The sequence below is a fragment of the Bradyrhizobium sp. AUGA SZCCT0169 genome (assembly GCF_018130085.1).
In the GTDB taxonomy this organism is placed as follows: domain Bacteria; phylum Pseudomonadota; class Alphaproteobacteria; order Rhizobiales; family Xanthobacteraceae; genus Bradyrhizobium.
Genome location: NZ_JAFCMC010000003.1, coordinates 113406 through 168535 on the forward strand (window position 1 = coordinate 113406; position 55130 = coordinate 168535).

A 55130-nucleotide genomic window follows, 5' to 3' on the forward strand; every position below is an offset into this window, starting at 1 on the left:
GCAGGAACGAATGAACGCTGACCAAGCTCAGCGGGATGCAAACAATTACGAAGTGCGGCAGCGCGCGCAATCAAAAGGATCGTTCAGCTTCAGGTAATGAGGCAAAGTTCGTCCGTCGGCAACGGGGCAAAGGGGAAATGAGCGATCGGACGATTTTGATTGTTGGGCTGGTCATCCTTTGCGGCGGGATAGCATATCTGACCGCGTCGATCATTTGGCCAGTCTGATGCCGTGGAAGCCGAAATATCCCGATCCACCAAGCGGCTTGTGGTTTCGCATTAGAAAATCGCGGTTAGCACAGGCCGTTACTCAAAACGCCAGAATTGCGATACTCTCGGCGTTAGTCGGCGCGGCGTTGTGTTGGGCACTCCTCAGCTTTTTTACCTGGCATCCGCTGCTGATCCTTAAGCATATCGCAGCCTTTCCGAATTGCTCCGCCGCCCGCGCCGTAGGCGTTGCGCCGTCTTATAGAGGTCGACCGGGCTATTGGTCTAAGCTCGATGCGGATAATGACGGCATCTCTTGCGAGGTTTGGCCACGACGCTGACGCTTGGCGAATGCGGATCTGGGGTTAGGTTTCGGTCGCCTCGCAGCCGGCCGCGCTGCGTCTAAAGTGCGGCCACAAGTGTAAGCCAAACGCTCATCAAAATGCAGGTCGCTATAGCGGTATAAGGCAGGACGATTCGCATTCGCAATCCTCCCCTTTGACAATACGAATCAGTACCACGGTTCGGAGAAAAAGTCTTTTTCATCGACGCCATCAGCCCACACCCAATCAGCAACCTGTTTGACGATCGCTTGCTTGCAGCGGGCGACTTCGAATAAGAAACGCCCACCAGGGCGAACCGGCGTCGGGACCGTTGAGTGCGGATCAGGGTCGGGTTTGTCGGTTGCACATGCCTTTAGGACCTCGGGAACGCTGCGGCCGGCGGAGCAAAGCCGCCATCGCTGGCGTACCGCGCAACACCCTTCGTGATACGAACCTCATCGACCCAACCGTTCATCGGGGATGATGATCCAACCATACCGATGTCCAGCGTTCCGGCGGTGTTCGCTGACGTGCCCGTGGCGGCTGTCTTGGACGCGCGCATTACCCCGTCAACATAGAGTCGCAGTTTGTTTGACGCGTCTCTATCGACCGCGACGTGATACCATGTGGCCGTCGTCATCGGCGCAGACCCCTGTGTAATGTCGTGCAGCGCGGTGCCGTCCGCGCCGTCATCGAACCGGAACCGTAATGTCCCTGCATTGGAATAGGTGAGCCACCAGCCATAAGCCGTTGATGCGGTACCATGAGACATGACAGTGCTGGTGATCGGCGAAAGCGAGTTAATGCGCAGAAACGCCTCGATGGTGAATTCTCCATCGAACTCCCAGTCAGTGCTGTCGGCGAATGCGATCTTGTCGCCAGTCCCGTCCAACAACAGCGACGCAGCACCGTACTTGAACTGGGCTGTATCGATCTGAGCATTGCCGCTGACCGTCGCGTTGCCGCGCGCTGATGCGCTTTCGTCCGTCATGCCAGGGGCGCCGGTTGCGCCGTCCGCACCCTCGAAGCCCAAGAGAAGCTTCACGCTGGCGAAGTTTGCGTCCGCAACTCGCGATCCGCTGCCGCCAACACCCATCAACAACATAGTCATTGGATCAAGCTCCTACCCATAGCATCATGTCATGCACAATTGCATCGCGCTCCGCCTGTGTCGGAACGGCCGCATAGATCATCGCCTCGAAAATCTTGCCGTTGAAAAAAGTGCCGGTTTGGTTTCCGTAGCCCATCTTGAGAACGTTACTCAGATCCGCGGTGTTTCCACTTGCGACAGAGGTTTCACCGCCGCCGTTGACGCGCTGATAGATGTTGCCGCCCTCGTGCCGCCATTCGATCACACACGGATTGCCGCCGATCGGGACCGCGCCGGATGCTGACGCCGCGCAGTCTCGGGCGCCGTCGTGGTTGAACGCGTAAAATATCCCGCCGGCTCGGATTGCCAGAACACCGCCAGCGCCAGCGAAGCCGCCAAAATTCAGAACGTTTGCATTGAGGTATCCAAACGCCACGCCAACATCTTGTGAGACGGCGTCGGGGCGAATGCTTACGACCACGTAACCAGAACTCGCCGTAATCAGGTCAGAGATCGGATCGCCTGCGTCGGTGTCCAGCACATGGCCGATAGACGGCGATGCCGGGGAGAAGTCGCAGCACTCACGGCTGTTCGGGCCGCTTGTCGTGGCGACGGGTCGCGCGGGCGCCGAGGTCGCGGTTAAATTCCGGCCCTGGCCAGACTGGTCATAAAGGATGTCAACGGCACCGCTGACGACGCTATCGAGAGGTCCAGTGTAACCGGGGATCAAGACGCGCGAGCGAGACACCGCCCAACCCGCTCCTACGCCTGGCGTGCTGCCGCCGCTGCTGACAGGAACGGTGCATTTCAGGATGGACTCGGCGATTATCTCCACCACCTATGGGGACTCCACACGATTGACGAACCCGCGTTCAAGGGCTTCCTGCGCCGGCCATTTGCGATCCTCTTCCAGCCAAGCACGCGCCTGGACCTCGGAGACACCAACAAGCCGGGACCGCAACAACACAGCGGTGGCGTCATCGATATCGGCCAAACCCTCATTGATCGGCTGTTTCAAAAGAGGCGCAAGGCGCTGGATGTTTTCCCATTGCTCTGGAGTGCAAATCCGCCGCGCGGTGTGCAGCAGGACATATCCATCAGGGACGATCGTTCGCGTATCCGCGGCTAAGGCTATGAATGCCGCTGCGCTTGAACAGCGCCCGATAATCTTACAGTGGACGGCGAACGGGTGGCGCAGCAGCGCTTGGGCGATGGCCAAGGCGCTTTCAGCCTCGCCACCAGCGCAGTTGATTTTGCAGACGACGCTTCGGTTTCCCGCCGTTCGAATTGCATTCAGGAAGGCCGCTGTATCGCGCGTCGGGACCTTGCCGAGAGCAATGTCGATGCCGCGAGGAACCTCCGAAAAGAATTCCAGAACAAGCGGCTGACCCGCGCCTTCCGGCCGTTGTGCCGGGCTCGGGAAATCGGGCAGCGGCTTCGGCCGGATTCGCGGGCCGGCCTGGATCATGCAGATCATCTCGGGCGCATCATTCATGACTGATCTTTCATTAACTCTTTGCTGTGCGAGGCTGCGATGGAGACGCCGGTGCCGCTCGGCGTCCCACACCGCCTCCGCGCCTTTACATCCGAGGCGCAAAGCACTCACTTGGATTTAGTCCGCTTCGTCGCGAGGATTTCACGCCGGATCGCCCACGCCTTTCGCCAGTATTCTGATTGCAACGCATTGTGCCGCAGATAGTCGGGTGGCTCTGCATGGTCGGCGTTGAGAGGCGATGTTTCCCAGGGTTTTGTGCCCACCAGGCGCCCAAGCTCGCGGCTGAGGCTGAGATAGTTCTCGCACTCGGCGCAGTGGCGGTTGACCGCCGTCGAACGGCAGGTGCCGTCCATCCGGTTGCAGCCATGATAGATGGGTTGCAGTGTGACGGCTTCAGCGAAGATCGTTCGCGCCTCGTCTGTGATCTGCGCTGCGCGACCCTTTGGCTTTCTCAACTTAACGGGCATTGATGTATCCCTCCGGGTATCCGAATTGCTCAAGAGCCCAGGGAGTTTCCGGCTGGCCATGTGCCTTATGAGCACCGCTTTCCAACCAGCTCTTACCTAATCGCCGCCACACATCCGGCGCCGCTGCCCGCGCCGCTCTGCAAGAGTCACCACCGGGAAAGCCGAACGGTTCAAGATCGCCGAAAAAATCATATCCGCAGCTGAACACTCCGCCCCACGCCGCAACTTCGGCCGCGTCGCCCAAGCGGCGCTTTCCTTGCCTGCGCTTAACCGGCATACCCGCCCCGTCGGTTCGAACGCAAAGAGGCCGGACCGGTGCGCGTGCTGGTCGGCGGCTCGACATCAAGATCCAGCTCACGGATCAAACGAGCGAATGCGATCCGGCTGTCCCTCTCAATGGCTGCGGCGGGGTGTGGACGCATTCCACCCTCCCGCCCCTCGATCACTAGGCCATCCCGAGCAAGCAATTCCCTGGCCTGCTGAAGCCGATCCCAGCACTCTCCAGCGGCCTGCAGAAGCCGCAGATGATGGGCCTCAAGTTCGTAGTCGCGCACGACCAAGCGCCACCAAACGCGCGTGGAATCACTGAGATGGGCCGGCGCTTTTGGGGATTTTGCTTTCAAAATCAGTCCTTCAATGGCGAGTTTTTCAACGGGGGCAACACGTTTGCCAACGAATGTACCCACGCGGTTTTTTTCCCTTACCTAGGCAACAAATCACCCGCCCCTGGGGGCCATGCCCTTACCCCTCAGCCAGCACCATCGCGTTGGCCTTGGCTGCTGTCGTGGGCGAGCCTCCCGACATAGACAGGTTGGCGATGGCACTAACGACCTGCGTCGTCGCTGGACTGTATGACACCTGGATGTATCGCTTGCGCGCCCGCAGATCGACGTTGAACTTGTACGAGTTCTGGATCAGAGCCGTGGCCGCGGTGTTCGCGTTCGGAATGGTGAAGTCCGTACCACCAACGAAGCCCGCGATGTTGACCATGCTGGTTGCGTCGGTCGTCTCACCCTCTTGAAGCTTTAATACGGTCGGTTTGTTGCTGACGACATCGGCCGTCGTGGCGATCACGTCGATCGTGCACCACCGTGCCGGGCCACAGTTTGGCAGGAACGTATCGATGATACCGCTGGCGGTCGCGCCTGCGGTCTTTGAGACGGCGTTGATCGGAATGCGCGTTGCGAAATTCTCGTAGCTCATGCAAAAACCTTTGCTCTGTGATGATCCCCGTAAGGGCCGCTGTAGACTGCGTACAAGATCTGCTCGCATTCCTCTGCTGAGACTGGAAGACCAGCGCTAAGCCGCCGCTCAACATCCACGACACGCGCCATCGTTTCCGCTGACACCACTGCGAAGCCTGAGCGGGCAAGGTTGTCCTCATCAGCTTCCCGTTGTGACCGGAAGGGTTGTTCTGGGATGATCATTGCCGCGCTCCGCGCAGTCTGGCTATCTCGCGCCGCATGCGCTCGACGCGTTCGCTGCTTACAAAGTTGGTTGCGGCCTTACCGGCGCCTATTGCAACCGGCGTGGCATCGATCGAGCAATCCGGATTGCAGGGGATCCCGCAGATGCTGAACTCGATTAACTCGGCCTCTTTGAAATCGATGCCATACGGCCTCGACGGATCATTGCTGAATTCCCATTTGCGCGGAATAAAACCGATGGAGATGCCGCTAATGAAGCCGCCGTCGATCATTTGGCGGACCTGCTCGGCCAACGGATTTGCAGACGCTGGCGCCAGCTTTATTGCAGCCTTCCATCCATTGTTTACGCGCCAGACGGCGGGGCACCGACCTACAGGGAGTTCTCCGCTAGCGTGATTGAAGAACACAACGGGTTTCTTCCGGAACTCAGACGTATCTAATCCGGCCGGCGCAATCGTGTCGTCAGATCGATCCTTGCGCTGCGTGGTGATCATGCCGGTGTAGTCGTAAGAGCTATCCGCCGATACAGTGGCGCTTCCCAACGTGGCATCCTTGCGCGAAGGCAAAACGGGCGAGGAGCTTATGTCTCGCTGAATGATGCCGTAGCGTTTAGCAATGCGGTCGATATCTTCCGAACTCCAAAGCGGACGATTACCGTTCTTCCTGCCATGAAGCCGTAGGCGGAATTTCTCCATCAACGTTACGTTAGACATTGTCCGAGATATCCTTCTCGGTGATCAGTCCGGCCTTCAGGGCCTGCTTCAGAAACTCGCGAGGCCAATGGCCCGTGACATTTTTCTCAGCAAATGCGCCGAACAGTTTCAGGTCGAAGCCATCGAGCGGCAGGTTAACTCCTGAACATCCACCCAAGATTTCGGCGCGCATCGCGCCGATTTGGCGGTTCGCTTTGAACAGTGCCATCACCGCCATTGCCCGTTGCCTCTGCAACGCTTTCCAAGCCGATGCATTTTGTGAGGCTAGGAATTGAGCGCGCTCTCCTTTTTCGGCCGTAACCCGCTGGATACCGAGTTCGATGGCACCATTGATTACTTCGACCTCGGCTCGAAGTTGGTGCAGCTTGAATGCGCTATCGCTCCCATCGCTTGCAGCGGGTTCGGCAACACCGTCCAGCATTCGAGCGGCCCTGGCCGCGGGGCTATCAGTCAGTGGACGCGGCCGAGCCTGCACCCCCGCCTTTTCAAGCGAGATGATCTCTTCGGTTTTTTCGAGCTTCACCCTGCTCAGTTCGGCGACCCTCGCCGAACTCGGCGGAATCCACCGTTCGACGGGATTGTTGACCTGAGCGACTACAGACATTTTTGCCATCGATTCACCTCTATGATTGATCATCGGGGATGCCGTGGCCGGAAACCATGGTAGTTGGTGGGCCACCCAGGAGGCCCCGCAAGACTGTCAACGACGGCACCTTGCCGTCACGGGACTCCAAGAGTCGAAACAACTCCGGATCGCTTCTAGCTTCGGGTTGGCGACTTTTATCGAGATCGAAGCTCCGGGAGCGGTATCGAATTAGTTTCTCCCGAAGGCTTCGGGCTGCTGCCCTTGTGGACTCATTTGCAATCCGGGGGATTGCCGATAAAGAGGCGCGCTGTTCGGCGACCAGCATCTGCCCGCGCCATTTTCCGTAAAGTTCAAGACCGCGTTCAATCGGGCACTTTTCAAAGATGGCCCGCCGAAATCCATCAATGAGAAACTCAGCCACATCCTGGTCAGGCAACTCTCCGCGCTCCATCGAAGTAAGCGCACGCGCCAGCTTTAGAACTGAGCTTTGGACGGGCTTAGTCATGCCCGCCCCTCAGTGACCCTCGTCACAGTCAACCCCGCCTCTGATGCCCTATGCCTTTGCGCAAGGGAAACAGGGAGACGGAAAATGACCAGCTTGAACAACGAACTCAATTGCGCGCAGCTCGACACCGTCAGCGGCGGCTGGTTCGGCATCGGGTTTGTGCGCCAGCCGGCAGGGGCGACGAAGACTTCCTCGTCCACACCCGAGGGCCCGGCATCTAAAGATGGTTCGACGGTCAAGTCGTACCCGAGCGCGTCGTTCGACCCGGTTACGATCAGGTTCTGAGCCAAGCGGTGAGTTGGAGTCTGCCAAGTCACGCCGCGCCTCCCAACGGGCGAGCATTTCGTCCGCTCGCTTTTGAGGGGCGCGTGACAATGGCCTTACGCGTAACCGGTGCAGCCTTAGATCCACACCCACCTGGTAGATGAATAGTGTCCTTGTAGTGGGACTGTGGGGTGTCGATTTCGGCGCTGACAGTCCCGCCACGGGGCCATAAACGTTGCTCTTCAGCAACACGGTCCCGCCTCAGAACCTCCCCTGGCTCTGTGGTGGGACTGTGCGTGTCTGAGATGGGACTGTGAAATGAATTTTGTGGCGTCCATTTCATGAAGTCCCTCGACGCGATTCCGGTCGACGCCGCGGTGTCGTCGGGGAATTCCGTCAGCAACCATTCGGTGGCAACACGGCCCTTCATGGAGAAGCCGGAACGCTTGCTGATCTTCACGAAGCCCAGAGCAATCAATTGCTCGAAGCAACGTTGTGCCGTGCTGCGGCCGATGGCGAGCGCGGCGGCGGCTTCCCGGACACTGTACGGGATCTTACCGTTGTTGGAGTTCGGGCCTCTGTAGCGCCTCGCCAACTCGATGTAGAGCGCTCGGCTGCTACACGCGAGCGCCTGCCATGCCTGTGAACCGAGCATGAACTCGGTTAAGCGGACATAACGGCCGGCTTCCCGCACGTCCTTAGCGGTCCGCTTATGGTAGTGGCGGCGGTTCGTCATCCGGACCTCCCAATGGAGGGAATGCCCAGCGCGTCAGTCAGGCGATCGATGAAGTCCGGGACGTTGTCGCGGCGAATGATTATCGTGTCATCATCATCCGGCCAATTTGCCTGGCGCAGCACTGCATCAGCGTCCTCGTTGAAGTGGACGGTGATTTCCAACTGCCTCGGGCACAGCACCGTAACGCCCTCGTCCTCGGGTGCAGCGTCTTTTTCCCCAGATCCGCCGCTGCCGGCGCTCGCATAGTTGATCACCCCATCTGAGATCATGCGGTCAACGCGCTCTTCGGCACTTGCCGGGGGGAATTTTGCGTCAAAATCCTTGGCGCCCCTCACCAGCATGTCGCGAAACTCGCGTTCACTGGGGATTGCTGGGGAATTCCCCAGCGTTGGGCTAATCCCCATTTCCCGGCGGCGAGCTGCGACCGTCTTGTGATCGCACCCGACAATGCGGGCGATCTCGCGATCGGACCGGTCGGCATCATGACGTAGTTCGGTTTCGATCGCCTCGCGCTTAGTCAGCGGGATTGCGATCTTAAGTTCGGGCTGCGCTGTCATCGCGGGCCTACAGCGAATGCCAACTCTGCCACGACGCAGGCCGTTGCATGCAGCAAACCAAAACGACGGCGCAGTTTTTTTACGTTGATTTTGTCGGGGATTTCGCTAACTTCGAAGTCGCGGACAGTTGCTTCGATGATGCCTACAGCCCCTGCAGGAAGATGACCCTCATCATCTTCGATGCGGGGGCTTTGCTTTTCAGAAGGATTCATGCGGCGCCTCCCGAACGATCCGGAAGCGCCGAAACTTTCCTCCGACATTGTCAATCGGCGCCGGCCCCTCACCGCTGGCTACCCGCTGCGCGAACGCCCAACTCGGAAACGGCCCAGCGACGATGTCGCCGCAGACGACATCGAAAAGGCCATCATTATCGCGCTGGTGGATCTCGTGATGGAGGTGCCGCATTAGGCCACCTCGCTGCGGGATGCGTTAGCGCGGTCCCAGGCGGTGAGCTGGTCCTCGTCGTCGTACTTGCGACCGTTGATGATCGTGGCCGTAGGGAATTTCAGGTCCGGATCGCGCTCCCAGCGGGAGATAGTGCGATCACAAACGCCGTAACGCTCGCAGGTTTTGCGCCTCGGCAGCTTACGGCCGGTGGTTTGGTGGGTAGACATTCCGCTTCTCCTGTCTAACGACAGTGCGGATGCCTCTGACACGTCCGCATCTGTCTTGATTTGACAGGAGCCAACATGCGCTATGTGCCAGCGTACCCTTTGGGGCTTTCGTTCGGCCTGTTCGCCGTGGTCGTAACCCCAAAATCTCGTTTGACGTTCTCGACGATGCCGGGACCGATTGGGGGGCCCGGAACGGCGGCGGCTAGAAACCGCTGGAATCCCGTAGCTTGTGGGCCGGATACTGCCACCATGTTTTTGGTAGTGGTGGGCTTCTTGCCGGTCGCCTTAAACCATGCCAGCGCCAATCTCATGGCACATCGGTATTCCGGCGTTTTCATACCCTCAGTGGCCTCCGCGAGGTCGATGACCGGCCCGAGGACAGTTCGTATCCAGAAAAGGTCGCCGATAAGATGGTCGCGAATTCGATCTCTACGATCAACCTGAGCGGAGATGACCGCTGCAAAGTCTGGCGGTGGCTGTGACTGCTGTTGGTGAAGCACGTAGTCGCGAATTGCTTCGGGCAAAAGCTCCAGAACCTTCGGATCGGTCGGTGGCGCCCCATTGGGTATGCGTACAAGCATTGCCGCAAAGGGAGAAGCGAGCGCGCTATCGCCGAGCACGGCGGCAAGTTTTTCCGCTAGTTGCCCGGCCGATTCTGACAAGGCTGCAAGTTTTTCGCGCTGCTGTTTCCGGTCGGTATGGCGATCCCAAATAAGCTGACTAACCGCAACTTCTGCTTCGCTGATAAGGGTCGCAAGACTTTCCTCAGAGATCTTCGGAAAGTCGCTTCGAACAGTCGCCGCCAGCGAATGAAGATGATCCGAAACCAGCGCGCCAGACGTGTGCCCTAGCGTTTGCGAGGATTTGATCTTGTCGGGTGGGGAGGTCCCGCCGGTTTTCTTACGCGGCATTGCGCTCCCCCTCGGCAGTTACTACTCGGACAAAATCGGCCCAAGCAACAAGTGCGGCTCGCTTCTCTTCCGCGTAGCTGTGGCGCTGATAAACACCCACGACCCCGCGGAAACTGCCGCTCGAATGGTTCAGCACTTTCTCGATCACCGGCAACTGAATGCCAATGCGCGCCATGCCGCTCGCCATGGTTCTGCGCAGGTCGTGAAAAGTCCAGTGCTCAGGTGGTTTTGCACCATCCGCCAGAGATGCCACCACAGCGGCGTCCAGGCGGTCCTTGGCGCGGGAGAAGCCGGACACGGCAACGTCACGCGTTGTCGTGAATACGAAGCCCTTGGTCGTCTTAATGCGGGGCAGGGCCTTCAGGATTTCAACGGCGATATCAGAAAGCGGCACCTCATGGCGCTCGCCGTTCTTCACGCGTTCGGCCGGCAACGTCCAAAGTTTGGTTTCGAGGTCGAGTTCATGCCACCGCATCCCGCCGACTTCGGCCAAGCGCTGGCCCGTTAAAATTAGCATCTTGACCAAAGGTCCGAACGGGGACGCGTCGGCGCCGGCCGCATTCCAGACCAGCCGCAATTCATCGTCGTTCAAAATTCGATCGCGGCTTCGTTCCGGGGCAGGGGGTTCGATCAGCGTGCAGGGGGAAACCTGAATGACATCCCGCGCCAAGCACCAGTTAAACAGTTTTCGAACGGCGGCCAGAACACGGTTGGCCATGATTGGGGCTCGATCGTTCACCGCGTCTAGCAGCGCGATTACGTCCCTTTTGGTGATGTCCTGAACCTTCCGGCCCGTCCATGCTGGGATGACGTCGCCGCCGACCTCGACGAGCTTGCCTTCAGCATCGGGGCGCAAACCGAGGATCCGGGCAGTCTCCCGCCATGTCGTCTCGCGGGTGCTTTTCATCGCGTGGCGCTCGATGAACTCCCGGGCCACGTTTTCGAACAGGTCCCGTTTGCCCCGTGCTTCCTCTAGAGCTGCGCGTTTCGATTCACCCTTGCGCTCCTGTTTTTCGGTGGCGGGGTCCCGGCCTTCAGCGGCGGCGCGCAGCGCCTTGCCGCCGATGTCGCGGGCTGCCTCAAGAGTGATCGCCGGGAACGCACCCAAGGTCAGCTTGCGCGGCTGGCCGGCGTACCGGTAGCGAACGGCGAATGACTTCGCGCCCGATGGCTGCACCACAAGGTAGAGCCCAACCAGCAGGCCGTCCGGGATTTCCTGGCGCGCGGCCTTGGCCTCGACGCTCTCAATCCGCTTCACCGTAAGGGCTTTTGTCATAATCAGTCTGCCGCCCGGGTAACATCGGGGTAACAGTTACCCCGTGTCTATGAGTGTTACCCCGTGTCGGCGACAATGCCGGACAAATGACTAATTAGCAATGATTATTGGGTTATGTTCACTGATGGGCGTCCTGATTTGTCCGGTGGTGTCAGGGTGTCCGTCCTGACTGTAAATCAGCCGTCTTATGACTTCGAAGGTTCGAGTCCTTCTTCCCCCACCATCCTTCGCTGGCTCCGCCAGCTACGGCTAGGCAGGCCCTATCGTAGCGAAGGCTGCCGCGCCGAAGCCCGGTGAATCACAAATTCTGGGTTCGGATATGCTGTCGTTTCTGGCCGAATTTTGGATGTTTCTGCGGGTGCGGAAGAAGTTTTGGCTGCTGCCGATCTTCATCATGATGCTGCTATTCGGGTCGCTGCTCGTCTTGTCGAAAGGCTCTGCGGTCGCACCTTTTATTTACGCGATTTTCTAGATGGACGGCATCAGGCCCATGCCGGGCCTTGCTTGAGACGAAAGATTTCGCACTGCGTCCCGATTCCTCATGTCATCATAGCTTCGATCCTGAGCGATGGAGACCACCGAGGAGTTTGCTGATTCGATCAGCAATCGCAGCCTGCCGGACGGGCTCGCCCATGCGACTTTCAGACATTTGCTGAACTCTGGAGCCTTCCCGCGGTTGGAGGCATACTGGTGGAAGGTCGCGACCATCAGCGGTCGGACGAACGCAGAGGGGGCTTTGCATGAGGATTCTTCCGATACTTGCCGTTGGTGTTGCGCTCGCGCTCGCTGGGTGCGGCAGAGATCCTGGTCCAAAGGGCGACCCGGGCCCTCAGGGACCGGCCGGCCCCCAAGGGTCGCAGGGCCCCCAAGGCGTGCCCGGTGCGCAAGGCCAAGCTGGGCCGCAGGGGCTCCAGGGCGTGCCCGGTGCGCAGGGCCAGGCCGGGGCACAGGGGCCGCAAGGTCCACAAGGCGCTCCGGGCGAAAGGGGCCCGAAGGGCGATCCGGCGACGGCGAGCGTTCGCGCCGTTCAAGGCGATGGCGCAGTGAGCTGCGAATCCAACGAAATGTTGGTGTCGGTTTTCTGTCCCAGTGGCGGGGTATCTGAAGGAGCAAAATGTGCGACCGCTCCAACAATTGGGCTTTGTCTGATCAAGCCCTAGCACGCGCGGCACGAGATAAACGCAACGTGGCCTGTCGGTTCATGCCGACGGGCCAAAGCGCTTTTTACTCTGGCCATACCGCGTCGCTATTTCCTGGGTCTACTACTGGCTCAAGTATAAATCCGAGAGTCACAACGTCGCGACGTTGCCGCAGCAGCCGCCGTCCAGCTACGACATCAAGACATCGGTCGATGAAACCGCGGCCGAAATGGACGAGCGGTCCGCCGTCATCGTGGCGCGGGAGATCGACGGGTTTCTCGGCCGCCTGACGGCAAATGCGCCGCAACAGGCCCGTCTGCCGCGCACGCCTCACGCGAATTGCCGCAGCTTGAACCCTGGCGAGCTGGCTCACGACCAAGCAGCCGGGAGAGAACAACATGTTCGAATGTCTGATTCCGATTTTGATCGCGGCGGTGCTGCTGCTCTGGCTCCTTGATTTCCTCGGCGTGCTCGAGTTCGTGAGCGCCGTTCTGGAGCTGATCGGGGCGGTGATTTCAGGCGTTGTAAAGCTTGCCACCTCTGTGATTCGCCGGTTGACCGGACCGGCAAAACTCTAGCCCTGAGCGTCGTAGCCCTAGGTGGTAAGGCCCGGCGTCTCCGTGGTCGGGAACGGCTCTCCGGGAAGATAGAGGGCGATCGGTCGGATCTCGTAGACCGCGGTCGGATTGACCTTGCGCAGGTCGCGGGCCACCGCGATCGCGGCGTCCTCATCGGCGCAGTTCACGACATAGAGTCCCAGCAGCTGCTCCTTGGTTTCGGCAAACGGCCCGTCGATCACGACCCCCGCGCCCGGTCCGCGCAAGGTGCGGGCCTTGCCCGTCGCCCCCAGCCGCGCCGACGGCCCCAACAATTTCTGTTCGTTGAGCCGGTCATGAACTCCAAGCAACTCGGTCATCAGGGCGGCGTCCTCCGCCGGCGTCCAGGACTGCACCTCGGCTTCCACGTGATAGGCCAGAATGGCGTAAAGCATCGATATCTCCTTGGCTTTTGGCGGGATTGGACGCTTGCGAAGATGTTTCGCAAAGGCCTAACCCGACAGCACCGTTTCAACAAAGTGTCAGATGGTCGCCGGGGTGAAGCACATCACGAAACATTCCGGAAACACGATATGGGGGCGCGGTGCTTGAACGCGCGGTGGCAAGTTAACGACTGATGAACAGAACGCAGCAACTGCGCATCATCCACGGAGACGGTCATGCAACGCAAGCCAGCCTCGATCATCAGTGACGCCACCCGGTCCCATTCGGCGTCGCCGGCATCGACGCAGCCCGGCGACTGGCACGATGTCTCCGGCCACCACCGCTATTACGGCAGTTCGGCCACCAATGGCGGCGAGAACATTGTCGAAAGCCGCCGCGGCGCACGCCCGCGATCGGTCAATCTCTGCGGCTTCTGACCGGCCTTCGCGTTAGCTAAGTCCAACCTTATGGCGACCTCACCCTGAACGGGGTGCTCAACCACTTCTGAACCTCGGAATCGAACAGTCTGCCCCTATTGCTCTCGTCCCGGGCTTGCGGAACAATGCCGCCAGCGATGGAGGAAGAGATGGGAGCAGCGTTCACTGTGGCGCAAAACGTGCCGTGCTGAAGATCGCCTTGCTTGGCACGTTCGTGAGCGCCTGCTGTGTTGCGGCGGCCTTTGCACAATCCGGCAATGCCGGCGGCACCATCGGCAATGATGAAAAGGCGCTCTCGGGCACTAGGCAGGAATTGCAGTCGGCCGGACCGGACCAGGACCGCAATTCATGCGTCGTCGCCGATCCGACCGGAACGCCGCTCAACATCCGGACGTCACCGAACGGAAAGATCGTCGGCAAAATCGCCAACGGCGAACGCATTCGGATTTCGGACCAGACCACAGAGAACGGAAAGCAGTGGGCCTATATTTCGAATGTCGCTTCCCGGCCGATGGGGTGGGTGTTTCGAAAATTCCTCGTGTGTAGATGAATTGCTTTGGTCGCGAGTTGCAATTCCACCCCCACAAACAAAAAGCGCGGCGGGATTGCTCCCGCCGCGCCCCAACTTTTGAACTCGCTGGTCCAGGGCTGAGAGCGCCCCGTGCCAAGCCTCTAAGCACGAGAGCCTAGCGGGCGATCCCAGCGAGGTGACAGCGCTTGGTAAGAGACACTGGATCACCTCCTTTCGTTGTTGATGGAAATAAGAGTATAGGCAGCGAATCTGTCGCTGTTAAGGGGGCTGAGCGGCGCGGATTCCGGCCGGAACCGGGCCTGTTTGTCAGGCAACCGGGCCGTGTTTGGCAGTTTCCTGCCGGTTTCCCAGCAGTTTATCGACGGTTCCCTGGGTGGTTGAGGCCGCCCGCATGGCGTGTTAGGTGATCGCCCAATGCGGGTGTAGCTCAATGGTAGAGCAGCAGCCTTCCAAGCTGAATACGAGGGTTCGATTCCCTTCACCCGCTCCAGCCTTCGCTCGCGAAGCGAGAGAAGGCTGCCGCGCCGAAGCCCCGAAAGCGCGGTTACGCGCGTCTTCGACGCTATGGGCCGAAGGCGGGCGCGTGGCCGCGAGCTCCGGCTCGGCAAGCCATGGCGTCAGCCGGGAGCGAGCAATCCTTTTGAAGAGCAATCCCTTATTTGAAGAACTGGGCGGGCGGCAGGTCTGATGCGCATCATCTATTTTTGCCTGGGCTGGGTGATGGTCGCGCTCGGCGTGATCGGCCTTGTGATGCCGCTGATGCCGGGGGCGGTTTTCCTGATCGTGGCGGCGGCGTGTTTCGCGCGCTCCTCGCCCCGTTTCGAGGCCTGGCTGCTCAAGCATCCGACATTGGGAAAACCGCTGCGGGATTGGCGCGCCGCCGGAGCCATCCCGCGCACCGCCAAGATCATGGCTTGCGCGGGGATGGCGTTCGGGTTCGCTGTCTTCTGTTATAGCTTCGCGCCGTCGGTGCCGCTCGCTTTGGCCGTGGCGGCGGGTTTCCTGGCCTGCGCCGCCTACGTCGTCTCGCGTCCGGCGGTGGCCCGGCAGGACACTTCGATCTAGCGATCGCCGCGACGAGCACAGTGGCGTCCGCATGCCAGTCCTGATTCCAAGTCGCCTTGTGCAGCCGGCCATCTCGAACGATGCTCGCGAGAGTCCGCAGCGCCTCATCAGGAAACCCACCATGCAAGTCGACGTCAAAACCGCCACCGACCGTCTCATGCGCTTCCTCGCCGTCGAGGGCGTGACCGGAAAGGAGGCCGCGATCGGACGCGAACTCAGCGCGGCGCTGCAGGAAAGCGGCGTGCCGGCGAGCGCGATCCGCCTCGATGACGCCAACACCCGCATTCCCGTGCCAACGGAAACCGGCAATCTCATTGTCGATCTGCCCGGCCGCGGCGCGATGCACAACCAGCCGCGGATCATGTTCATGACCCACATGGACACCGTGCCGCTGTGCGCCGGAGCCAAACCGAAACTGGCGGGACGCAAGATCGTCAATGATGCAAAGACCGCGCTAGGCGGCGACAACCGCGCCGGCTGCGGTGTCCTCGTCACGCTGGCGGCCGAGCTTGCCAAGCAGAATCTCGATCATCCGCCGATCACGCTGCTGTTCTGCGTGCGCGAGGAGAGCGGGCTCTACGGCGCGCGCCACGTCAAGACCGCCGAGCTCGGCTCGCCGGTGATGGCGTTCAACTACGACGGCGGCTCCGCCTCCAATGTCACGATCGGCGCCGTCGGCGCGGATCGCTGGCAGGTCGAGATTTTCGGCCGCGCCTCGCACGCCGGCGTCGCACCGGAGCGCGGGATCAGTTCGACCATGATCCTGGCGCTGGCGCTCGCCGATGTGAAGGCCGGTGGCTGGTTCGGCAAGGTGGTGAAGCGCAAGCTGCAGGGCACCAGCAATGTCGGCCCCGTCACCGGCGGCGACGGCCGGCCGGCCGGGGATGCCACCAATGTCGTCACCGATTATGTGCATGTGCGCGGCGAAAGCCGCAGTCATGACAGCAAGTTCTTCAAGGAGATCACGAAAGCCTACAAGGCGGCGTTCGAGAAAGCCGCAAAGAGCGTGAAGAACAGCGACGGCAAATCGGGCCGCGTCAAGTTCAAGGCGGAGACCGACTATTATCCGTTCCGCATGAAAGAGAGCCTGCCCGTGGTCAAGCGTGCGATCGAGGCCGTGTCCGGCATCGGCGCAACGCCGAGCATCCGCGCCGCCAATGGCGGGCTGGATGCCAACTGGATGGTCCGCCACGGCGTGCCGACCGTGACTTTCGGCGCGGGTCAGAACGAGCCGCACACGATCGACGAGTGGATCAATCTCGACGAGTACGACAAGGCGTGCGCGCTCGCAGTTCAGCTCGCGACGATGCGGTGAGCGGGGGCATCGTCAGGCTCTCTCAGCCATGCTCCGGAAGGTGATCGAATAGCGAAGCGCCTCCACCGGCGGGATGCTGTGCTCCCACACTGATCTCGCGGCCCCGGTCATCTGATAGATGGACCGCGGCGCCGCCTCGAGCGTGAAGCGGCTCCATTTGGCACCTGCCGGCCGCCGAAATCGAAACTTGCAGGGCGAGCCCAGCGACAATCCAAATATCTGGTCGAAATGCGGTTTGTCGCGGTGCCAGCCGATGCCGACGCCGCTGTCGTATTCGGTGCAGAGAATCTGACCTATTCGAACGCCCGCGCCGCCGAAGGCCGCGACCCGCTCGATCAATGGTGCCAGCCATTCGGGAATCGGATCGGCGTCCTGCAGCCGCCGCAACGTGTAGTCATAGCGGAAGCCGAATGAGGCCACCCGCCGCTTGCCCTCGTACTGGCCGAACTGGAACGGCTGCAACGGAAGCTGCGCGATGCGCGTCATCAAGTTCCGTTCGATCGCCGGCGAAACGAAGTCGGTGGCGTAGCGCAGGCCCTCCGGAGCGGGCGATTGGTCCGCAAAAAGTGAAAGCTGCTGCTCGGCCAATCCGGCGATCCATCCGTTGTGGGGCGGTTCTCATATAGGACGAAGCAACCGCGAAGGAAGGGTGAGCTCCGCACCAAGGGGAGGGAACACTTGCGCAGGCCGGCGATTAGGCGATTGGAGTATCGCATCCTTGGAGAATGCTCATGCCCGACTATCCCAAGCCGCCTTATCCGAAACAGAAACAGCCGATGCCTGGCTCAACAGCGAAGATGGATCCGCGGCCGGACCACGGCGAGAAGAGTTACCGAGGCGCGGACAAGCTGAAAGGCAGAAAGGCTGTCATCACCGGCGGCGACAGCGGCATCGGCCGCGCCGTGGCGATCGCCTTCGCGCGGGAGGGCGCCGATGTACTGATTTCCTACCTCAGCGAAGAAGAAGATGCGCAGGAGGTCAAGGCGCTGATCGAGAAGGAAGGTCGCAAGGCCGTCCTTGTGGCCGGCGACCTGCGCCGTCCCGAGCATTGCCGTTCCGTCATCAAACGTGCCGTCGATGAACTGGGCGGGGTCGACATCCTCGTCAACAACGCGGCCCATCAGGCCGCTTTCAAGGACATCGGCGAGATCAGTGACGAGGAATGGCAACTGACCTTCGAGGTGAATATCCATGCGATGTTCTATCTGACGAAGGCCGCCGTGCCGCACATGAAGCCGGGCAGTGCGGTCATCAACACCGCATCGATCAACGCGGATATGCCCAATCCGATCCTGCTGGCCTACGCCACCACCAAAGGCGCCATCCAGAATTTCACCGGCGGTCTTGCGCAGATGCTGGCGCCGAAGGGCATTCGCGCAAATGCCGTTGCGCCGGGACCGATCTGGACGCCCTTAATTCCCTCGACGTTGCCGGAGGATTCCGTGCAGAATTTCGGCAAGCAGGTCCCCTTGCAACGGGCGGCACAGCCGGCCGAACTGGCCACGGCCTATGTCATGCTGGCGGATCCGCTGTCGAGCTTCACCTCCGGAACCACCGTCGCGGTCACGGGCGGCAAGCCTTTCATCTAGGCCAAGGTCTGTCCGGTCTGATTGCGGGCGCTTCGGCGCCCCGCAGTTTCCGGCAGCGTGGTCTGACGCGTTGGGCTGGTGGACCTCAAGCCGTATGGCCGGGATCGAAATCCGACGGGGTCTTCTTCCTGCGCTGTGGGACCATTATTGCGGGATCCGGCTGTCCGGGTACCCCGCGCGGTCCGAGTTGCTCCCGCTGAATGTCGTCCTCCGATTGCCTCGGCCGGCCGTCATCGACTTGCCGGCGAATTTTTACGCTCTCATCGTAGATCTGCCGACTGGTTTTGGTTTCCGGCATGTGGGCACCCGTTTTTCAGTTGCTGAATTCCTTGCGGTTCGACCGTTCGAGTTCACGTGCTTGTCTGAAATCGTCGATGTGGTGAATGTTGGGTACATAGGCGGCTTCCTTGGCGAGCAAGTGATAGACGCGCGCCACCGTGCGCTGTCTTTTCTTGACGCGCCCGGGCGGCATCCGCCGTGCCTTGCCGATCGCTTCGCGCGCATGCGCCAGGAAGTAGTGATGTGAATCAGACATTCGTGTTGCTCGTAAAGCGCGTCGTCACTAGCCAAATCGATATGGAAATAACGCCCCCGACGGCAGTTCCGTTCCTTGCTATCGGAAAGGCCAGGCGTTGAAGGCGATACGGATGCCATTCGGCTTGCAGGCGCTAGCTGATGACATGGGCCGGAGTATTGGCTGCGCGCGATTGTCCGGCGCCGCGGGATCCGAGCACCATTTCGGTCATCCACTTGATGAGCAGCGACGTATAGGCCTGTTGGTGCTTCGCCTCCGACAGTCCGTGATCGGCCCCGCCTATGGTGCGGTAGGTAAGCGAGTGGGCGTTGCGGAACGACGACCTGTAGCTGATGATCGTTTCATGGGGGATGAGGTCATCGTGCTCGGACTCGACGATCAGGACCTCGCCGCCGAATTGCGCACACGCCCGAAGCGCCCGATTGTCTTTCGCGGAGACGGCGCTCCGCCGGTATGCAGCAAGCACTTCGCGGTCGAGTTGCCGCTTCGCCACGTCCCATTCGTCATCCCTGTAAAGGGCGGGCACCCGAAGCGCCATCCAGCGCACCGCCCTTGCCGTGGTTAGAAGCGCCGCCAGATACGCGCCGTAACTGCTGCCAACGACGGCAACCGAGGACCGGTCGACCGTTGGATGCCGCATCAGCGCGTCATAGGCCGCAATGAGATCGTGGAGGTTTTGCTCGCGCGTGACACTTTCGAATTGGGATTTGGTTCCGGCATGGCCGCGAAGGTCAAAGGTCAGGCAGACGCATCCGAGCGCGGCAATTTCGCGCGCGCGAACCAGGTCCGTTTCCTGGCTGCCGCCCCAGCCGTGGACGAATAACACGCCCGGCAACGAGCTTGTGGGGGTAAGCAACGTGCCGGCCAGACGCTGATCGTCGACGTCGATTGTAACGGCTGTCTGTTCCGGGTTCATGCAGGCGTTACGTGCGCGTATTTGATCATTGGACCCAGCCGTTCATCGACGCCCTCGAAATAGACAATCGCGTTGGCCGGTTTCGCCGGACTGGTTCCGTAAGCTTCCACCGACGAGACCCGCACGGTCTGGAGGCCGGGATCGGCACGCAAGACCTCAAGCGCGGTGATCTCGGCCGGCGTTGCACCGCCGATCCGCCATGACTGTTCAAGAACACCGGAGCAACGTCGTCCCGTGGCCGAGGTTCCCTCAATGACGTCATAGTTTCGTCGTGAGACGATCATGCCTGGAAAACAGCGCATCGCAGCTGCGTCGTACCGCTGGGCCTGGGCAATGGCGAGGCGGGCGCCGTCCGACAGGCCATCGAGCGTCATGAGGCTGTCGAGCTCGCCACGGACGACCGTGAGATCGGAGCCGCCATAGGCGGTTCGCCCCGAATTGTTGCTTACCAGATTCTGTGTGCCGTGGTAGCTGGCGACCAGCTCGTCGAGCCGAACTTGCCCGATGCTGTAGGTTTTGGGATCGCCAAGGTTCTCTTCGAGGACAAGTCCGAACTGTGTGAGTTGCGCTTGATCAACTTGCTCCAGGGCCGAATCGAGTTCGCCAACATTCCCGACGACAAGCTGGCCCCGCCCACCGGTTGCCTTGACTGGTTTGATCCGGATGGGATGGTCAAGAAGCAAGCGGTGCGCCGCGAGATGCGCGTCGTCGCGGCTGAAGGCCGTATATCCCTGGGGGACGATGTCGCGGACGATCTTCGCAAAATCGTGCGACCAGCCGGTTGGCGCCGTGGCATTCTCCTCGATCAGGCCATGGGTAATCGCCTTCGTGCCGACAAAGGCATGAGGCACAACGCCGCCGAACAGGTCATGCTCGGTGAAAACGCCTAACTCGTGCGCCTGATCGATCCCGACGATGGTGTCGGTCGGCACCAGATAAGGCTGGCTCCGGTAGGCGCGAGCGTGATCGAATTCACCGCCAAAACAACCGCCCTTGAGTGCGGCGATCCGTTTGGCAATCTCAAGGTGGACAAGCCTTTCATGGGTTGTGCAAAACCGTGCACCGGCTGGGGCGTGGATGACGACTGTCCTCTCTCCGAGAAATTCGTTCGCCATCGAAAATTCCCGATCAAGGTATACCGATTGAGATACGACTCCCTGAGAAAGTCGCGCAGCTCGCTTGCACATCAGGGAAACGTTGCGGGAGAAGACCTGTTCCGCGACATTTCGATGACAATGCCGCGCTCGCTGCGTGCGAACGGACGCGCCCTTCGATTTCAGCGTGGCTTTGCGGCTTTCAGCCCTTTGGCCGCACGTCGCCGGCCGTACTCCGTTGCCGGCCAGCGTTTGTTGCTGATGGCGGCGCGCACGACCTCGATCACGGTCTTGCGCACCTCCAGGAACGCCTTAGTCTGCGGCCGGTCCGCCAGCGCGATCAGCCCAAGCGAGCGCGTCAGCGGCGGATCGATGATGCGCCGCGCATGATATTTCTCCGCCGCAAGGTCGGAGAGCACGGTGGCGCGGGAAAGAATGGCACATCCGAGGCCGGCCTCAAGCGCCATTCGCAGCGCCGGCAGTGAATCGACTTCGAGCGTTTCGCTTGGGATGACCTGATTGCGGAGAACCTGGGTCTGGATGATGGCGCGCGATGCCGGCATCGGCGACAACCCAAGTACGCTTCGCTGCGGAATCGCGGAGAAGGCGATCGGAGTGGCCGACCGGCCGATCAGGCTCGGATGCCCGACGAGGTAAAGGTCTTCCTCCAGCAGCAGCTCGACATCCAGACGGGCGTCCCGCGGGGGATTGTAGGCGAGCGCGAGATCGACGGTGCCGGACAGGACGCGCTCGGTCAGCGCCGGTGACAGCGCCTCAACGATGCTCAGGTAAACGCCCGGAGCGATGGTTCGAACCGCCTTCATCAGATCGAGCGCGACCAGCGAAATCCCGGTATGGCTGAGGCCGAGGCAGACCGGACCGGTCGCGGCCTCATTATAGGTCCGGACATCCTCTTCGGCCTTGCCGAGTGCCGACAGGACCGCGCTGGCGTGCTCGTAGAGCCGGCGTCCGGCCGCGGTCAGCGCGATGCCGCGCGGCCTTCGTTCGAGCAGTTTGACGCCGAGATCGTTTTCGAGCGCGGCAACGTGATGGCTGAGCGCCGACTGGGCGATGTTGAGCCTCTCCGCCGCCCGCGACAGCACGCCGGCATCGGCGATGGCGATGAAGTATCTGATCTGCCGCAATCCCAACGCCACCGTGATCGCTCCCGTCATCTAATTAATAGAACAGATTGATCGTGATATTATATTTGTCAGATGTCTTGGGGCGCGGCAAGCTCACATCCAACAAGATCACCCGGAGGAGCCACGGCGCATGGACCTGCCGAACAGCGTCGTCATCAGCGAAGAGGGGCCTCGCGAAGGCTTTCAGATCGAGCAGGGCCCGATCGCGACCGCGGACAAGATCGCGCTGATCGACGCGCTTTCCAATTGCGGCCTGCGCCGGATCCAGATCGCCTCCTTCGTCAACGCCAAGCATGTTCCGGGTTGGGCCGACGCCGAGGCCGTGGTCGAGGGGTTCACCGCACGGCAAGGCGTCGAATACTCCGCGCTGTGGTTCAACGAGGGCGGATTGCGGCGCGCACTTGCGTTCGGCGGGAAGCTGACCCTTGCCGGGTTCATTTCGCTAAGCGCATCGGAAGCTTTCGCCATTAGAAATCTCAACCGCGATCGCGCCGGACAACTCGAAGCCATGCGCAAATATGTGGGCGTGCACCAGGAAGCGGGCGTGCCGATCGCCAAGATCATCGTCATGGCCGCCTTCGGCTGCAATTTCTCCGGCGACGTCTCGCCCACGACGGTCGTGGGGACGGTGGCGGACGGGCTAGCCGTCGCGCGCGAATTCGGCGTTGAGGTGCGGGATGTCGCGCTCGCGGATTCCATGGGCTGGGCGACGCCGCGCCGGGTCGCGGCCGCGGTCGGCGCCGTGCGTGACTGCTGGCCGGATTTGCGGATCGCCCTGCATCTGCATGACACGCGCGGGCAGGGTATCGCGTGCGCCTATGAGGGCCTGAGGCTCGGCGTGACCGCGTTCGATGCGGCGGTGGCGGGGCTCGGCGGCTGCCCGTTCGCCGGCCAGCCCGGAGCGCCCGGCAACATCGCCACCGAGGAGCTCGCGCTGCTGTGCGACGAGATGGGCATCGCCACCGGCCTCGACATCGAGGCGCTGATCGAGGCCGGGCGTCTCGCCGAGCGCATCGTCGGACACAGCCTGCCGAGCGCCGCGTTGCGATCGGGAACGCTCGCTGCATTCAGGAAAAGGGCTGCATGATGACGGCGTCCAGGCCGCTGGCGGGGTTGAAGGTGCTTGATTTCGGCCACACCATCATGGGCCCGTGCGCGGGCGTGCTGTTTGCCGATCTCGGCGCTGACGTCATCAAGATTGAGCCTGCCGGCGGCGATCCGACGCGGCGCCTGCCGGGCTTCGCCGCCGGATTCTTCGCGACCTATAATCGCAACAAGCGGTCGATCGCGATCGACCTGAAGCGGCCCGAGGGACAGGCGATCGTGCATCGGCTCGTTGGGGATGCTGACGTGGTGCTGGAGAACTTTGGGCCGGGAACCATCGAGCGGCTGAAATGCAGCTGGGAGGATCTGCGCCGGATCAATCCACGTCTGGTCTACCTTTCGATGAAGGGTTTTTTGAAAGGGCCGTACGAAAATCGCGGCGCGCTCGATGAAGTCGTGCAGATGCAGTCCGGCCTCGCCTACATGACGGGTCCGCCCGGCCGGCCACTCCGCGCTGGCGCGCCCGTGATCGACATTCTCGGCGGCGTATTTGGCGTGGTGGCTGCGCTGGCCGCGCTGCGCGAACGCGACGCGACGGGCGTCGGGCAGAAAGTTGCCAGTTCCCTGTTTGAAAGCGCGACCTTCATGCTCGGCGCCGTCGTCGTCGGCAGCGCGGTCATCGGCGGTCCGATGCCGCCGATGCCGGCACGCAAGAATGCCTGGGGCGTCTACGACGTTTTCACCGCGTCCGATGGCGGTCAGGTCTTCATCGGCTGCACTTCGGACGGCCACTGGCAGCGCTTCTGCGAAACGTTCGGCTTCGACGACTGGCGCGATGATATCAGGTTTGCAGGCAACGCCGCCCGCTGCGAAGCGCGCGAGTGGATGCTCCCCGAACTGGAACGGCGGATCGCGCGGCTGCCGCTCGGCGAAATCCTGGCAAAATGCGAAACGGCACGGGTGGCCTATTCGCGGGTCGGCCGGCCCGACGAATTGTCGACCGATCCGCATCTGCTTGACAATGGCGGGCTGCTTGCGACCGCCGTATCGGGACTAGGTGGCGGGCCGCTGGTCGGAATCCCGGCGCTGCCGGTCGAGTTCGGCGAAGCGCAGGAACGGCCCGGCCTCGATCGCCAGCCGCCGCGGATCGGCGAGCACACGGACGAGATTCTGCGGGCCGCCGGATATTCGGAGCGCGACATTGAGGATTTGCGTTCGGCCGGCGTGCTGGGCGCGGTCGCGAACGAGCCCGCATAAGAACGAACCAGAGCGCGGTGAATTCAACCGCACCTGGATAATGTGATCTCAGGGAGGAGGCGGAGCATGACATCCGGCAAACTGGTTCGAGGAAAAGCCCGCGCGCCGGGCGTCGTGGTGCTGGTTGCAATGGCGTTGGTTGCGACGGTGCTCGGCGCCAAGGCGCAGCCATATCCATCACGATCCCTGACAATCCTGGTGGGTTATTCCGCGGGCGGGCAGGCCGACGCGCTGGCCCGGATCATCGGCAAGCAACTCGGCGAGAACCTCAAAGTATCCGTCGTCATCGAAAACAAGACGGGTGCCAATGGCATGATCGCGGCGCAGGCGGCCGCACGCGCCGAGCCCGACGGATACACGATCCTCCTCGTGACGGACGCGATGGTCGCTATCGACCCGCACCTCGCCACCAGTAATCACTTCGACCTTTCGAAGGCAATGGAGCCGGTCGTCAACGTCATGTGGTCGCCGCTGCTGCTTGCCGCTGCCAACAATGTGCCGGCGAATTCGGTGGCCGAGCTGGTCGCGCTGGGCAAGCAAAAGACGCAGAATTTGAGTTTCGGCAGTCCTGGCAGTTCGACGCCGCATCGCCTCGCCGGCGAGATGCTGCAGAAGTACGGCGGCTTCACCATGACCCACATTCCCTACAAGGGAACGTCGGTTGCTGTGAACGATCTCCTGGGCGGGCAGATACCGCTGCTGTTTGGCGCACCGACGGCGGTGGAGCCGCTGGCGATGGCAGGCAAGATCAAGGTGCTCGGCGTCACGTCGGAAAAGCGATTCCCGTTGCTTCCCGACGTGCCGGCGATCAGCGAAACTTTTCCGGAGTTCAAGGTCATCAGCTATACCGGGTTCATGCTGCCAAAGAATACGCCGAAGGCGGTGATAGCCACCTTGAACAAGGAGATAAATCAGATCCTTGCAACGGAATCGATGCGCACCTGGCTGGATAAGCAGCGCATGGTCGCGCTCGGTGGCACGCCTGATGATTTCATGCGCCAGATCGAGGTCGACTATCAGGCACGCGGTGAACTCATCCGCGCTCTCGGCATCACCGCCGAATGAGAGGCGTCATGACATCGGAACCAGCCACACAGGTCCGCTTTGACGGCCGCATCCTGTTCCTCTCTGAAGACGCGGACGTGGTGGAAAGCCAGTTGCAAGGGACGGATGTCTCGCTGGCCGAGGCGCTGCCGCTGCGCAGCGACGTGTCGACCGACGAGATCACCCCGGCCGCGATCTGCTATTATTACGACGAGAAGCTCGGGGAATATCCCTATCTCGGCCTGAAATGCGGTCAGCGCCTCCCGGTATCTGCCGGCAGCGTCAAGGCCGGCGGGTTCGGCGTGACGGTGGCCGGGCGCCGCTACGGCAAGGGCTCGTCGCGCGAGGCCAGCCCCTATGCGGAATGGTGCGCCGGCATCAGGCTGGTGATCGCCGAAAGCTTCGAGCGCATCTACCGGCAGAACTGCCGTAATCTGGGCATCTACACCTCGACCGATTTCGCCTTGATCGAACGGATACGCCGCGGCGAGAGCATTTCCGTCAGCGAGTTTACCGAAGGCGAGGACGAACTCACCGCAGAACTCATTCGGCGCGGCGGGCTGTTCAAGCTGGCGCGCGCGCGAAAGGATGGCTGGTCGCCGGCCGTGCGCACCACCGCATCGCGGCCGATGACCTATGCCGAAAAGATCATCGCACGCGCATCCGCCGGCGATTCGGCGGCGGTTCGCCCCGGGCAAGCCGTCTTCGCACGGGCGGACTGGCGCTATGCGCACGAATACGTAACGCCGATGTGCGTCAGCTTTCTCGCGCGGGAAATGGGCGAGGGCCCGATCACGCTGCACGATCGCGCGAGCATCGTCTGCTTCGGTGATCACTTGCCCTTCATCCACCAGACCATGGCGCCCGAGCGGCGCGCCCGCGGCCTGCTCGAAGCCGCGCAGGCATTGGCCAGGGTGCAGCAGCAATTCTGCGAGACGCATGGGGTGCGCCTGCACGGCTATCTTGCTGACCGTGACGGCTCGGAAGGCATCAGCCACTCGATCATGGCGGAGCGTTACGTGAAGCCGGGTCAGCTGGTCGTCGGCACGGATTCCCATACGCCGCATTGCGGTGCCCTGGGAGCATTGGCGTTCGGCATCGGCACGACCGAAATGGCCAACGCGTGGATGACGGGAGAGGTGCGTGTCGAGGTACCCCGGACATGCCGTGTGCGGCTGAGCGGCCGCCTTCCGGCCGGCGTCGAGGCGAAGGATATCGTTCTGCACCTCTTGCGTTTGCCCTACGTGCGCGAGGGACGTGCGATCGGCCAGATGTTCGAGTATTGCGGCGAAGCGCTGTCAAACCTGTCTACCGACGAGCGTGCGACGCTGACCAACATGGTGGCGGAAATCGGCGGCTTCAGCGCTATCGTCGTGCCCGATGCGGAGACGCAGCGCTTTGTCAGGGAGCGCCGCGGCATCGATCTGCAGCTCGAGCCATGGATGTGCAGCGACGAAGGGGCCGAACTGGCTCACCTCATCGAGATCGAGTGCGACAGGCTCGAGCCGATGCTGGCGAGGCCCGGCGATCCCGGTCGCGGCGTTGCCATATCGGAACTGGCGGAGACGGTGGGGATCGATATCGCCTATGGCGGCTCGTGCACAGGCGGCAAGCGCGAGGATTTGCTGCATTACCACGCCGTGCTCGATTGGGCGGCGCAGCGCGGCATGCGGGTCGCTGCCGGCACACGCTTCTTTCTCCAGTTCGGCAGCCAGGATGTCCGTGACTTCTGCGTTCAAAGCGGAATGCTTGACGTGTTTGAACGCGTGGGTGTCGAACTGGTCGAGCCGGGATGTGGCGCCTGTGTGAATGCCGGTCCCGGCGTCTCCGAGCGCGCCGATCAGGTGACGGTAAGCGCGATCAACCGCAATTTTCCAGGCCGCTCCGGGCCCGGGCAAGTCTGGCTGGCGAGCCCGTCCACAGTCGCGGCCAGTGCGATTGCCGGTCGGATCGTGAGCTTTCGGCAATTGCGTGCACTGAAAGCAGGGGAAGGCGATACGGTGCCGGACGGCCGATAATTCGTTTTGCACGCTCCTCCAGGCACCCCACCTCGACTTCCGCTCGGCGCGCCACAAGCCAGCAAACGGATACCTGCATGCCGCCAATGCAGGGCTCATGGCCGCAAAATAGTGTATCCGCTGGGCATCGCGCGCCGGGGGGACATTCCGGCGCCATCAAAGCAAAAGTTTCGGAGGAAGTTTCATGTCGGCTCTGCCACTCAAAGGCATCAAGGTTTTGGACCTCACGCGGGTGCTGGCGGGGCCGTTGTCGGCGCAGATGCTGGGCGATCTCGGGGCCGAGGTGATCAAGATCGAGCGTCCCGGCGGCGGCGACGATGCGCGCGCCTTCGGCCCGCCTTACCTGCAAGACCCCGAGGGCAAGGCGAACAACAACAACTCGTTCTATCTGTGCGCCAACCGCAACAAGAAGTCGGTCACCGTCAACATCGCCTCGCCGGAAGGCCAGGACATCATCCGCGAGCTCGCAAAATCCTGCGACGTGATGATGGAGAATTACAAGGTCGGCGACCTCAAGCGCTACCGGCTGGATTATGAATCGATCAAGGCGATCAATCCCGGCATCATCTATTGCTCGGTGACCGGTTTCGGCCAGACCGGCCCTTACGCGCCGCGCGCCGGCTACGACGCCATCCTGCAGGCGATGGGCGGCCTGATGAGCGTTACCGGTCATATCGACGGCGAGCCCGGCGAGGGGCCGATGAAGGTCGGCCCCTCCATCGTCGACTATATGACGGGCATGAACACGTCCATTGGCATTCTCTCCGCGCTCTATCACCGCAAGGTCAATGGTGGGGAGGGGCAGCATGTCGACGTCTGCCTGTTCGACACCGTGATCGCCTCGCTGTCGCATTGGCTGCAGATCTACCTCGTCAACGGTGTGACTCCGCCGCGGCGCGGCACCTGGGGCAATGGCGGCATGCCGGCCGGCGTGTTCCGAGCCACCGACGGCGAATTGATGCTGGTGGTCGGCAATGACGGCCAGTTCGCGCGCACCTGCGCCGTGCTGGGCGCGCCGGAGCTCGCGACCGATCCAAGGTTCCTCAAGAACAACGACCGCGTCGTGCACGGCAAGGAGATCATGGCGATCTTCGCAGGCCTGTTCCTGAAGAAGCCGGTGGCGTACTGGCTGGACGAGCTGGAGAAGGCCGGCGTGCCCTCTGGCCCGATCAACAATTTCGAGCAGGTGTTTGCAGATCCGCACGTCCAGTCGCGCGGCATGCGGGTCAAGGTCGAGCATCCCTTCGAGCCGGAACTGTCGCTGATCCGCAACGCCATCACCTTCTCCGGCACGCCGGTGAAGGACTATCGCGCGCCGCCGCTCTTGGGCGCGCACACCAGGGAAGTGCTGGCGACGATCGGCTATGATGACGCCAAGGTCGAGGCGCTGAAGGCGCAGAAGATCGTCTAGAGCCTTTTCCGTTCCGATGGAATCGGAACGGGGCTCTAGATTCTTGATTTGACGCGTTTTCTTGACGCGAACCGGTGTCCACTTCGCTGGAAAACGCTCTGGCGAAACAGCAACACTTCGATCATCTTCGAAGCATGATCGCGGCGGAAGACGTTAGTCTTGCGCCGTCGATCCGCCAATCGAAGGTGATGCCATGAAACGGGAAGCGCTCCGGGTCGAGCCGATCTCCTCTTATCTCGAGAAGTGGGGCGCGCCTCCGGCATCGCCGGTGACGCGCGCCGGCAACATGATCTTTGTCTCGGGCCTGCCGCCATTCGATCCGCAGACCGGCGAGATCATCGCCGTGCCGATCGAGCGCCAGACCGAACTCGTGCTCGAGCAGATGAAGCGTTGCCTGGAGGCCGCGGGCGCATCGCTGGACAACGTGATGAAGTGCAACATCTACTGCACCTCGGCCAGGCACTTTGCGGCCGTCAATTCGGTCTACCGGCGTTATTTTCCAGAGGACCCGCCGGCCCGCATCTTCGTTTGCATCCCGGAATGGACCGGGCCGTTCGATATCGAGATCGACTGCGTGGCGATGACGTAGCTCACAAATCCTGCCGGGTCAGCCGGCCATATGGCGGCGCCATTGAGCGGGCGGGCGCTTTCCTGGCGGGTTCGCCGCCGGTCAGCGCCATCACCGACACCGTGACCACGCGTTCGACGATTGCATTCACGTCGTTGAGGTCGCATTGGCCTTCCGACAGCTTTGTCAGCCGCTCTTTTTCCCTGATCGTGTGGTGCGACATCGCCAGCGCAAAGTGCAGGCCCCAATAGAGCTCGGCGTCGTCGCGGCCGGGCAGGGAGCGGCGCATCGCGGCGACGAATTTCCGCAGATGATCGACCTCGCGATTCTTGATGCGGCGGATCGGCGGCACCGACTCGATCGAGGCGCGGATCATGAAGCGGGCCGCGGTGGAGCCTTCGCGGTCCGGGCCGAGGCAGCCGCGCAAGGTCGGTCCGACCAGCGCGTGCATGATGGCCTCGATCGAGGCGCGGCCGCCGCCGGCTTCCTCGGCCGCCTTCAAATCGTTGAGCCGCTCGCGGTTGGTGGCGAGGCTGCGGGTCACGAACAGTTCCGCGATCAACTCGTCCTTGGAACCGAAATGATAATTCACCGCGGCGAGATTGACGTTCGCCTCGGCAACGATGTCGCGCAGCGTCACATCGCCGAAGCCGCGATCGGCGTAGAGCCGTTCGGCGGCGGCGAGGATGGCGGAGCGGGTATGATCGGACGCCATAGCTTCACGCCTTTTTCCGGTCATTCCGGGGCGCGCGAAGCGCGAACCCGGAATCTCGATCCTGCAATCTCGCTCCTGCCATCTCTGGATTCCGGGTTCAGCCCTGCGGGCTGCCCCGGAATGACCAAAAATGGGGGAGTTGCATTTCAAACGTGTGTATGAAACTATCGTTTGAAGGGCAAAAGTCAATCCGTCTCCGCTTCCAGCGCCGGCAAATCTCTTGCGGCGGGGGAGCGGCGGGCAGACAGTGCCGCCAAAGCTTTCAAAGCCAGCGAATATCCAAGGAAGGGAGCGTCCCATGGACTTCAATATGTCAGAACGCCAGACCGAATGGCTCAACCGCGTTCGTTCGTTCATGAAAACGCATGTTCGGCCCGCGGTGCCGATCTACGACAAGCAGGATGCAGAGGGGCCGCGCTGGAAGGTGATCCCGATCCTCGAGGATCTGAAGAAGAAGGCCAAGGCCGAAGGCCTCTGGAACATGTTCATGCCGCCGAACGCGCATGAGGACGACGAATTCCGCGGCGCGGGATTGACCAACCTCGAATATGCGTTGCTGTCGGAAGAGATGGGCCGCATCTCCTGGGCTTCGGAGGTGTTCAATTGTTCCGCCCCGGATACCGGTAACATGGAAGTGTTCATCCGCTACGGCACCAAGGAGCAGAAGCGGAAGTGGCTGCGGCCGCTGATGGACGGTGAAATCCGTTCCGCCTTCCTGATGACCGAGCCCGCGGTGGCGTCATCGGACGCGACCAACATCGAAACGCGCATCGAAAAGGATGGCGACCACTACGTCATCAACGGCCGCAAATGGTGGTCGTCAGGCGTCGGCGACCCCCGCTGCAAGATCGCGATCCTGATGGGCAAGACCGATCCGAGCGCGGCGAAACACAAGGCGCAGTCGCAGATCCTGGTTCCGCTCGATACCCCCGGCATCAAGGTCGAGAAAATGCTTCCGGTGTTCGGCTATGACGATGCGCCGCACGGCCACGCCCAGGTGCTGCTGGAAAACGTTCGCGTGCCTGCGGAAAACATCCTGCTCGGCGAGGGCCGCGGCTTCGAGATCGCGCAGGGCCGTCTTGGTCCGGGCCGCATCCATCACTGCATGCGCACCATCGGCAAGGCCGAGGAGGCGCTTGAGAAGATGGTGAAGCGGCTGGCCTCGCGCACCGCGTTCGGCAAGAAGATCATCGAGCACTCGGTGTGGGAACAGCGTATCGGCGAAGCGCGCGCCGACATCGAGATGAATCGCCTGCTGTGCCTCAAGGCTGCCGACATGATGGACAAGGTCGGCAACAAGACTGCACAGGCCGAGATCGCAATGATCAAGGTCACCGCGCCCAACATGGCGTTGAAGATCATCGACAATGCCATCCAGGCCTATGGCGGCGGCGGTGTCTCCGACGAAGCCGGCCTGGCGAAGGATTATGCCCATATCCGTACGCTCCGCCTGGCTGACGGTCCGGACGAGGTGCATAATCGCGCCATTGCCAGACTTGAACTTCGGAAGTATGCAAACACGTCGCACTAATTAACGGGAACGCTTCAGATGGCGCTCTCCAAAGGAAACTAAGAAATCTCAAGGGAGCGTCATCGTGGCGGACGGCGTCAGGAAAGACGAAGAGTTTTCAGGCACCAAGGAAGTCGAGGAGCGTCATCGCATCGATGAGAAGCGCCTCGATGCGTGGATGCGCGAAAACATTGAAGGCTATCAGGGACCGCTGACCGTCCTGCAGTTCAAGGGCGGCCAGTCCAACCCGACCTACCGGCTCGATACGCCCGGACGATCCTACGTGATGCGCCGCAGGCCGTTCGGCAAATTGCTGCCGTCGGCGCATGCGGTGGATCGCGAATTCCGCGTCATCGCCGCGCTGAGCAAGCAGGGCTTTCCGGTTGCGAAGGCCTATGCGCTCTGCACCGACGACGGCGTGATCGGCTCGGCGTTCTACATCATGTCGATGGAAGAGGGCCGGGTGCTGTGGGATCCCACGCTGCCGACCCAGACGCCGGGCGACCGCTACAAGATTTTCACCAGCAAGATCGAGACACTGGCGAAATTGCATCTGTTCGATCCGCAGGCCATCGGCCTCGGTGATTTCGGCAAGCCCGGCAATTATTTTGCGCGGCAGGTCGATCGCTGGACCAAGCAATACCGCGCCTCCGAGACCCAGCACATTCCGGAATTCGAAAAGCTCGCCGAATGGCTGCCGAAGACCGTGCCGGAGCAGAAGCGCGTTTCCATCGTCCACGGCGACTACCGCCTCGACAATATGATCTTCCATTCGACCGAACCGCGCGTGCAGGCGGTGCTGGACTGGGAATTGTCGACGCTCGGCGATCCCATGGCCGACTTCACTTACCTCCTGATGCAATGGACCATGCCGGGCCTCGCCAACGCCGATCTCAAGGCGCTGAACATCCCGAGCATGGAAGCGGCCGCGCAGATCTACTGCAACGTAACCGGTACCGAGGTCCCCGACCTGAACTGGTATTTCTCCTACAACCTGTTCCGCCTTGCCGGCATCACGCAGGGTATTGCAGGCCGGATCCGCGACGGCACCGCGGCCAATGCCAAGGCCATCGAGTCGGCGAAGCGCACGGTGCCGCTGTCGCAGGCCTCCTGGGAATACGCGCAGAAGGCCGGCGCGAAATAATTTGCAACATGGCGCGGTCCATCCGGATCGCGCCATGTTTCATTCATTGCATCCGCAGGGTGGGCAAAAGGCGCGTCAGCGCCGTGCCCACCATTTCTCCAGATCGTTGTTGCTACTGGTGGGCACGAAGTCGCTTTGCCCACCCTACGATCCACGATTCACCGGAATCCATCTTGGCTCTCTCCCCAAATATCCGCGGCAGCCTGATCATGGCCACCGCCATGGCCGCCTTCACGATCAACGACTCCATCACCAAGGCGGTGTCGGCGGAAATCAATTTCGGCCAGGTGATGCTGGTGCGTGGCCTGTTCGCGATCGTGCTGGTCGCAGCGCTCGCGTTCCATCAGCGTGCGTTGCGCCCGCTGCGCACGGTGATGACCGCGCCGGTCGCGCTGCGCGTCGTCGGCGAGGTCGGAGGCACGATCTCGTTCATGGCGGCGCTCACCCATCTGCCGCTGGCCAATACGTCGGCGATCTTTCAGGCCTTGCCGCTCGCCATCACACTCGGCGCGGCGCTGGTGTTTCGCGAGCCGGTCGGCTGGCGGCGCTGGCTGGCGATCGCGGCCGGTTTTGTCGGCATGCTCATCATCGTGCGGCCGGGAATTGCAGGCTTCAACCAGTTTTCGCTGCTGGCGCTGGTCTCGGTGGCGTTCTGCGCCCTGCGCGATCTCTCGACCAGGAAAATTCCTGAGAAAATTCCCTCGCTGTTCATCACGCTGTTGATGACGGTGACCGTGACATCGGCCGGCGCGGTCATCCTGTTTCCGCTCGGCGGCTGGACCCCGCCGTCCAATCATGCGCTGGGTATGCTGGCGCTGGCGGCGGTGCTGGTGCTGATCGGCTATCAATGCATGATCGTGGCGCTGCGATCGGGCGATATCTCGGCGGTGGCGCCGTTCCGCTATTCGGCGCTGCTGTGGGCCATGCTGCTCGGCTATTTCATGTTCGGCGACAAGCCTGACGGCATGATGCTAACAGGCGCCGCGATCATCGTCTCGTCCGGCCTCTATGCTTTCTACCGCGAACGGGTCCGCGCGCGCCCGGTGGCGGCAACCACGTCAGGCATCCCGCCCGACGGGCTGTGAGCTTCGTATCCTTTGTTGATGGCATTCATTGCGGCAGGGGATTTGACAGAAGACGCCGAGGCCATATCTCTCGATGAGGGAGAGGCCATGATGATCCAGCAACTGCGCATCTACGAGATATTCGAAAACAACAAGGCCGCGTTCCACGCGCGATTCCGCGATCACGCGGCGCGTATCATGCGCAACCGATACGGCTTTCGCATCGTCGCGATGTGGGAAACCAAATTCGGTGACAGAACCGAATTTGCCTATCTGCTGGAATGGCCCGACGAGGCGAGCAGGATTGCGGCATGGTCGGCCTTCATGGCGGATGCCGAATGGTCCGAAATCAAGCGCGTGACGCACGCGGAGCACGGTCGGATGGTCGGGCAGATCGAGGATCGCTGGCTGGTGCCGGTGGATTATTCGCCGGCGAAAGGGAGTTTGCTGTCGGCTTCCTGACACGCGCTACTGCGCTCTGACGGCGGATGGATTGCTCGCGCTGCGACAAATTAACCCGACGGGCAAAATTCCGCTTTCCTCGTCGGGCAAATCAGCGGTTTGAATTGTCGCGTCCCGCCCGACAAGAGGGGCGTGCGCACGTCACGAACGCGCGGCGGGATGCGGTGGACGCTGGTTCACGTCTGACGACGGCGTGGATTTAGCGTACGGCAAAACCGTGTGGTCCTGGCGCCCGTTGCAGGCGTCAAGCTGTCGGAGAAGCGCAAGCGGAAACGATAGCGACGGAGTCAACCCAGAACTCGTCTCCGGGGAGATCACGGCATAAGCCGTAAAGCCATTGCGCAGGGAAGGCCGGGTGTTCTCCGCTGCCCTGTATGCTCGTGTGCAGCCTACTTAGTGCTAACCGCACACGGGACCGCGGGTGCAGCGCGCACCCGGTCTTCCCTGCGCCCTCTGTTTGAAGAGGGCAAGGAATTTCGGGCAAAGCTCGGGCGCAATGTGTCGCGAGAATGCGGCCACATATTCAGTTGTCGTCACCCGCGAAGGCGGGTGATCCAGTATTCCAGAGACGACAATGATAGACCCGAGAAGCCGCGGCGTACTGGGTCCCCCGCTTTCGCGGAGGACGACAGTCGCGGGTTGGAAGCGATGCGGCTCCCTAAAAAACCAACTAAACCGGCTTGCCCGTATACGGCATCGACGCCGTCAAGCCGCCGTCGACCGGGATCGCCTGGCCGTTGACGTAGGACGCGTCGTCACTCGCAAGGAACAGTCCCATTGCCGCGAGTTCATGCGGCTGCCCGGCGCGCTTCAGCGGATTGAGCTGGCCGATCTTGCCGTCGGTGCCGCGCTGTTTGGCGTTGTCGAAGATCGGCTTGGTCATGCCGGTTTCGATCAGGCCGGGGCACACCGCATTGATGCGCACGCCGGTGCCGGACAGCGAATAGGCCGTGGTCTGCACCAGGCTGATGACGCCGGCCTTGCTCGCGCCATAGGGATGTCCGCTGGCGCCGGCCTTGAGACCTGCGACGGAAGCGGTGCAGACGATCGAGCCCGACTTCTGCCTGATCATGTGCGGCATCGAATGCTTGATCGCGAGGAACGGTCCGATCAGGTTGATGCGCAGCACCTCCTGCCAATGCTCCACGGTCTGTTCGGGAATCGGAACCAGTCCGCCGCTGACGCCGGCATTGGCCCAGATCGCATCGAGCTTGCCGTATTTCGAGACCGCCTTGTCGATAAAGGCCTTCACGTCGGCTTCCGATCCCGCATCCGCCATCACGGCTTCGACAATGCCGCCGGCGTCGCTGACGAGCTTTGCGGTTTCGTTCACCGCTTCGCTGCGATCGACCGCAATCAGTTTTGCGCCTTCCCTGGTGAACAACAAGGAGGCCGCGCGCCCGATTCCGCTGCCTGCGCCGGTGATGATGACGGATTTGCCTTCGAGGCGGCCCATGAAGTTTCTCCCTGGAGTATACAAGGTCGGCGTCTGCCGCCTTGCGGAATTTCAAACAAGTTTTCAAACGCTCAAGAACGTCGAAGTGACTTGAGGCGGTGCGTGCTCTGACGTACAGCGACATCAAAGACGATTGCAAACACTATTGAGGGACTTTGGCGATGTCCAATCCAGGCAAACCGAACGAGGTCACGACGCGCTGGTGGTGGGTGCGGCACGCGCCGGTCCGCGAAGACGGCGGCTGCATCTACGGGCAGAAGGATCTGGGCTGCGACACCAGTGACCGCGTGGTGTTTGACGCAGTCGGAAAAATCCTGCCGCGGGGCGCGGTGTGGTATGCAAGCAACCTGAAGCGCACGCATCAGACCGCGGACGCGATCTGGGCCGCCGGATTTCCGAAACCCGCGGAGATGCCGCACATCAAGGACTTTGCCGAACAGCATCTCGGCGAATGGCAGGGCATGAATCGCGCGGCGTTTCTGGCCAGCCGTCCTACCGGTTCTCATTGGTTCGCGGCGATCGACGAAGCAGCACCCGGCGGCGAAAGTTTTATGGATCTCTACAACCGTGTCTGCGGCGCGATCGAGCGCATCACGATTGAGCATGCCGGCAAGGACGTGATTGCCGTGACTCATGGCGGAACGATCAAGGCCGCGGTCGGTCTTGCGCTGGGCGGTCAACCCGACAAGGGCCTCGCCTTCGATATCGACAACGTATCGGTGACGCGGCTCGATCACATCGCAACCGGAAGCCATTCGATCTGGCGGCTACCGATGGTCAACCAACAGCCATGGATTGCCGACCCCTCGCACAATGCGATGCATCAGCCGGCCGGGCCGGAGGTCGTTCCGCCTGCGACAAAGCTTGCTTGAGCGTTGTCGAATACCTCAAAGGCTGCTTAGCTTGAATTCGAAAAACGAGAACCGGCTTGCGGCCGGACCAACATTTGGGAGAGAGACATGAGCTTGTTCGATATGAAGGGCAAAGTCGCCGTCATCACCGGCTCCACGCGCGGCATCGGGCTTGCCATCGCCGAGCGGATGGCCGAGCACGGCGCCAAGGTCGTGATCTCCTCGCGCAAGCAGGACGTCTGCGATTCCGTCACCAAATCGATCAACGAAAAATTCGGCAAGGGCACGGCGGTCTCGATCGCGGCGAATATTTCGAGCAAGGAAAACCTGCAAAACCTCGTCGATGAATCCAACCGCGCCTTCGGCAAAATCGACGTGCTGGTCTGCAACGCGGCGTCCAATCCCTACTACGGTCCGCTCGGCGGCATCTCCGACGATCAGTTCCGCAAGATCCTGGACAACAACATCGTCGCCAACAACTGGCTGATCAACATGGTCGTGCCGCAGATGATCGAACGCAAGGACGGCTCGATCATCATCGTGTCTTCGATCGGCGGCCTGAAGGGTTCGACCGTGCTCGGCGCCTATGCGATCTCGAAGGCCGCCGACATGCAGCTCGCGCGCAACCTCGCCTGCGAATACGGCAAGCACAACATCCGCGTGAACTGCATCGCGCCCGGCCTGATCAAGACCGATTTTGCCAAGGCGCTGTGGGACAATCCGGAAACGCTAAAGGCCTCGACCGCGCGCTCGCCGCTGCTGCGCATCGGCACTCCCGACGAGATCGCCGGCGCCGCCGTGTTCATGGGATCGGCGGCCGGCGACTTCATGACCGGCCAGACGATTGTGATTGATGGCGGGGCGACGATCAGTTGATCTCTATCTCGTCGTCCCGGCTCAAGGCCGGGACGACGGGATTATTCCACCGCCGCATACACCAGGTTACGCAACATCGTGCGGATGTATTCCCGCTGGCCCGGGCCCTGCATCATGAACACCGCGAACAGGTCCTCCTTCGGGTCGATCCAGAAGAAGGTCCCGGCCATCCCGCTCCAGAAGAAGTTGCCGCGCGAGCCCGGGAACGGCGCCATGCCGTCATGGGTGCGGACCGCGAAGCCAAGGCCAAAGCCGTGGCCGGCCGGCATCAAGGGCGAGTTGACCTTGACTGACGGGGCGAGGTGATCGGACGCCATCAGTTCCAGCGTCTTGCGGCCGACGATCCTGATGCCATCGAGCGTGCCGCCGCTCAGCAGCATCTGGCTGAAGCGGGCATAGTCCATCGTGGTCGACACCAGCCCGCCGCCGCCGGATTCCATCACCGGCTTCTCGAGCATGTTGAAGAGCTGGACCTTGTCGCCGTTCCAGGGATCGGACGGGAACGCCTCGGCCAGCCGGCCGGCGTTTTCCTCAGCCGTGTGGAACGCGGTCTCGGCCATCTGCAGCGGCGCCAGGATCCGCTCGGTCAGGAAGGCGCCGAGCGACTTGCCGGAGATGACTTCGATGATGCGGCCGAGGATGTCGGTGGAGCGGCTGTAATTCCATTCCGCGCCGGGCTGGCAGATCAGCGGCATGCTCGCGACCATGACAGCATGTTCGGCATTGGTGATCTTGCGGCTGCGCAGCCGCGACTGTTGATAGAGCTGTTGCACCAGTCCGTTGCCGGTATGGTCGTAAGTGATGCCCGAAGTGTGGCGCAGCAAATCCTGCACCGTCATCGGCCGCTTCAACGGCACCAGATCGAGCTGGCCGGTGCGCTCGACGCCGACCTTCTGGGTGGCGAATTCGGGGATGAATTTGGCGACGGGATCGCTGAGCAGGAAGTGGCCGTCCTCGATCAGCATCATGATGCCAACCGAAACGATCGGCTTGGTCATGGAGAAGATGCGGAAGATGCTGTCCTTCGCCATCGGCGCGGAAGAAGCGGGCGCCTGCCGGCCGATCGCGTCGAACCAGCCGATCTGGCCGCGGCGGGCCACCAGCACGGTCGCGCCCGGCAGGGTTCCCTTGTCGACCTCGCGCTTGAAGGCGTCCGACATCCGCTGCAGGCGGGCACTGGACAACCCGATTTGTTCCGGCTTGGCGTGGGGGAGGGATGGGGTCTGCGGGGCGGCGGCGTGTTTGGGGGCAGTCTGCGCGTTCATGGTCTCTCCCGATTGCTCTTGTTGTTATGGCAGGGAGGGGAAGTTTGGCGCAGAACCCTTGACTTGAACAGGGCGGTGACCGATTTCCAGAGGGCCGCGCGCGGCTTCGCCCTTGCAATCGGGGCATGGCCTATGCTTGAAACGGGCCGAAACCGGCGGCGACGCATGGTTTGCGTAGGGGTGTAGCTCAGTTGGTAGAGTACCGGTCTCCAAAACCGGTTGTCGCAGGTTCGAGCCCTGCCGCCCCTGCCAGCTAAATCAAGGACTTGTAAATCTAAAGGCTTGGTCGAGGTTCCTGCCGCCGGTCCCGAACTAGCCGAAGAACCCCACGACGATCGCCATGTCCGAAGTCGCGGGCGCGAGGCCGCGCAGATTCGCGTCAATCACGCGCCGGCAGGCATCGATGGTGACGGTATCGCCGAGGTCGTTGGCCGCGTCGAGAACGCTCCAGGCGATGTCACCTGCAGGTCCGTCCTGGCCGGTCTGGTGTTGGCTGAGCAGCGACATCGTCACCTCATGGTCCATCAAGGGGACGGTCAGGATGGCGGGGAGCCTTTAAGAACCAGACCACGCTCTGATTCGGATTTGAGGCGCGCCCGCTACCTGCGGTTAACCAAGGGCCTTCGGTCCGGCCCGGGCCGTTCAGCCGGCCCGGGGGCCTCCCGCCGGCCGGCGGATACCTTGACCTTTTGCCCGACTGGCAGTAGATACCCGCCACCTGCTGTCGGCCCGTTATGCGGATATCCGGCGCGGCTTTTGAAATCCCCCGAACAATCGAGCCCGCATGGCGGCTCATCCTTCGAGAGAGGGCTGGGCGCTAGAGGGCTGTTCGGATTCACTTAAATTCAGAAATTCGTCTCAAAGGACGCGGTACCCAACGATGGCTATCAGCCCGTTCAAGTTCCTGCAGGAAGTGCGTTCGGAGACCGCCAAGGTCACCTGGCCGACCCGCCGCGAAGTGACCATCACCACCATCATGGTGTTCATCATGGTGGCGCTGGCTTCGATCTTCTTCTTCGCCGCGGATATGATCATCCGCTATCTCATTACCTTCCTGCTGGGCGTCCACTGATGAGCACCGGAACCCAAACGATGGACAAGCGCTGGTATATTGTTCACGCCTACTCGAACTTCGAGAAGAAGGTCGCCGAATCGATCCGCGAACAGTCCAAGCAGCGCGGGCTCGAGGACCTGTTCGAGCTGGTGCTGGTGCCGACCGAAAAGGTCACTGAGGTGCGCCGCGGCCGCAAGATCGACGCCGAGCGCAAGTTCTTCCCGGGCTACGTGCTGGTGAAGATGAAGCTGACCGACGAAGCGTTCCATCTCATCAAGAACACGCCCAAGGTGACCGGCTTCCTGGGCGCCGAAAACAAGCCGATGCCGATCTCGGAGTCCGAGGCGATGCGGATCCTGCACCAGGTGCAGGAAGGCGTCGAACGTCCCAAGGCGTCGGTGTCGTTCGAAATCGGCGAAAACGTCCGCGTGGCCGATGGGCCGTTCGCGTCGTTCTCCGGCGTGGTCGAGGAAATTGACGAGGCGCGTTCGCGCGTGAAGGTCGCGGTGTCGATCTTCGGCCGCGCTACGCCCGTCGAACTGGAATTCGGTCAGGTCGAGAAGGTCTGATCGTCTTGACCTCTTCCCGCATGCGGGGAGAGGGAAAAGTGCCGTGGGAGGAGATGGGTGATCGCCAGTCATCCGTTGAACCGCACCACGGTCCTGTGAAGCTTCCGGATGATCCGGAGCAACATGAGGAGTGACGTATGGCAAAGAAAGTGACCGGATACCTGAAATTGCAGGTGCCGGCGGGTGCTGCGAATCCTTCGCCCCCGATCGGTCCCGCGCTTGGTCAGCGCGGCCTCAACATCATGGAATTCTGCAAGGCGTTCAACGCCCAGACGCAGAAGGAAGAAAAGAACACCCCGATTCCGGTGGTGATCACGATCTACGCCGATCGTTCGTTCACCTTCGAGATGAAGACCCCGCCGATGTCCTTCTTCCTCAAGCAGGCCGCCAAGATCCAGTCCGGTTCGAAAGCCCCGGGCCGCGACAAGGCAGGCCAGGTGACCAAAGCGCAGGTGCGCGAGATCGCCGAGAAGAAGATGAAGGATCTCAATTGCGATTCCGTCGAGTCGGCCATGAAGATGGTCGAGGGCTCCGCCCGTTCGATGGGTCTGGAAGTTGCGGGGTAACGGACCATGGCAATCGGAAAACGTTTGAAGAAGGCCCGCGAGGGCGTCGACCGCGAGAAGCTCTATCCGCTCGCGGACGCCATCAAGATGGTCAAGGAACGCGCCAAGTCGAAGTTCGACGAGACGATCGAGATCGCGATCAATCTCGGCGTCGATCCGCGTCACGCCGACCAGATGGTTCGTGGCGTGGTGACCCTGCCGAACGGCACCGGCCGCACCCTGCGCGTCGGCGTGTTCGCGCGTGGCGCCAAGGCGGAAGAGGCCAAGGCTGCGGGTGCTGACGTCGTCGGCGCCGAAGACCTGGTCGAGAAGGTGCAGGGCGGTGCGATCGATTTCGATCGTTGTATCGCCACCCCCGACATGATGCCGCTGGTCGGCCGCCTCGGTAAGGTGCTCGGTCCGCGCGGCATGATGCCGAACCCGAAGATCGGCACCGTGACGATGGACGTCGCCACCGCCGTGAAGGGCGCCAAGGGCGGCTCGGTTGAGTTCCGCGTCGAGAAGGCCGGCATCGTGCAGGCCGGCATCGGCAAGGCCTCGTTCACCGAAGAAAAGCTGGTGCAGAACGTCAAGGCGCTCGCGGATGCGGTCTCCAAGGCGAAACCCGCCGGCTCCAAGGGCACCTACATCCAGCGCGTGGCGGTCTCCTCCACCATGGGCCCGGGCGTCAAGGTCGAGCCGGGCACGCTGCTCGGTTAAGGTCTTGCGGCACGGATGAGAAAACAGGGCGGAATCGGGTGACCGGTTCCGCCCTTTGCTTTGCGACAGGGAAAGAACAACATGCCCGAGAAGGTCCTGGTCTATTCGCGCTTCCCAAAAGCCCTGATGGTGCGGATTGGTGAGCGCTACGAATTGCTGGATGCCGCGGGCAAGCCGCCGAACGAGACGTTCTCGGCCGAACAGCTCTCCAATATTCGCGCGATGATAACGGCAGGCGGCACACCGCTCAGTGCCAATACGATGGACCAGATGCCGAAACTGGCAGCCATCGTCTGTTACGGCACCGGTTATGACGGCGTCGATCTCGCAGCCGTTGCCAAGCGCAACATTGTGCTCGGCCACAGTCCGGGCGCGAATGCGGCTTCTGTGGCCGACATTGCGGTGACGCTGATGCTGGCGGCGACAAGGCGCTTGCTGGCGGCCGACGATTACGTGCGCAGCGGAAGCTGGGCCGGCGCAAAGCCGTCGCCGATGATGCGTCCGCAGGCCGGCATGCCCGGCCGCAAGATCGGCGTCTACGGCATGGGCGAGATCGGCCGCAAGATCGCCGCGCGTGTTGCAGCCTTTGAGACCGAAGTGGGCTATTTCAGTCGCAGCCAGCACGACGTGCCGTATCAATATTTTCCGACGCTCGAGGCGCTGGCGGAATGGTGCAGCGTCCTGATGATCGCCGTTCGTGCCGGCAGCGACACCCATCACGCGGTCGATGCCAATATCCTGAACAAGCTCGGCAAGGACGGCTACGTCGTCAACATCGCGCGGGGTTCGGTGATCGATCAGCAGGCGCTGGTCGCGGCGCTGACCGACCAGAGCATCGCCGGCGCCGGCCTCGACGTCTACGCCAGGGAACCGCATGCGCCGGATGCGCTGACGGCACTGCCGAACGTCGTGCTGTCCCCGCATATCGGCGGCCACACGCTGGAATCGCATGTGGCGATGCAGGACTGCGTGATGGCCAATCTCGAGGCCTATTTCGCCGGCAAGCCGTTGCCTTATGCGGTGAAGCTCGGCTGATCGCCGGCCGCTGGCAACGCCTGGCGGACGGGAAACTTGCCGGGAAGGGGTGTTTCCCCATTTGTGGCCGCGGCCTGAATTTTGCCCTTGGCAAGACGACCGAGACCCGGTAAAGAACGGGCTTCCGGGCGTGCTGGCCGTTGCTGGCACGTCTGTGCTCGCATTCCGAAAACCCGATACGGTAGGAGATCATTCCTTTCAGGACATCCGCTATGGATTGCTCGAAAGGAGGGAAACCCATCGTCGGGCTGGAAAGCGGCAGGGGGCGTCCGGCTTGCCGGATAACCTCGATCCTGTCCAAGACTGCAGGCGCCCAAGTTGAAATTTGCACTGAGGTGCAAGTCTCTTCAACGGCTTAATCGCATAGCCTGCACAGACGGGTGAAGACCGGATTTTCCCTGGCGTCGCTTCATGCGGCGTGTGGGCCGATTTGGTTCGAACCTCGACACCCCGCGCCATCTGGTTCGGGAGGGCAGGCTTTTCAATGTCGTCTTGCCCGACGTGTCCGAAGGACTGGTGTCTTGAGGTCAGGTTTTGGGTGAGACGGTGGGTGCAACCCGGCGGTCTCGCCTCACGCGAAGGCCGCCAACCGGAGAGAGCTTGCTGTGGAAAGAGCGGCAAAAAAGGACGCGGTTGAGGCGCTGAACGGGGTCTTCAAGACCACCAGCGTTGCAGTCGTCGCCCACTATTCCGGCCTCACCGTGGCCCAGATGCAGAAGCTGCGCACGCAGATGAAGCAGGCGGGTGCGTCGGTGAAGGTCTCGAAGAACCGTCTCGCCAAAATTGCTCTTGAAGGCACGGATGTCGTTGCCATCGGTTCCCTGCTGAAGGGACCGACCGTGATCGCCACTTCAGACGATCCGGTAGCGGCGCCGAAGGTTGCCATCGAATTCGCCAAGACGAACGAGCAGTTCGTCATTCTCGGCGGCTCGATGGGTAAAACCGCCCTGGATGTTAACGGCGTGAAGGCTCTTGCCTCGCTGCCGTCACTCGATGAACTGCGCGGAAAGCTTGTCGGCCTCCTGGTGGCGCCGGCGACCAAGATCGCTCAGCTCTCGACTGCGCCCGCGGCCAAGCTCGCGCGCGTCGTCCAGGCCTATGCCTCAAAGAGCGAAGCGGCCTGACCCTTCGCAAATCAAACCTGGTTCGAACCAATACGTTTAAGGAAACAGATCAATGGCTGACTTACAGAAAATCGTCGACGACCTCTCGAGCCTGACCGTGCTCGAAGCTGCCGAGCTCGCAAAGCTCCTTGAAGAAAAGTGGGGCGTGTCCGCCGCTGCCGCCGTTGCGGTTGCCGGTCCGGCCGGTGGTGGCGCTGCCGCCGCTCCCGCTGAAGAAAAGACTGACTTCACGGTCGTGCTCGCCGCCGCCGGCGAGAAGAAGATCGAAGTCATCAAGGAAGTCCGCGCCATCACCGGCCTGGGCCTCAAGGAAGCCAAGGACCTCGTCGAAGGCGCGCCGAAGCCGGTCAAGGAAGGCGTCAACAAGGACGAAGCCGAGAAGATCAAGGCCCAGCTCGAAAAGGCCGGCGCCAAGGTTGAACTCAAGTAACGCAAGTTACTTGAGACAAGGTCCCGGGCGGGGCGCAGCTGCACCCGGGATCGATGCAAAAGTCGTGCTATGGGACAACCGGACGCACGGCGTACACAAAAATGTGTGGGGATTCGCGGGGTCAACCCTCGAATCTCCACTATTGTCATCCCATATCGGGCTGGCAGCAGGAAAATACGGTAGGCGGCGGGAACGGCAGGGTTCTCGGCGTAAGCCGTTGGGAGACAGTCAAATTTCGGGCTTTTTCAGTCCGTGAAGCGATGGTTGGACGGGCGAGGTGCAGTCATGCGCCTTGCGCGTCGTTTTGCGTTTTGAAGGTCTGGAGAACGGATTTGGGACTTAATTCCTGAATTTGGGCTTGGTTCCGGCGAAGCGATTCGAAAATTCAACCCGGGGGCGATGGCAGTCGCGCTTCGGAAGGTTCGTCCATCAAGGGCGACGAAAATGAGAGGCCACGATGGCGCAGCAGACATTCACCGGTCGCAAACGCATCCGCAAGTTTTTTGGACACATCAAGGAAGTCGCCGAGATGCCGAACCTCATCGAGGTTCAGAAGGCGTCCTATGACCAGTTCCTGATGGTCGATGAGCCGGTCGGCGGCCGTCTGGACGAGGGCCTGCAGGCGGTCTTCCGTTCTGTGTTCCCGATCTCGGATTTCTCCGGCACCTCGATGCTGGAGTTCGTCCGCTATGAATTCGAACCGCCGAAATACGACGTCGACGAGTGCCGCCAGCGCGGCATGACCTATGCGGCGCCGCTGAAGGTGACGCTGCGCCTGATCGTGTTCGATATCGACGAGGAAACCGGCGCCAAGTCGGTCAAGGACATCAAGGAGCAGGACGTCTACATGGGCGATATCCCGCTCATGACGATGAACGGCACCTTCGTCGTCAACGGCACCGAGCGCGTCATCGTCTCCCAGATGCACCGCTCCCCGGGCGTGTTCTTCGACCACGACAAGGGCAAGACCCATTCGTCCGGCAAGCTGCTGTTTGCCGCCCGCGTGATTCCGTACCGCGGTTCCTGGCTCGACATCGAGTTCGACGCCAAGGACATCGTGTTCGCGCGCATCGACCGCCGCCGCAAGATCCCCGTGACCTCGCTGATGTACGCGCTTGGTCTCGACGGCGAGACGATCCTGTCCACCTTCTACAAGAAGATCAATTACAAGCGCGCCAAGGAAGGCTGGCGCGTGCCGTTCGACGCCACCCGTTTCCGTGGCTACTCGACCATCAACGACCTGATCGACGCCGACACCGGCAAGGTCGTGCTCGAGGCCGGCAAGAAGCTGACGGTGCGCAGCGCGCGCCAGATGCAGGAAAAGGGCCTCAAGGCGCTGCGTCTGTCGGACGAAGAGCTGATCGGCAACTATCTGGCCGAGGACCTCGTCAACCCGAAGACCGGTGAGATCTACGCCGAAGCCGGCGAGGAACTGACCGAGAAGTCGCTGAAGGCGCTCAACGAGCAGGGCTACAAGGAATTGCCGCTGCTCGACATCGACCACGTCAATGTCGGCGCTTACATCCGCAACACGCTGCATGCCGACAAGAACATGACGCGTGAAGACGCGCTGTTCGACATCTACCGCGTGATGCGTCCCGGCGAGCCGCCGACCATCGACTCGGCGCAGACCATGTTCCAGTCGCTGTTCTTCGACAGTGAGCGCTACGACCTGTCCGCGGTCGGCCGCGTCAAGATGAACATGCGCCTCGAACTCGACGCGCCCGACACCCACCGCACGCTGCGCAAGGAAGACATCCTCGCCGTCATCAAGACGCTGGTCGACCTGCGCGACGGCAAGGGCGAGATCGACGACATCGACCATCTCGGCAACCGCCGGGTGCGTTCGGTCGGCGAGCTGATGGAAAACCAGTACCGCATCGGCCTGCTCCGCATGGAGCGCGCGATCAAGGAGCGTATGTCCAGTGTCGATATCGACACCGTGATGCCGCAGGACCTGATCAACGCCAAGCCGGCGGCTGCCGCGGTGCGCGAATTCTTCGGCTCCTCGCAGCTGTCGCAGTTCATGGACCAGACCAACCCGCTGTCGGAGATCACCCACAAGCGCCGTCTCTCGGCGCTTGGACCGGGCGGTCTGACCCGCGAGCGCGCCGGCTTCGAAGTGCGCGACGTGCATCCGACGCATTACGGCCGTATCTGCCCGATCGAGACGCCGGAAGGCCCGAACATCGGTCTGATCAACTCGCTGGCGACGTTTGCGCGCGTCAACAAGTACGGGTTCGTCGAAACGCCCTATCGCAAAGTGAAGGATGGCCGCGTCACCGAGGAGGTCGTGTACCTCTCGGCGATGGAAGAGGGCCGTTATCGCGTGGCGCAGGCCAACGTGCCGCTCGACGCCAAGGGCCGCTTCACCGAGGACCTGATCATCTGCCGTCACGCCGGCGAAGTGTTGCCGATCACGCCGGACAAGGTCGACTACATGGACGTGTCGCCGAAACAGCTGGTTTCGGTTGCCGCGGCGCTGATCCCGTTCCTCGAGAACGACGACGCCAACCGCGCGCTGATGGGCTCGAACATGCAGCGCCAGGCGGTGCCGCTGGTTCGCGCCGAGGCGCCGTTCGTCGGCACCGGCATGGAAGGCGTGGTTGCGCGTGACTCCGGTGCTGCGATCGCGGCCCGCCGTTCCGGCGTGATCGACCAGATCGACGCCACCCGCGTCGTTATCCGCGCCACCGAGGATCTCGATCCCACCAAGTCGGGCGTCGATATCTACCGGCTGATGAAGTACCAGCGCTCCAACCAGTCGACCTGCATCAACCAGCGTCCGCTGGTGAAGGTCGGCGACATCGTCAAGAAGGGCGACATCATCGCCGACGGTCCCTCGACCGATCTCGGCGAACTCGCGCTCGGCCGCAACGTGCTGGTCGCGTTCATGCCGTGGAATGGCTACAACTTCGAAGACTCGATCCTGCTCTCGGAGCGGATCGTGAAGGACGACGTCTTCACCTCGATCCACATCGAGGAATTCGAGGTGATGGCCCGCGACACCAAGCTTGGTCCGGAGGAAATCACCCGCGACATTCCGAACGTTTCGGAAGAAGCGCTGAAGAATCTCGACGAAGCCGGCATCGTCTACATCGGCGCCGAAGTCCGCGCCGGCGACATCCTGGTCGGCAAGATCACGCCGAAGGGCGAAAGCCCGATGACGCCGGAAGAAAAGCTGCTGCGCGCCATCTTCGGCGAAAAGGCGTCCGACGTTCGCGACACCTCGCTCCGCGTGCCCCCGGGCGTGCAGGGCACGATCGTCGAAGTGCGCGTGTTCAACCGTCACGGCGTCGACAAGGACGAGCGCGCCCTGGCGATCGAGCGGGAAGAGATCGAGCGTCTGGCCAAGGACCGCGACGACGAGCAGGCGATTCTCGACCGTAACGTCTACGGCCGTCTGGCGGAGCTTCTGGAAAACCGCCAGGGCATCGCCGGTCCGAAGGGCTTCAAGAAGGACACCAAGATCACCCGTGCGGTGCTCGACGAGCATCCGCGCTCGCAGTGGTGGCTGTTCGCTTCGCCCAACGACAAGCTGATGGCTGAAATCGAGGCGATGCGGAAGCAGTACGACGAATCGAAGAAGGGCCTTGAACAGCGCTTCCTCGACAAGGTCGAAAAGCTGCAGCGTGGCGACGAATTGCCGCCCGGCGTGATGAAGATGGTCAAGGTCTTCGTCGCGGTGAAGCGCAAGATCCAGCCCGGCGACAAGATGGCCGGCCGTCACGGCAACAAGGGCGTGGTGTCCAAGATCGTTCCGATCGAGGACATGCCGTTCCTCGAGGACGGCACCCATGCCGACATCGTGCTCAATCCGCTCGGCGTGCCCTCGCGCATGAACGTCGGTCAGATTCTGGAGACGCATCTCGGCTGGGCCTGCGCGGGCCTCGGCAAGCGCATCGGCCAGACCATCGACAGCTATTATCAGAAGCAGGATCTCAAGCCGCTGCGCGAGACCCTGAAGAAGATCTACGGCGACGATGAAACCATCAAGACGCTGAACGATGGCGAGTTGATGGAGCTTGGCAAGAACCTGAGCCACGGCGTGCCGATCGCAACGCCGGTGTTCGACGGTGCCAAGGAAGCCGACATCGAGGAAATGCTGAAGCTCGCGGGCTTCGACGCCTCGGGCCAGTCGACCGTCTATGACGGCCGGACCGGCGACGCCTTCGACCGCAAGGTGACGGTGGGCTACATCTACATGCTCAAGCTGCACCATCTCGTGGACGACAAGATCCACGCGCGTTCGATCGGACCGTACTCGCTCGTTACCCAGCAGCCGCTGGGCGGCAAGGCGCAGTTCGGTGGCCAGCGTTTCGGCGAAATGGAGGTCTGGGCGCTCGAAGCGTACGGCGCCGCCTACACGCTGCAGGAAATGCTGACCGTGAAGTCGGACGACGTCGCCGGCCGTACCAAGGTGTACGAGGCGATCGTTCGCGGCGACGACACGTTCGAGGCGGGTATCCCGGAATCGTTCAACGTGCTGGTCAAGGAAATGCGCTCGCTCGGCCTCAACGTCGACCTGCACAACTCCAAGATCGGCCCGGCCACGACCTCCGAGGCGGCAGAGTAACGCTTACGATTTCATGTCCGGCGCATGCGGGCGAAGCCAAGTCTTCGCTCAGATGTGCCGGGCATTCGCACTCCGCTCGGACGTTGAGCAGGGCGCGCGCTGACAAAGAGTTTCGAATTTGCTGCCGGTGACGATCGGCACGCGAGGAGAAGACGATGAACCAAGAAATTATGAATCTCTTCAATCCGACGACGCCGGCTCAGGTCTTCGACCAGATCCGGATTTCGATTGCGTCTCCGGAGAAGATTCTGTCGTGGTCGTATGGCGAAATCAAGAAGCCGGAGACCATCAACTACCGGACCTTCAAGCCCGAGCGCGACGGCCTGTTCTGCGCCCGCATCTTCGGGCCGATCAAGGATTACGAGTGCTTGTGCGGCAAGTACAAGCGGATGAAGTACAAGGGCATCATCTGCGAAAAGTGCTCGGTCGAAGTGACGCTCTCCCGCGTCCGTCGCGAGCGTATGGGCCATATCGAACTGGCGGCGCCGGTCGCGCACATCTGGTTCCTGAAGTCGCTGCCGTCCCGCATCGGCCTTCTGCTCGACATGACGCTGAAGGATCTCGAGCGGATTCTGTACTTCGAATATTACGTCGTGCTGGAGCCGGGCCTGACCGCGCTCAAGGACCGTCAGCTGCTGTCGGAAGACGAGTATCTGAAGGCGCAGGACGAATACGGCCAGGACAGCTTCACCGCCATGATCGGCGCCGAAGCGATCCGCGAACTGCTCAAGGGTCTCGAGCTCGAAAAGCTCGAGCAGTCCCTGCGCGCCGAGATGCAGGAAACTGAATCCGACATCAAGCACAAGAAGCTCGCCAAGCGCCTCAAGATCGTCGAGGCGTTCCGCTATTCCGGCAACAAGCCGGAGTGGATGATCCTGACCGTGGTGCCGGTGATTCCGCCGGACCTGCGTCCGCTGGTGCCGCTCGACGGCGGCCGCTTTGCGACCTCGGATCTCAACGACCTCTACCGCCGCGTCATCAACCGCAACAACCGCTTGAAGCGGCTGATGGAGCTGCGCGCGCCCGACATCATCATCCGCAACGAAAAGCGCATGCTGCAGGAGGCCGTCGACGCGTTGTTCGACAACGGCCGCCGCGGCCGCGTCATCACCGGCGCCAACAAGAGGCCTTTGAAGTCGCTGGCCGACATGCTCAAGGGCAAGCAGGGCCGCTTCCGGCAGAACCTGCTCGGCAAGCGCGTCGACTATTCCGGCCGTTCGGTGATCGTGGTCGGTCCCGAACTGCGGCTGCATCAGTGCGGCCTGCCGAAGAAGATGGCGCTCGAACTGTTCAAGCCGTTCATCTATTCGCGGCTCGACGCCAAGGGTCTGTCCACCACGGTGAAGCAGGCCAAGAAGCTGGTCGAAAAAGAGCGTCCCGAGGTCTGGGACATCCTCGACGAGGTCATCCGCGAGCATCCGGTGCTGCTGAACCGCGCGCCGACGCTGCATCGCCTCGGCATTCAGGCGTTCGAACCTGTCCTGATCGAGGGCAAGGCGATCCAGCTGCATCCCCTGGTCTGCGCCGCGTTCAACGCCGACTTCGACGGCGACCAGATGGCCGTGCACGTTCCGCTGTCGCTTGAAGCGCAGCTGGAAGCGCGTGTCCTGATGATGTCGACCAACAACATCCTGCATCCGGCGAACGGCCAGCCGATCATCGTGCCGTCGCAGGACATCGTGCTCGGCCTCTATTACGTGTCGATCATGCGCGAAGGCCTGCCCGGCGAGGGCAAGATCTTCGGCGAGATGGCCGAACTCGAGCATGCCCTGCATTCGAAGGTCATCCACCTCCACACCAAGATCAAGTACCGGTGGGAAGGCATCGACGAGACCGGCAAGGTGTCCAAGCGCTGGATCGAAACCACCGCGGGCCGCGTCATGCTCGGCAATTTGCTGCCGAGCTCGGCGAAGATTTCGTACGACATCATCAACAAGCTGATGACCAAGCGCGAAATCTCCGGCGTCATCGACCAGGTCTACCGTCACTGCGGTCAGAAGGAGACGGTGATCTTCTGCGACCGCATCATGGCGCTCGGCTTCTACAACGCGTTCAAGGCCGGCATTTCGTTCGGCAAGGACGACATGGTCGTGCCGCACTCCAAGTGGAAGATCGTCGACACCACCCGTACGCTGGCGAAGGATTTCGAGCAGCAGTACAATGACGGCCTGATCACCCATGGCGAGAAGTACAACAAGGTGGTCGACGCCTGGTCGAAGGCGACCGAAGAAATCGCCAAGGAGATGATGAAGGAAATCTCCTCGACCAAGAAGAACGCCAAGGGCGCCGACGCCGACATCAACTCGATCTACATGATGGCGCATTCGGGCGCGCGCGGTTCGCCGGCCCAGATGCGTCAGCTCGCCGGTATGCGCGGCCTGATGGCCAAGCCGTCGGGTGAGATCATCGAAACGCCGATCATTTCCAACTTCAAGGAAGGTCTGTCGGTGCTCGAATACTTCAACTCGACCCACGGCGCCCGCAAGGGTCTCGCGGACACCGCGTTGAAGACCGCGAACTCGGGCTACCTGACGCGCCGTCTGGTCGACGTAGCGCAGGACTGCATCATCACGCAGGACGATTGCGGCACCAAGCTCGGCATCAAGATGCGCGCCATCGTCGATGCCGGCACGGTCGTGGCCTCGCTGGCGTCGCGCATTCTCGGCCGCACCGCGGGCGAGGATCTGCGCGATGCTGCGACCAACAAGGTCGTGGTCAAGCGCGGCACGCTGATGGAAGAAATGCATGTCGACGCCATCCAGCAGGCCGGCATCCAGGAAGTGAAGATCCGCTCCGCTCTGACCTGCGAACTCGTCAACGGCATCTGCGGCAAGTGCTACGGCCGCGATCTGGCCCGCGGCACGCCGGTCAACCATGGTGAAGCGGTCGGCGTCATCGCGGCGCAGTCGATCGGTGAACCCGGCACCCAGCTGACGATGCGTACGTTCCACATCGGCGGCGCGGCGCAGATCAACGAACAGTCGTTCATCGAGTCGAACTTCGACGGCAAGGTGACCATCAAGAACAAGGCCATCGCCAAGAACAGCGAAGGTCATCTGATCGCGATGGTCCGCAACATGGTCGTTGCGATCACCGACGCCGACGGCACCGAGCGTGCGACCCACCGCATTCAGTACGGCGCGCGCATGCACGTCGATGAAGGCGACATGGTCAAGCGCGGCCAGCGGATCGCGGAATGGGATCCGTACACCCGTCCGGTTCTCACCGAAGTCGAGGGCACCATCGGGTTCGAGGACCTGGTTGAAGGTCAGTCGATCTCGGAAACGCTCGACGAATCCACCGGTATCGCCAAGCGCGTCGTCATCGACTGGCGCGCGTCGCGGGGCGGGGCGGATCTGCGTCCGGCCATCGTGGTCAAGGGCAAGGACGGCAAGGTGCTGAAGCTCGCGCGTGGCGGCGATGCCCGCTACATGCTGTCGGTCGACGCCATTCTGTCGGTTGACACCGGCGCGAAGGTGAAGGGCGGCGACATCCTGGCGCGTATTTCGACGGAAAGCGCCAAGACCCGCGACATCACCGGCGGTCTGCCGCGCGTCGCCGAACTGTTCGAGGCTCGCAAGCCAAAGGATGCGGCGATCATCGCGGAAATCGCGGGCACGATCCGCTTCGGCCGCGACTACAAGAACAAGCGCCGCATCTCGATCGAGCCGATGGACAAGAACGAGGAGACCAGGGAGTACCTGATCCCCAAGGGCAAGCACATCCATCTGCAGGACGGCGACATCGTCGAAAAGGGCGATTTCATCGTCGAAGGCAATCCGGCACCGCACGACATCCTGGCGATCAAGGGCATCGAGGAACTCGCGGCCTATCTGGTCAACGAGATCCAGGAAGTCTATCGGCTGCAGGGCGTGCTTATCAACGACAAGCACATCGAGGTGATTGTCCGTCAGATGCTGCAGAAGGTCGAGATCACCGACCAGGGCGAGACCGACATGATCTCGGGCGAGCAGGTCGACAAGATCGAGTTCGACGCGCTCAACCTCAAGGCCAAGGAAGAGGGCAAGAAGCCCGCCACGGGAACGCCGGTTCTGCTCGGCATCACCAAGGCGAGCCTGCAGACCCGCTCGTTCTTCTCGGCGGCCTCGTTCCAGGAGACCACCCGCGTGCTCACCGAAGCCGCCGTCAACGGCAAGGTGGATCCGCTGGAAGGCCTCAAGGAGAACGTCATTGTCGGCCGGCTGATCCCGGCGGGCACCGGCGCCTCGATGGCCAAGATCCGCGAAGTCGCGGTCAAGCGCGACAAGCTGATCCTCGACGAGCGCGAGAAGCAGGCCGCGATCGTGCCGACCGCTCCGGAAGCGGAACCGCTGGCGCTGCCGCCCGCGGAATAGGGCTTCCGCACAAATACGCTGTAAGAGAAAAAGGCCGGCGCAAGCCGGCCTTTGCTGCGGCATTGGCGTTCATGTGTCGCTGTGACACCGCCCGGTTCCTTCAAACGGGGCGGGGAAGCTGGCTGTCGACGGCGCGTCCTGGTGCTTCACCCGCAAAGCGGGGGCGTGCTATCAAGACGTGAATCGTATCCGGGCAACCATTTTCACGGTTTTCCATGAGCGAAATGGATCATTCAGAGCAATTGATCGACCGCATTTACGAGGCGGGGCTCATTCCTTCGCTTTGGCCGGCCGTGCTTGGCGAACTCGGAGCGGCCACCAGCGGTAGCGGTGGGTTTATGTTCGCCGTGCGGGACGGATACGTCAGCGCGGTCAACTCAGTCGAATATGATGCGACCATGCCGCTGTTCTTGAATGACGGATGGAGCGAGCGCGATCCGAATCTGCCGCGCGCCATCGCGCTGAATCATGCAGGCTTCCTCACCGACGGCGATCTGCTCTCGGACGAGGAAATTGCAACCAACGACGTCTACTGCAATTTTTATCGCAAGTACGGCCTCGGCTACCGGGCCGGCACGATCATCCCGATACCGAGCGGCGATTCGGTCGCAATCGTCGTGCCGCGGCACCAGGATCTTGGTCCGGTGCCGCGCGAGATCGTCACCTTCCTGGATGGACTGCGGCCGCATTTGGCGCGGGCATCGCTTACGGCAAACCGCCTTGGCTTCGAGCGCGCACGCGCCCAGGCGGACGCGTTGCAGGCGCTGGGCCTGCCCGGCGCGGTGCTGCGTGCGCGCGGCCAGGTGTTCGCGGCCAACGGCCTGTTCGAAGCCTTGATGCCTTCGCTGTTTGAAGACCGTGCCGAGCGCGTGACAATGACGGATGTGACGGCGGATGCGCTGCTGGCCGAAGCGCTCGCCGCGCGGCCTCTTGGGGATGGCCGGATCATCAAGTCCATACCGGTTGCCGCGACGGCAAATTATCTGCCGATGGTCTTGCACGTCATTCCCGTCCGCGGGGCCGCGCGCGACATCTTCACACAAGCGAGCGTGCTGCTTGTGGTGACGCCGGTCGATCGCGCCGCGGTGCCGACCGCCGAAGTCCTGCAGGGCCTGTTCGACCTGACGCCAGCGGAAGCGCGTGTGGCGCGCGGCATCAGCGAAGCCCGCACGGTCGAGGTGCTCGCAGGGACGCTTGGTGTCAGCCGCGAAACGGTCCGCACCCAGCTCAAGTCGGTGCTCACGAAAACAGGCCTTTCGCGGCAGCAGGAACTGATCAGTCTGCTCGCCGGCAAGGCGTTCCCGAAATAACAGAACGTCCGCGGGAATCCGAAGGCATACTCCACGTCCGCGGGAATAAGGCCGGCGGTTCCGCTTGCCGCCACCGTGGCTGTGAATCCACACATGGCGACTCCCGATCAACCTCGGCGCGGAAACCCCCGTAAGAGTACGGATCTGGATGAAAAAGCGCGGTTATGGTGCGCTTTCCGGCATTGCTGCGATGCGCGGACTTGCTTTGTTCATCTTCCCTTCAGGGTGAAAAGCGCTTTTGCTAAGGAGACTTAAACCGGCCGCACCTGGGGGCCGTCGGGAACTTGCGGAAAACACATGCTCGATCTTGCAATCGTAGGCGGCGGCCCCGGGGGGCTGATGAGCGCCTGGTATCTGAAAAAGAAGCTCGGCGACCTCTGCCGCATCACGATCTACGAGGCATCCGACCGGGTGGGCGGCAAGATCGTCACGCGCAAATTCGATTCGGCGCCGGCGATGTATGAGGCCGGCGTTGCCGAGATCTATGACTACTCGATGACCGGACCCGATCCGCTGCGCGAGCTGATCCAGCATTTCGGCCTGCAGACCATTCCGATGGACGCCGAGCAGGTGCAGTTCGACGGCGAACTCCTCAACGACGTGCAGGGCATGCGCCGCAAATACGGTGCGAAGACCGCAGCCGCGATCGAGGGCTTCCGCAAGCGCTGCAGCGATATGGTGTCGCCGATCGAATATTACGAAGGCGTCGGTGCCCATGACAACGAGCATCCGTGGGCCTACATGACCGCCGAGGAGCTGCTCGAAAAGTTCGTCGACGACGATACCGCCAAGCGCTTCTTCAAGGTGATG

The 55130-nt window shown here is 61.9% G+C and carries 60 protein-coding genes and 2 tRNA genes (2 of these 62 cut by a window edge); 36 read left to right on the forward strand and 26 right to left on the reverse strand.

The features are described from left to right. Together JQ609_RS04235 and JQ609_RS04240 are read left to right on the forward strand one after the other, a co-directional pair. Window positions 1-97, forward strand: the 3' portion of a protein-coding gene (locus JQ609_RS04235) for an SEL1-like repeat protein (RefSeq protein ID WP_212272135.1). It extends 527 nt beyond the left edge of the window; 97 of the gene's 624 nt are visible here — the last part of the coding sequence; the start codon falls outside the window, past its left edge; its stop codon occupies window positions 95-97. A gap of 129 nt (window positions 98-226) precedes the next feature. Next, the gene (locus tag JQ609_RS04240) at window positions 227-547 is read left to right on the forward strand and encodes an excalibur calcium-binding domain-containing protein (protein WP_212272136.1); all 321 of its coding nucleotides are present in this window, start codon (window positions 227-229) and stop codon (window positions 545-547) included. Between the two features lie 355 nt (window positions 548-902). On the opposite strand, the gene JQ609_RS04245 is transcribed toward JQ609_RS04240, so the two are convergent. The 10 genes from JQ609_RS04245 to JQ609_RS04290 form a co-directional block, all read right to left on the reverse strand. Further along, window positions 903-1640, reverse strand: a complete 738-nt coding sequence (locus tag JQ609_RS04245) for a LamG domain-containing protein (RefSeq protein WP_212272137.1) — start codon at window positions 1638-1640, stop codon at window positions 903-905. Window positions 1641-1644: 4 nt separating this feature from the next. Beyond that, on the reverse strand, window positions 1645-2457 hold the full coding sequence (locus JQ609_RS04250; RefSeq protein ID WP_212272138.1) for a hypothetical protein: 813 nt from the start codon (window positions 2455-2457) through the stop codon (window positions 1645-1647). After that, the gene (locus JQ609_RS04255) at window positions 2458-3114 is read right to left on the reverse strand and encodes an ATP-dependent Clp protease proteolytic subunit (protein ID WP_212272139.1); all 657 of its coding nucleotides are present in this window, start codon (window positions 3112-3114) and stop codon (window positions 2458-2460) included. It lies immediately after the preceding gene. 107 nt (window positions 3115-3221) lie between these two features. After that, window positions 3222-3581, reverse strand: coding sequence for a hypothetical protein (locus tag JQ609_RS04260; RefSeq protein ID WP_212272140.1), 360 nt, complete (start codon window positions 3579-3581; stop codon window positions 3222-3224). Continuing rightward, window positions 3571-3825: a hypothetical protein gene (locus JQ609_RS04265; RefSeq protein WP_212272141.1), complete on the reverse strand. Its 255-nt coding sequence runs from the start codon at window positions 3823-3825 to the stop codon at window positions 3571-3573. The genes JQ609_RS04260 and JQ609_RS04265 overlap by 11 nt, the downstream gene beginning before the upstream one ends. A 22-nt stretch (window positions 3826-3847) precedes the next feature. Beyond that, entirely contained in the window at window positions 3848-4267 is a 420-nt protein-coding gene (locus JQ609_RS04270) for a P27 family phage terminase small subunit (RefSeq protein ID WP_312014800.1), read from the reverse strand. Between the two features lie 55 nt (window positions 4268-4322). Beyond that, on the reverse strand, window positions 4323-4784 hold the full coding sequence (locus JQ609_RS04275) for a hypothetical protein (protein WP_212272142.1): 462 nt from the start codon (window positions 4782-4784) through the stop codon (window positions 4323-4325). A 220-nt stretch (window positions 4785-5004) separates the two neighbouring features. Next, entirely contained in the window at window positions 5005-5721 is a 717-nt protein-coding gene (locus tag JQ609_RS04280) for an HK97 family phage prohead protease (RefSeq protein ID WP_212272143.1), read from the reverse strand. Further along, a complete protein-coding gene (locus tag JQ609_RS04285; RefSeq protein ID WP_212272144.1) occupies window positions 5714-6334 on the reverse strand; it encodes a hypothetical protein in 621 nt (206 codons plus the stop codon). Before JQ609_RS04285 ends, JQ609_RS04280 begins: the two co-directional genes overlap by 8 nt. A 10-nt stretch (window positions 6335-6344) precedes the next feature. Then, window positions 6345-6812, reverse strand: coding sequence for a hypothetical protein (locus JQ609_RS04290; protein ID WP_212272145.1), 468 nt, complete (start codon window positions 6810-6812; stop codon window positions 6345-6347). A gap of 84 nt (window positions 6813-6896) precedes the next feature. On the opposite strand from JQ609_RS04290, the gene JQ609_RS04295 reads away from it, so the two are divergent. Beyond that, entirely contained in the window at window positions 6897-7097 is a 201-nt protein-coding gene (locus JQ609_RS04295; RefSeq protein WP_212272146.1) for a hypothetical protein, read from the forward strand. 28 nt (window positions 7098-7125) lie between these two features. Here the strand turns inward: JQ609_RS04295 and JQ609_RS04300 are convergent, their stop codons facing one another. From JQ609_RS04300 to JQ609_RS04310, 3 genes are read right to left on the reverse strand one after another with little or no spacing between them, the layout of a single operon-like run. Beyond that, entirely contained in the window at window positions 7126-7812 is a 687-nt protein-coding gene (locus JQ609_RS04300; protein ID WP_212272147.1) for a hypothetical protein, read from the reverse strand. Next, window positions 7809-8369, reverse strand: a complete 561-nt coding sequence (locus JQ609_RS04305) for a hypothetical protein (protein WP_212272148.1) — start codon at window positions 8367-8369, stop codon at window positions 7809-7811. Before JQ609_RS04305 ends, JQ609_RS04300 begins: the two co-directional genes overlap by 4 nt. Continuing rightward, on the reverse strand, window positions 8366-8581 hold the full coding sequence (locus JQ609_RS04310; RefSeq protein WP_212272149.1) for a hypothetical protein: 216 nt from the start codon (window positions 8579-8581) through the stop codon (window positions 8366-8368). Before JQ609_RS04310 ends, JQ609_RS04305 begins: the two co-directional genes overlap by 4 nt. Between JQ609_RS04310 and JQ609_RS04315 the strand changes: the two genes are divergently transcribed. Beyond that, window positions 8580-8777 carry a hypothetical protein gene (locus JQ609_RS04315; RefSeq protein WP_212272150.1) on the forward strand — a complete coding sequence of 66 codons (198 nt, stop codon included), beginning with the start codon at window positions 8580-8582 and terminating at the stop codon, window positions 8775-8777. The genes JQ609_RS04310 and JQ609_RS04315 overlap by 2 nt on opposite strands. Here JQ609_RS04315 and JQ609_RS04320 read toward each other — a convergent pair. The 3 genes from JQ609_RS04320 to JQ609_RS04330 all read right to left on the reverse strand — a co-directional run bounded on the left by JQ609_RS04320 (window position 8774) and on the right by JQ609_RS04330 (window position 11170). Further along, window positions 8774-8983: a DNA-binding protein gene (locus JQ609_RS04320; protein WP_212272151.1), complete on the reverse strand. Its 210-nt coding sequence runs from the start codon at window positions 8981-8983 to the stop codon at window positions 8774-8776. The genes JQ609_RS04315 and JQ609_RS04320 overlap by 4 nt on opposite strands. A gap of 80 nt (window positions 8984-9063) precedes the next feature. After that, entirely contained in the window at window positions 9064-9894 is an 831-nt protein-coding gene (locus JQ609_RS04325) for a hypothetical protein (protein WP_212272152.1), read from the reverse strand. After that, a complete protein-coding gene (locus JQ609_RS04330) occupies window positions 9884-11170 on the reverse strand; it encodes a site-specific integrase (RefSeq protein ID WP_212272153.1) in 1287 nt (428 codons plus the stop codon). The genes JQ609_RS04325 and JQ609_RS04330 overlap by 11 nt, the downstream gene beginning before the upstream one ends. 322 nt (window positions 11171-11492) lie before the next feature. On the opposite strand from JQ609_RS04330, the gene JQ609_RS04335 reads away from it, so the two are divergent. Further along, the gene (locus JQ609_RS04335) at window positions 11493-11642 is read left to right on the forward strand and encodes a DUF5989 family protein (RefSeq protein ID WP_249119410.1); all 150 of its coding nucleotides are present in this window, start codon (window positions 11493-11495) and stop codon (window positions 11640-11642) included. A gap of 1065 nt (window positions 11643-12707) precedes the next feature. Then, on the forward strand, window positions 12708-12887 hold the full coding sequence (locus JQ609_RS04345; protein WP_212272155.1) for a hypothetical protein: 180 nt from the start codon (window positions 12708-12710) through the stop codon (window positions 12885-12887). 17 nt (window positions 12888-12904) lie between these two features. Here JQ609_RS04345 and JQ609_RS04350 read toward each other — a convergent pair whose 3' ends face one another. After that, window positions 12905-13300, reverse strand: a complete 396-nt coding sequence (locus JQ609_RS04350) for a YciI family protein (protein ID WP_212207332.1) — start codon at window positions 13298-13300, stop codon at window positions 12905-12907. Between the two features lie 225 nt (window positions 13301-13525). Between JQ609_RS04350 and JQ609_RS04355 the strand changes: the two genes are divergently transcribed. From JQ609_RS04355 to JQ609_RS04375, 5 genes are all read left to right on the forward strand, one after another. Beyond that, complete coding sequence (locus tag JQ609_RS04355; RefSeq protein WP_249119398.1) at window positions 13526-13726, forward strand: hypothetical protein; 201 nt, start codon at window positions 13526-13528, stop codon at window positions 13724-13726. A 184-nt stretch (window positions 13727-13910) separates the two neighbouring features. Further along, the gene (locus JQ609_RS04360; protein ID WP_212207333.1) at window positions 13911-14276 is read left to right on the forward strand and encodes an SH3 domain-containing protein; all 366 of its coding nucleotides are present in this window, start codon (window positions 13911-13913) and stop codon (window positions 14274-14276) included. A 398-nt stretch (window positions 14277-14674) separates the two neighbouring features. Next, window positions 14675-14748: transfer RNA gene (locus JQ609_RS04365), tRNA-Gly, on the forward strand. 197 nt (window positions 14749-14945) lie between these two features. Further along, the gene (locus JQ609_RS04370) at window positions 14946-15323 is read left to right on the forward strand and encodes a YbaN family protein (RefSeq protein WP_212272156.1); all 378 of its coding nucleotides are present in this window, start codon (window positions 14946-14948) and stop codon (window positions 15321-15323) included. A gap of 121 nt (window positions 15324-15444) precedes the next feature. Next, window positions 15445-16638, forward strand: a complete 1194-nt coding sequence (locus JQ609_RS04375; protein WP_212272157.1) for a M20/M25/M40 family metallo-hydrolase — start codon at window positions 15445-15447, stop codon at window positions 16636-16638. A 12-nt stretch (window positions 16639-16650) separates the two neighbouring features. On the opposite strand, the gene JQ609_RS04380 is transcribed toward JQ609_RS04375, so the two are convergent. Then, a complete protein-coding gene (locus JQ609_RS04380) occupies window positions 16651-17226 on the reverse strand; it encodes an alpha-ketoglutarate-dependent dioxygenase AlkB (RefSeq protein ID WP_249127639.1) in 576 nt (191 codons plus the stop codon). A gap of 143 nt (window positions 17227-17369) precedes the next feature. On the opposite strand from JQ609_RS04380, the gene JQ609_RS04385 reads away from it, so the two are divergent. After that, window positions 17370-18227: an SDR family oxidoreductase gene (locus JQ609_RS04385; RefSeq protein WP_212272158.1), complete on the forward strand. Its 858-nt coding sequence runs from the start codon at window positions 17370-17372 to the stop codon at window positions 18225-18227. 313 nt (window positions 18228-18540) lie between these two features. Here the strand turns inward: JQ609_RS04385 and JQ609_RS04390 are convergent, their stop codons facing one another. The 4 genes from JQ609_RS04390 to JQ609_RS04405 all read right to left on the reverse strand — a co-directional run bounded on the left by JQ609_RS04390 (window position 18541) and on the right by JQ609_RS04405 (window position 21929). Next, on the reverse strand, window positions 18541-18762 hold the full coding sequence (locus tag JQ609_RS04390; protein ID WP_212207338.1) for a hypothetical protein: 222 nt from the start codon (window positions 18760-18762) through the stop codon (window positions 18541-18543). Between the two features lie 133 nt (window positions 18763-18895). After that, window positions 18896-19678 carry a S9 family peptidase gene (locus JQ609_RS04395; protein ID WP_212207339.1) on the reverse strand — a complete coding sequence of 261 codons (783 nt, stop codon included), beginning with the start codon at window positions 19676-19678 and terminating at the stop codon, window positions 18896-18898. Further along, a complete protein-coding gene (locus JQ609_RS04400) occupies window positions 19675-20793 on the reverse strand; it encodes a DUF3182 family protein (RefSeq protein ID WP_212272159.1) in 1119 nt (372 codons plus the stop codon). Before JQ609_RS04400 ends, JQ609_RS04395 begins: the two co-directional genes overlap by 4 nt. Before the next feature lie 161 nt (window positions 20794-20954). Further along, window positions 20955-21929, reverse strand: a complete 975-nt coding sequence (locus tag JQ609_RS04405) for a LysR family transcriptional regulator (protein ID WP_212272160.1) — start codon at window positions 21927-21929, stop codon at window positions 20955-20957. A gap of 118 nt (window positions 21930-22047) precedes the next feature. On the opposite strand from JQ609_RS04405, the gene JQ609_RS04410 reads away from it, so the two are divergent. The 6 genes from JQ609_RS04410 (at window position 22048) to JQ609_RS04435 (ending at window position 29280) form a co-directional block, all read left to right on the forward strand. Further along, a complete protein-coding gene (locus JQ609_RS04410) occupies window positions 22048-23004 on the forward strand; it encodes a hydroxymethylglutaryl-CoA lyase (protein WP_212272161.1) in 957 nt (318 codons plus the stop codon). Beyond that, complete coding sequence (locus tag JQ609_RS04415) at window positions 23001-24218, forward strand: CaiB/BaiF CoA transferase family protein (RefSeq protein ID WP_249127641.1); 1218 nt, start codon at window positions 23001-23003, stop codon at window positions 24216-24218. The genes JQ609_RS04410 and JQ609_RS04415 overlap by 4 nt, the downstream gene beginning before the upstream one ends. 66 nt (window positions 24219-24284) lie before the next feature. Then, the gene (locus JQ609_RS04420; RefSeq protein ID WP_212272162.1) at window positions 24285-25283 is read left to right on the forward strand and encodes a tripartite tricarboxylate transporter substrate binding protein; all 999 of its coding nucleotides are present in this window, start codon (window positions 24285-24287) and stop codon (window positions 25281-25283) included. Window positions 25284-25291: 8 nt separating this feature from the next. Then, window positions 25292-27280 (forward strand): aconitase family protein, encoded by a 1989-nt coding sequence (locus JQ609_RS04425; RefSeq protein WP_212272163.1) that lies wholly within the window; start codon window positions 25292-25294, stop codon window positions 27278-27280. Between the two features lie 184 nt (window positions 27281-27464). Beyond that, window positions 27465-28691 (forward strand): CaiB/BaiF CoA-transferase family protein, encoded by a 1227-nt coding sequence (locus JQ609_RS04430; RefSeq protein WP_212272164.1) that lies wholly within the window; start codon window positions 27465-27467, stop codon window positions 28689-28691. Window positions 28692-28884: 193 nt separating this feature from the next. Further along, window positions 28885-29280: a RidA family protein gene (locus tag JQ609_RS04435; protein WP_212272165.1), complete on the forward strand. Its 396-nt coding sequence runs from the start codon at window positions 28885-28887 to the stop codon at window positions 29278-29280. A 1-nt stretch (window position 29281) separates the two neighbouring features. On the opposite strand, the gene JQ609_RS04440 is transcribed toward JQ609_RS04435, so the two are convergent. Continuing rightward, complete coding sequence (locus tag JQ609_RS04440; RefSeq protein ID WP_212272166.1) at window positions 29282-29974, reverse strand: TetR/AcrR family transcriptional regulator; 693 nt, start codon at window positions 29972-29974, stop codon at window positions 29282-29284. 298 nt (window positions 29975-30272) lie between these two features. On the opposite strand from JQ609_RS04440, the gene JQ609_RS04445 reads away from it, so the two are divergent. The 4 genes from JQ609_RS04445 (at window position 30273) to JQ609_RS04460 (ending at window position 34154) form a co-directional block, all read left to right on the forward strand. Then, window positions 30273-31505, forward strand: a complete 1233-nt coding sequence (locus tag JQ609_RS04445) for an acyl-CoA dehydrogenase family protein (protein WP_212207348.1) — start codon at window positions 30273-30275, stop codon at window positions 31503-31505. A gap of 64 nt (window positions 31506-31569) precedes the next feature. Beyond that, the gene (locus JQ609_RS04450) at window positions 31570-32628 is read left to right on the forward strand and encodes a phosphotransferase family protein (protein ID WP_212272167.1); all 1059 of its coding nucleotides are present in this window, start codon (window positions 31570-31572) and stop codon (window positions 32626-32628) included. A gap of 173 nt (window positions 32629-32801) precedes the next feature. Then, complete coding sequence (locus tag JQ609_RS04455; protein ID WP_212272168.1) at window positions 32802-33713, forward strand: DMT family transporter; 912 nt, start codon at window positions 32802-32804, stop codon at window positions 33711-33713. An 87-nt stretch (window positions 33714-33800) separates the two neighbouring features. Further along, window positions 33801-34154 (forward strand): NIPSNAP family protein, encoded by a 354-nt coding sequence (locus JQ609_RS04460; protein WP_249127643.1) that lies wholly within the window; start codon window positions 33801-33803, stop codon window positions 34152-34154. A gap of 670 nt (window positions 34155-34824) precedes the next feature. On the opposite strand, the gene JQ609_RS04465 is transcribed toward JQ609_RS04460, so the two are convergent. Then, the gene (locus JQ609_RS04465; protein ID WP_212211812.1) at window positions 34825-35610 is read right to left on the reverse strand and encodes an SDR family NAD(P)-dependent oxidoreductase; all 786 of its coding nucleotides are present in this window, start codon (window positions 35608-35610) and stop codon (window positions 34825-34827) included. 161 nt (window positions 35611-35771) lie between these two features. On the opposite strand from JQ609_RS04465, the gene JQ609_RS04470 reads away from it, so the two are divergent. After that, window positions 35772-36482 carry a histidine phosphatase family protein gene (locus JQ609_RS04470; RefSeq protein ID WP_212272169.1) on the forward strand — a complete coding sequence of 237 codons (711 nt, stop codon included), beginning with the start codon at window positions 35772-35774 and terminating at the stop codon, window positions 36480-36482. Window positions 36483-36569: 87 nt separating this feature from the next. Continuing rightward, a complete protein-coding gene (locus JQ609_RS04475) occupies window positions 36570-37337 on the forward strand; it encodes an SDR family NAD(P)-dependent oxidoreductase (protein WP_212211808.1) in 768 nt (255 codons plus the stop codon). 41 nt (window positions 37338-37378) lie between these two features. Here the strand turns inward: JQ609_RS04475 and JQ609_RS04480 are convergent, their stop codons facing one another. Continuing rightward, the gene (locus JQ609_RS04480) at window positions 37379-38602 is read right to left on the reverse strand and encodes a serine hydrolase (protein ID WP_212272170.1); all 1224 of its coding nucleotides are present in this window, start codon (window positions 38600-38602) and stop codon (window positions 37379-37381) included. 176 nt (window positions 38603-38778) lie between these two features. Between JQ609_RS04480 and JQ609_RS04485 the strand changes: the two genes are divergently transcribed. Further along, window positions 38779-38854 (forward strand) — tRNA-Trp (locus JQ609_RS04485). A gap of 60 nt (window positions 38855-38914) precedes the next feature. On the opposite strand, the gene JQ609_RS04490 is transcribed toward JQ609_RS04485, so the two are convergent. Beyond that, on the reverse strand, window positions 38915-39109 hold the full coding sequence (locus JQ609_RS04490; protein ID WP_212211805.1) for a hypothetical protein: 195 nt from the start codon (window positions 39107-39109) through the stop codon (window positions 38915-38917). A 373-nt stretch (window positions 39110-39482) separates the two neighbouring features. Here JQ609_RS04490 and secE point away from each other — a divergent pair, with 373 nt between their 5' ends. From secE to JQ609_RS04545, 11 genes are all read left to right on the forward strand, one after another. Then, on the forward strand, window positions 39483-39674 hold the full coding sequence (gene secE / locus JQ609_RS04495) for a preprotein translocase subunit SecE (RefSeq protein ID WP_212211803.1): 192 nt from the start codon (window positions 39483-39485) through the stop codon (window positions 39672-39674). Window positions 39675-39694: 20 nt separating this feature from the next. Next, a complete protein-coding gene (gene nusG / locus JQ609_RS04500) occupies window positions 39695-40225 on the forward strand; it encodes a transcription termination/antitermination protein NusG (RefSeq protein WP_211998187.1) in 531 nt (176 codons plus the stop codon). 137 nt (window positions 40226-40362) lie between these two features. Beyond that, entirely contained in the window at window positions 40363-40791 is a 429-nt protein-coding gene (gene rplK, locus JQ609_RS04505; protein WP_065728804.1) for a 50S ribosomal protein L11, read from the forward strand. 6 nt (window positions 40792-40797) lie between these two features. Next, a complete protein-coding gene (rplA, locus tag JQ609_RS04510; RefSeq protein ID WP_192733881.1) occupies window positions 40798-41490 on the forward strand; it encodes a 50S ribosomal protein L1 in 693 nt (230 codons plus the stop codon). 81 nt (window positions 41491-41571) lie between these two features. Next, a complete protein-coding gene (locus JQ609_RS04515; RefSeq protein WP_212272171.1) occupies window positions 41572-42525 on the forward strand; it encodes a 2-hydroxyacid dehydrogenase in 954 nt (317 codons plus the stop codon). Between the two features lie 605 nt (window positions 42526-43130). After that, entirely contained in the window at window positions 43131-43649 is a 519-nt protein-coding gene (gene rplJ / locus JQ609_RS04520) for a 50S ribosomal protein L10 (protein WP_212272172.1), read from the forward strand. Window positions 43650-43701: 52 nt separating this feature from the next. Continuing rightward, window positions 43702-44079 (forward strand): 50S ribosomal protein L7/L12, encoded by a 378-nt coding sequence (gene rplL, locus JQ609_RS04525; protein ID WP_192733878.1) that lies wholly within the window; start codon window positions 43702-43704, stop codon window positions 44077-44079. Between the two features lie 457 nt (window positions 44080-44536). Next, window positions 44537-48655, forward strand: a complete 4119-nt coding sequence (gene rpoB, locus JQ609_RS04530; RefSeq protein WP_212211799.1) for a DNA-directed RNA polymerase subunit beta — start codon at window positions 44537-44539, stop codon at window positions 48653-48655. 155 nt (window positions 48656-48810) lie between these two features. After that, window positions 48811-53010, forward strand: a complete 4200-nt coding sequence (gene rpoC / locus JQ609_RS04535; RefSeq protein ID WP_212272173.1) for a DNA-directed RNA polymerase subunit beta' — start codon at window positions 48811-48813, stop codon at window positions 53008-53010. Between the two features lie 224 nt (window positions 53011-53234). Further along, window positions 53235-54320 (forward strand): helix-turn-helix transcriptional regulator, encoded by a 1086-nt coding sequence (locus JQ609_RS04540; protein ID WP_212272174.1) that lies wholly within the window; start codon window positions 53235-53237, stop codon window positions 54318-54320. A gap of 297 nt (window positions 54321-54617) precedes the next feature. Beyond that, window positions 54618-55130 carry the beginning of an FAD-dependent oxidoreductase gene (locus JQ609_RS04545; RefSeq protein WP_212272175.1) on the forward strand. The gene runs 1542 nt beyond the window's last position, so the window shows 513 of its 2055 coding nt (coding positions 1-513); its start codon is at window positions 54618-54620; the stop codon falls past the right edge of the window.

Bases quoted from the DNA above. Each gene is read 5' to 3' on its own strand.
- JQ609_RS04240 (WP_212272136.1), top strand. From the start codon at position 227: ATGCCGTGGAAGCCGAAATATCCCGATCCACCAAGCGGCTTGTGGTTT.
- JQ609_RS04515 (WP_212272171.1), top strand. From the start codon at position 41,572: ATGCCCGAGAAGGTCCTGGTCTATTCGCGCTTCCCAAAAGCCCTGATG.
- JQ609_RS04255 (WP_212272139.1), bottom strand. From the start codon at position 3,114: ATGAATGATGCGCCCGAGATGATCTGCATGATCCAGGCCGGCCCGCGA.
- rplL (WP_192733878.1), top strand. From the start codon at position 43,702: ATGGCTGACTTACAGAAAATCGTCGACGACCTCTCGAGCCTGACCGTG.
- JQ609_RS04435 (WP_212272165.1), top strand. From the start codon at position 28,885: ATGAAACGGGAAGCGCTCCGGGTCGAGCCGATCTCCTCTTATCTCGAG.
- JQ609_RS04465 (WP_212211812.1), bottom strand. From the start codon at position 35,610: ATGGGCCGCCTCGAAGGCAAATCCGTCATCATCACCGGCGCAGGCAGC.
- JQ609_RS04295 (WP_212272146.1), top strand. From the start codon at position 6,897: ATGACCAGCTTGAACAACGAACTCAATTGCGCGCAGCTCGACACCGTC.
- rplA (WP_192733881.1), top strand. From the start codon at position 40,798: ATGGCAATCGGAAAACGTTTGAAGAAGGCCCGCGAGGGCGTCGACCGC.
- JQ609_RS04355 (WP_249119398.1), top strand. From the start codon at position 13,526: ATGCAACGCAAGCCAGCCTCGATCATCAGTGACGCCACCCGGTCCCAT.
- JQ609_RS04415 (WP_249127641.1), top strand. From the start codon at position 23,001: ATGATGACGGCGTCCAGGCCGCTGGCGGGGTTGAAGGTGCTTGATTTC.
- JQ609_RS04420 (WP_212272162.1), top strand. From the start codon at position 24,285: ATGACATCCGGCAAACTGGTTCGAGGAAAAGCCCGCGCGCCGGGCGTC.
- JQ609_RS04445 (WP_212207348.1), top strand. From the start codon at position 30,273: ATGGACTTCAATATGTCAGAACGCCAGACCGAATGGCTCAACCGCGTT.
- JQ609_RS04400 (WP_212272159.1), bottom strand. From the start codon at position 20,793: ATGGCGAACGAATTTCTCGGAGAGAGGACAGTCGTCATCCACGCCCCA.
- nusG (WP_211998187.1), top strand. From the start codon at position 39,695: ATGGACAAGCGCTGGTATATTGTTCACGCCTACTCGAACTTCGAGAAG.
- JQ609_RS04315 (WP_212272150.1), top strand. From the start codon at position 8,580: ATGCGGCGCCTCCCGAACGATCCGGAAGCGCCGAAACTTTCCTCCGAC.
- rpoB (WP_212211799.1), top strand. From the start codon at position 44,537: ATGGCGCAGCAGACATTCACCGGTCGCAAACGCATCCGCAAGTTTTTT.
- JQ609_RS04350 (WP_212207332.1), bottom strand. From the start codon at position 13,300: ATGCTTTACGCCATTCTGGCCTATCACGTGGAAGCCGAGGTGCAGTCC.
- JQ609_RS04440 (WP_212272166.1), bottom strand. From the start codon at position 29,974: ATGGCGTCCGATCATACCCGCTCCGCCATCCTCGCCGCCGCCGAACGG.
- JQ609_RS04395 (WP_212207339.1), bottom strand. From the start codon at position 19,678: ATGAACCCGGAACAGACAGCCGTTACAATCGACGTCGACGATCAGCGT.
- JQ609_RS04285 (WP_212272144.1), bottom strand. From the start codon at position 6,334: ATGGCAAAAATGTCTGTAGTCGCTCAGGTCAACAATCCCGTCGAACGG.
- JQ609_RS04310 (WP_212272149.1), bottom strand. From the start codon at position 8,581: ATGAATCCTTCTGAAAAGCAAAGCCCCCGCATCGAAGATGATGAGGGT.
- JQ609_RS04300 (WP_212272147.1), bottom strand. From the start codon at position 7,812: ATGACGAACCGCCGCCACTACCATAAGCGGACCGCTAAGGACGTGCGG.
- JQ609_RS04390 (WP_212207338.1), bottom strand. From the start codon at position 18,762: ATGTCTGATTCACATCACTACTTCCTGGCGCATGCGCGCGAAGCGATC.
- JQ609_RS04260 (WP_212272140.1), bottom strand. From the start codon at position 3,581: ATGCCCGTTAAGTTGAGAAAGCCAAAGGGTCGCGCAGCGCAGATCACA.
- JQ609_RS04330 (WP_212272153.1), bottom strand. From the start codon at position 11,170: ATGACAAAAGCCCTTACGGTGAAGCGGATTGAGAGCGTCGAGGCCAAG.
- JQ609_RS04375 (WP_212272157.1), top strand. From the start codon at position 15,445: ATGCAAGTCGACGTCAAAACCGCCACCGACCGTCTCATGCGCTTCCTC.
- JQ609_RS04490 (WP_212211805.1), bottom strand. From the start codon at position 39,109: ATGTCGCTGCTCAGCCAACACCAGACCGGCCAGGACGGACCTGCAGGT.
- JQ609_RS04320 (WP_212272151.1), bottom strand. From the start codon at position 8,983: ATGTCTACCCACCAAACCACCGGCCGTAAGCTGCCGAGGCGCAAAACC.
- JQ609_RS04290 (WP_212272145.1), bottom strand. From the start codon at position 6,812: ATGACTAAGCCCGTCCAAAGCTCAGTTCTAAAGCTGGCGCGTGCGCTT.
- JQ609_RS04425 (WP_212272163.1), top strand. From the start codon at position 25,292: ATGACATCGGAACCAGCCACACAGGTCCGCTTTGACGGCCGCATCCTG.
- JQ609_RS04305 (WP_212272148.1), bottom strand. From the start codon at position 8,369: ATGACAGCGCAGCCCGAACTTAAGATCGCAATCCCGCTGACTAAGCGC.
- JQ609_RS04470 (WP_212272169.1), top strand. From the start codon at position 35,772: ATGTCCAATCCAGGCAAACCGAACGAGGTCACGACGCGCTGGTGGTGG.
- JQ609_RS04475 (WP_212211808.1), top strand. From the start codon at position 36,570: ATGAGCTTGTTCGATATGAAGGGCAAAGTCGCCGTCATCACCGGCTCC.
- JQ609_RS04325 (WP_212272152.1), bottom strand. From the start codon at position 9,894: ATGCCGCGTAAGAAAACCGGCGGGACCTCCCCACCCGACAAGATCAAA.
- JQ609_RS04345 (WP_212272155.1), top strand. From the start codon at position 12,708: ATGTTCGAATGTCTGATTCCGATTTTGATCGCGGCGGTGCTGCTGCTC.
- JQ609_RS04245 (WP_212272137.1), bottom strand. From the start codon at position 1,640: ATGACTATGTTGTTGATGGGTGTTGGCGGCAGCGGATCGCGAGTTGCG.
- JQ609_RS04480 (WP_212272170.1), bottom strand. From the start codon at position 38,602: ATGAACGCGCAGACTGCCCCCAAACACGCCGCCGCCCCGCAGACCCCA.
- rplK (WP_065728804.1), top strand. From the start codon at position 40,363: ATGGCAAAGAAAGTGACCGGATACCTGAAATTGCAGGTGCCGGCGGGT.
- JQ609_RS04410 (WP_212272161.1), top strand. From the start codon at position 22,048: ATGGACCTGCCGAACAGCGTCGTCATCAGCGAAGAGGGGCCTCGCGAA.
- JQ609_RS04370 (WP_212272156.1), top strand. From the start codon at position 14,946: ATGCGCATCATCTATTTTTGCCTGGGCTGGGTGATGGTCGCGCTCGGC.
- JQ609_RS04540 (WP_212272174.1), top strand. From the start codon at position 53,235: ATGGATCATTCAGAGCAATTGATCGACCGCATTTACGAGGCGGGGCTC.
- JQ609_RS04385 (WP_212272158.1), top strand. From the start codon at position 17,370: ATGCCCGACTATCCCAAGCCGCCTTATCCGAAACAGAAACAGCCGATG.
- secE (WP_212211803.1), top strand. From the start codon at position 39,483: ATGGCTATCAGCCCGTTCAAGTTCCTGCAGGAAGTGCGTTCGGAGACC.
- JQ609_RS04460 (WP_249127643.1), top strand. From the start codon at position 33,801: ATGATGATCCAGCAACTGCGCATCTACGAGATATTCGAAAACAACAAG.
- JQ609_RS04430 (WP_212272164.1), top strand. From the start codon at position 27,465: ATGTCGGCTCTGCCACTCAAAGGCATCAAGGTTTTGGACCTCACGCGG.
- rpoC (WP_212272173.1), top strand. From the start codon at position 48,811: ATGAACCAAGAAATTATGAATCTCTTCAATCCGACGACGCCGGCTCAG.
- JQ609_RS04280 (WP_212272143.1), bottom strand. From the start codon at position 5,721: ATGTCTAACGTAACGTTGATGGAGAAATTCCGCCTACGGCTTCATGGC.
- JQ609_RS04275 (WP_212272142.1), bottom strand. From the start codon at position 4,784: ATGAGCTACGAGAATTTCGCAACGCGCATTCCGATCAACGCCGTCTCA.